Origin of the sequence: Massilia forsythiae (assembly GCF_012849555.1) — a bacterium.
Classification (GTDB): Bacteria; Pseudomonadota; Gammaproteobacteria; order Burkholderiales; family Burkholderiaceae_D; genus Telluria; species Telluria forsythiae.
The window spans coordinates 173015-230685 of sequence record NZ_CP051685.1 but is presented as its reverse complement, the minus strand read 5'-3'; the positions used below and the strand labels follow the sequence as shown (position 1 = coordinate 230685).

The 57671-nt window shown below is 67.3% G+C and carries 45 protein-coding genes and 1 tRNA gene (2 of these 46 running past the window's edge); 41 read left to right on the top strand and 5 right to left on the bottom strand.

Annotated features, from left to right (window positions below; translation table 11 throughout):
• Window positions 1–730, bottom strand: partial view of a bifunctional SulP family inorganic anion transporter/carbonic anhydrase gene (locus tag HH212_RS01035; protein ID WP_169433692.1) — the 5' end (the start) only. The gene continues 1487 nt to the left of window position 1, outside the view; the window shows 730 of its 2217 coding nt (coding positions 1–730); its start codon is at window positions 728–730; its stop codon lies beyond the left edge, outside the window.
• Window positions 731–1262: 532 nt separating this feature from the next.
• On the opposite strand from HH212_RS01035, the gene HH212_RS01030 reads away from it, so the two are divergent.
• The 35 genes from HH212_RS01030 (at window position 1263) to HH212_RS00865 (ending at window position 43954) form a co-directional block, all read left to right on the top strand.
• A tRNA-Arg gene (locus HH212_RS01030) sits at window positions 1263–1337 on the top strand.
• 124 nt (window positions 1338–1461) lie between these two features.
• Window positions 1462–3387 carry an ATP-binding cassette domain-containing protein gene (locus HH212_RS01025; RefSeq protein ID WP_169433691.1) on the top strand — a complete coding sequence of 642 codons (1926 nt, stop codon included), beginning with the start codon at window positions 1462–1464 and terminating at the stop codon, window positions 3385–3387.
• A 63-nt stretch (window positions 3388–3450) separates the two neighbouring features.
• Entirely contained in the window at window positions 3451–4233 is a 783-nt protein-coding gene (locus HH212_RS01020) for a CAAX prenyl protease-related protein (RefSeq protein WP_308633234.1), read from the top strand.
• 57 nt (window positions 4234–4290) lie between these two features.
• Entirely contained in the window at window positions 4291–5487 is a 1197-nt protein-coding gene (gene epsL, locus HH212_RS01015; protein ID WP_169433690.1) for an XrtB/PEP-CTERM-associated polysaccharide biosynthesis outer membrane protein EpsL, read from the top strand.
• Window positions 5488–5496: 9 nt separating this feature from the next.
• Window positions 5497–6876 carry an undecaprenyl-phosphate glucose phosphotransferase gene (locus HH212_RS01010; protein WP_169433689.1) on the top strand — a complete coding sequence of 460 codons (1380 nt, stop codon included), beginning with the start codon at window positions 5497–5499 and terminating at the stop codon, window positions 6874–6876.
• 251 nt (window positions 6877–7127) lie between these two features.
• Window positions 7128–8243 carry a GDP-mannose 4,6-dehydratase gene (gene gmd, locus HH212_RS01005; protein ID WP_169433688.1) on the top strand — a complete coding sequence of 372 codons (1116 nt, stop codon included), beginning with the start codon at window positions 7128–7130 and terminating at the stop codon, window positions 8241–8243.
• Between the two features lie 3 nt (window positions 8244–8246).
• A complete protein-coding gene (gene fcl, locus HH212_RS01000; RefSeq protein WP_169433687.1) occupies window positions 8247–9239 on the top strand; it encodes a GDP-L-fucose synthase in 993 nt (330 codons plus the stop codon).
• 35 nt (window positions 9240–9274) lie between these two features.
• Window positions 9275–9754 (top strand): SurA N-terminal domain-containing protein, encoded by a 480-nt coding sequence (locus HH212_RS27145; protein ID WP_229217504.1) that lies wholly within the window; start codon window positions 9275–9277, stop codon window positions 9752–9754.
• Window positions 9666–10322 (top strand): peptidyl-prolyl cis-trans isomerase, encoded by a 657-nt coding sequence (locus tag HH212_RS27140; protein ID WP_229217503.1) that lies wholly within the window; start codon window positions 9666–9668, stop codon window positions 10320–10322. Before HH212_RS27145 ends, HH212_RS27140 begins: the two co-directional genes overlap by 89 nt.
• 62 nt (window positions 10323–10384) lie before the next feature.
• A complete protein-coding gene (gene epsE / locus HH212_RS00990) occupies window positions 10385–11173 on the top strand; it encodes a polysaccharide export protein EpsE (RefSeq protein WP_169433686.1) in 789 nt (262 codons plus the stop codon).
• 14 nt (window positions 11174–11187) lie between these two features.
• Window positions 11188–12600 carry a chain length determinant protein EpsF gene (gene epsF / locus HH212_RS00985; protein WP_169433685.1) on the top strand — a complete coding sequence of 471 codons (1413 nt, stop codon included), beginning with the start codon at window positions 11188–11190 and terminating at the stop codon, window positions 12598–12600.
• Between the two features lie 16 nt (window positions 12601–12616).
• Window positions 12617–13510, top strand: coding sequence for a chain length determinant protein tyrosine kinase EpsG (gene epsG / locus HH212_RS00980; RefSeq protein WP_169433684.1), 894 nt, complete (start codon window positions 12617–12619; stop codon window positions 13508–13510).
• A complete protein-coding gene (xrtB, locus tag HH212_RS00975) occupies window positions 13511–14437 on the top strand; it encodes an exosortase B (RefSeq protein ID WP_169433683.1) in 927 nt (308 codons plus the stop codon). It abuts the gene before it with no gap.
• Window positions 14434–15126 (top strand): exosortase-associated protein EpsI, B-type, encoded by a 693-nt coding sequence (gene epsI / locus HH212_RS00970; protein ID WP_169433682.1) that lies wholly within the window; start codon window positions 14434–14436, stop codon window positions 15124–15126. Before xrtB ends, epsI begins: the two co-directional genes overlap by 4 nt.
• 19 nt (window positions 15127–15145) lie before the next feature.
• Window positions 15146–16654: an O-antigen ligase family protein gene (locus HH212_RS00965; RefSeq protein WP_169433681.1), complete on the top strand. Its 1509-nt coding sequence runs from the start codon at window positions 15146–15148 to the stop codon at window positions 16652–16654.
• Entirely contained in the window at window positions 16651–18180 is a 1530-nt protein-coding gene (locus HH212_RS00960; protein WP_169433680.1) for an oligosaccharide flippase family protein, read from the top strand. The genes HH212_RS00965 and HH212_RS00960 overlap by 4 nt, the downstream gene beginning before the upstream one ends.
• A complete protein-coding gene (locus HH212_RS00955; RefSeq protein WP_169433679.1) occupies window positions 18177–19388 on the top strand; it encodes a glycosyltransferase family 4 protein in 1212 nt (403 codons plus the stop codon). The genes HH212_RS00960 and HH212_RS00955 overlap by 4 nt, the downstream gene beginning before the upstream one ends.
• A gap of 116 nt (window positions 19389–19504) precedes the next feature.
• Window positions 19505–20293, top strand: coding sequence for a glycosyltransferase family 2 protein (locus HH212_RS00950; protein WP_169433678.1), 789 nt, complete (start codon window positions 19505–19507; stop codon window positions 20291–20293).
• A gap of 621 nt (window positions 20294–20914) precedes the next feature.
• Entirely contained in the window at window positions 20915–23146 is a 2232-nt protein-coding gene (locus tag HH212_RS00945) for a heparinase II/III domain-containing protein (protein ID WP_169433677.1), read from the top strand.
• 260 nt (window positions 23147–23406) lie between these two features.
• Entirely contained in the window at window positions 23407–24279 is an 873-nt protein-coding gene (locus HH212_RS00940; RefSeq protein ID WP_169433676.1) for a beta-1,6-N-acetylglucosaminyltransferase, read from the top strand.
• A gap of 377 nt (window positions 24280–24656) precedes the next feature.
• The gene (locus HH212_RS00935) at window positions 24657–25925 is read left to right on the top strand and encodes a glycosyltransferase (RefSeq protein ID WP_229217502.1); all 1269 of its coding nucleotides are present in this window, start codon (window positions 24657–24659) and stop codon (window positions 25923–25925) included.
• Window positions 25922–27238 (top strand): phenylacetate--CoA ligase family protein, encoded by a 1317-nt coding sequence (locus HH212_RS00930; RefSeq protein ID WP_229217501.1) that lies wholly within the window; start codon window positions 25922–25924, stop codon window positions 27236–27238. The genes HH212_RS00935 and HH212_RS00930 overlap by 4 nt, the downstream gene beginning before the upstream one ends.
• 125 nt (window positions 27239–27363) lie before the next feature.
• A complete protein-coding gene (locus tag HH212_RS00925; protein ID WP_229217500.1) occupies window positions 27364–28449 on the top strand; it encodes a glycosyltransferase family 4 protein in 1086 nt (361 codons plus the stop codon).
• Window positions 28446–30452: a heparinase II/III family protein gene (locus HH212_RS00920; RefSeq protein ID WP_229217499.1), complete on the top strand. Its 2007-nt coding sequence runs from the start codon at window positions 28446–28448 to the stop codon at window positions 30450–30452. The genes HH212_RS00925 and HH212_RS00920 overlap by 4 nt, the downstream gene beginning before the upstream one ends.
• Before the next feature lie 98 nt (window positions 30453–30550).
• Complete coding sequence (wecB, locus tag HH212_RS00915) at window positions 30551–31786, top strand: non-hydrolyzing UDP-N-acetylglucosamine 2-epimerase (protein WP_169433675.1); 1236 nt, start codon at window positions 30551–30553, stop codon at window positions 31784–31786.
• A complete protein-coding gene (locus tag HH212_RS00910; RefSeq protein ID WP_169433674.1) occupies window positions 31783–32523 on the top strand; it encodes a WecB/TagA/CpsF family glycosyltransferase in 741 nt (246 codons plus the stop codon). Before wecB ends, HH212_RS00910 begins: the two co-directional genes overlap by 4 nt.
• A 174-nt stretch (window positions 32524–32697) precedes the next feature.
• Window positions 32698–33696 carry a UDP-glucose 4-epimerase GalE gene (galE, locus tag HH212_RS00905; protein ID WP_169433673.1) on the top strand — a complete coding sequence of 333 codons (999 nt, stop codon included), beginning with the start codon at window positions 32698–32700 and terminating at the stop codon, window positions 33694–33696.
• A 16-nt stretch (window positions 33697–33712) separates the two neighbouring features.
• A complete protein-coding gene (locus HH212_RS00900; RefSeq protein WP_169433672.1) occupies window positions 33713–34879 on the top strand; it encodes a nucleotidyltransferase family protein in 1167 nt (388 codons plus the stop codon).
• Window positions 34876–36294 (top strand): mannose-1-phosphate guanylyltransferase/mannose-6-phosphate isomerase, encoded by a 1419-nt coding sequence (locus HH212_RS00895; protein WP_169433671.1) that lies wholly within the window; start codon window positions 34876–34878, stop codon window positions 36292–36294. Before HH212_RS00900 ends, HH212_RS00895 begins: the two co-directional genes overlap by 4 nt.
• 187 nt (window positions 36295–36481) lie before the next feature.
• Window positions 36482–37204: a PEP_CTERM-anchored TLD domain-containing protein gene (locus HH212_RS00890; RefSeq protein WP_229217498.1), complete on the top strand. Its 723-nt coding sequence runs from the start codon at window positions 36482–36484 to the stop codon at window positions 37202–37204.
• 120 nt (window positions 37205–37324) lie between these two features.
• On the top strand, window positions 37325–38383 hold the full coding sequence (locus tag HH212_RS00885) for a TIGR03790 family protein (RefSeq protein ID WP_370663903.1): 1059 nt from the start codon (window positions 37325–37327) through the stop codon (window positions 38381–38383).
• Window positions 38384–38490: 107 nt separating this feature from the next.
• On the top strand, window positions 38491–41484 hold the full coding sequence (locus HH212_RS00880) for an ExeM/NucH family extracellular endonuclease (RefSeq protein ID WP_169433670.1): 2994 nt from the start codon (window positions 38491–38493) through the stop codon (window positions 41482–41484).
• Window positions 41485–41499: 15 nt separating this feature from the next.
• On the top strand, window positions 41500–42111 hold the full coding sequence (locus HH212_RS00875) for an NF038129 family PEP-CTERM protein (RefSeq protein WP_169433669.1): 612 nt from the start codon (window positions 41500–41502) through the stop codon (window positions 42109–42111).
• A 356-nt stretch (window positions 42112–42467) separates the two neighbouring features.
• Complete coding sequence (locus HH212_RS00870) at window positions 42468–43166, top strand: winged helix-turn-helix domain-containing protein (protein ID WP_169433668.1); 699 nt, start codon at window positions 42468–42470, stop codon at window positions 43164–43166.
• Window positions 43167–43189: 23 nt separating this feature from the next.
• Complete coding sequence (locus HH212_RS00865; protein WP_169433667.1) at window positions 43190–43954, top strand: LuxR C-terminal-related transcriptional regulator; 765 nt, start codon at window positions 43190–43192, stop codon at window positions 43952–43954.
• Window positions 43955–43977: 23 nt separating this feature from the next.
• On the opposite strand, the gene HH212_RS00860 is transcribed toward HH212_RS00865, so the two are convergent.
• Window positions 43978–44292 (bottom strand): hypothetical protein, encoded by a 315-nt coding sequence (locus HH212_RS00860; RefSeq protein ID WP_169433666.1) that lies wholly within the window; start codon window positions 44290–44292, stop codon window positions 43978–43980.
• A 286-nt stretch (window positions 44293–44578) separates the two neighbouring features.
• On the opposite strand from HH212_RS00860, the gene HH212_RS00855 reads away from it, so the two are divergent.
• Window positions 44579–45016: a hypothetical protein gene (locus HH212_RS00855; protein ID WP_169433665.1), complete on the top strand. Its 438-nt coding sequence runs from the start codon at window positions 44579–44581 to the stop codon at window positions 45014–45016.
• An 85-nt stretch (window positions 45017–45101) separates the two neighbouring features.
• On the opposite strand, the gene HH212_RS00850 is transcribed toward HH212_RS00855, so the two are convergent.
• From HH212_RS00850 to HH212_RS00840, 3 genes are all read right to left on the bottom strand, one after another.
• On the bottom strand, window positions 45102–48287 hold the full coding sequence (locus tag HH212_RS00850) for a S8 family peptidase (protein ID WP_169433664.1): 3186 nt from the start codon (window positions 48285–48287) through the stop codon (window positions 45102–45104).
• A 263-nt stretch (window positions 48288–48550) separates the two neighbouring features.
• Window positions 48551–51697: a S8 family peptidase gene (locus tag HH212_RS00845; protein ID WP_169433663.1), complete on the bottom strand. Its 3147-nt coding sequence runs from the start codon at window positions 51695–51697 to the stop codon at window positions 48551–48553.
• A gap of 34 nt (window positions 51698–51731) precedes the next feature.
• Window positions 51732–52514, bottom strand: coding sequence for an NF038120 family PEP-CTERM protein (locus HH212_RS00840; protein ID WP_169433662.1), 783 nt, complete (start codon window positions 52512–52514; stop codon window positions 51732–51734).
• Between the two features lie 383 nt (window positions 52515–52897).
• Here HH212_RS00840 and gspG point away from each other — a divergent pair, with 383 nt between their 5' ends.
• The 5 genes in view from gspG to HH212_RS00815 are tightly spaced (at most 57 nt apart) and all read left to right on the top strand, a layout consistent with a single transcriptional unit that may run on beyond the window.
• Window positions 52898–53338: a type II secretion system major pseudopilin GspG gene (gene gspG / locus HH212_RS00835; protein WP_229217497.1), complete on the top strand. Its 441-nt coding sequence runs from the start codon at window positions 52898–52900 to the stop codon at window positions 53336–53338.
• Between the two features lie 57 nt (window positions 53339–53395).
• Window positions 53396–54583 carry a type II secretion system F family protein gene (locus HH212_RS00830; protein ID WP_169433661.1) on the top strand — a complete coding sequence of 396 codons (1188 nt, stop codon included), beginning with the start codon at window positions 53396–53398 and terminating at the stop codon, window positions 54581–54583.
• Window positions 54580–56313 carry a GspE/PulE family protein gene (locus tag HH212_RS00825; RefSeq protein WP_229217496.1) on the top strand — a complete coding sequence of 578 codons (1734 nt, stop codon included), beginning with the start codon at window positions 54580–54582 and terminating at the stop codon, window positions 56311–56313. The genes HH212_RS00830 and HH212_RS00825 overlap by 4 nt, the downstream gene beginning before the upstream one ends.
• Window positions 56306–57142 carry a hypothetical protein gene (locus tag HH212_RS00820; protein WP_229217495.1) on the top strand — a complete coding sequence of 279 codons (837 nt, stop codon included), beginning with the start codon at window positions 56306–56308 and terminating at the stop codon, window positions 57140–57142. Before HH212_RS00825 ends, HH212_RS00820 begins: the two co-directional genes overlap by 8 nt.
• Window positions 57139–57671: the 5' portion of a PilN domain-containing protein gene (locus tag HH212_RS00815; protein ID WP_169433660.1), read on the top strand. Its footprint extends 19 nt past the window's final position; only the first 533 of its 552 coding nucleotides appear in the window; it begins with the start codon at window positions 57139–57141; its stop codon lies off the right edge, out of view. Before HH212_RS00820 ends, HH212_RS00815 begins: the two co-directional genes overlap by 4 nt.

Here is a 57671-nt window from a genome sequence, read left to right as displayed (position 1 = left end):
GGTCCGGCAGCTGCACGTAGGCGCCGAGATTGTTGGTATCGATCGGCGGGATGTCGACCAGGTGCGCCGGTTCGATCTGCAGCGCCGGGAAGAAATTGTTGAACGCCAGGTTCAGCAGGATGCCCATGGCGACCACGAACAGGGGCGCCGGCAGCAGCTTGACGTTTTTCAGCGGGGTGCGGTCCCAGTACAGCAGCACCAGCAGCGAGGCGGCGGTGATGACCACCGCGCCCGGCGTGATCATCGAGAACGCGTTGGCGATCACGGAAAAGGTGTTTTCGCCGTTGGCCTGCGCGAAGGAAGCGTCGTCGCCGTTGCTGTCGTAGCCGATGGCATGCGGGATCTGCTTGAGGATCAGCAGGATGCCGATCGCCGCCAGCAAGCCCTTGATGACGTTCGACGGCACGTAGTTGGCGATGAAGCCGGCGCGCATCAGGCCCATGGCCAGTTGCAGGAAGCCGGCGATGAGGACGGCCACCAGCAGGATGTCGAAGGCGCCGAGCTTGGTGATCGACGCCAGCACCACCGCCGCCAGGCCGGCCGCGGGGCCGCTAACGCTGGTCTGCGAGCCGCTGGCCATGCCGACCACGATGCCGCCGATAATGCCGGAAATAACGCCCGAAAACAAAGGCGCGCCCGATGCCAGGGCAATGCCGAGGCATAAAGGCAGGGCGACGAGAAATACGACGATACCTGCCGGCACATCGTATTTTAGGGTTTGTGTATTCATGTGGCCTCGCAAACAATTATGAATATGAATCGGCATGCACCCATCGTTTTCGAGCAATGGGAAAAAATGGAAACACGAAAATTACATCAGTTTGCTGACGGCTTGGGTCGATCCATTTCAGTGCATTTCACATGATTTAAGTTGCATCAACCGGGAAATGCACCGAAACGGCGCAGCACGACGATTCCTTCTCCGGGAATTCATCGGGGCAAAATATAACATGTGGATTCCGAGCATTTGTGCAGCGCGCAACAACTTGTTACATTACATTCTGTAATAAAAGGAGGGCTTAAATTACATTCTGTAATAAATGAATCTTTTTAAAAAAGAACGCGCAGAGTTTCTTAGAGAATACAAAAAGAAAAAAGAAAATGGATAAAATCATTCGGCCGGAATATGGATCGTTTTCCAGCGTCGCGAAAAAGAAAATGTGTCGTGCTGCAGGATGCACACATGGGCAGGAACGATGCCATTGGCGGACGATTGTGGTAGCGCCGGCCATCGGGTAGAATAGCCGGCTGCAACAGGGTGTGTCGCCATCGTACAATGGATAGTACAAGGTCCTCCTAAGACTTAGATGCAGGTTCGATTCCTGCTGGCGATACCATCCCCCGTTTTTCTCCCGCCTTTTCCGGCACGCACTGGCAGTGTTGTCGTGCCAGTCGGTACAATGCCCGCTTCATCGACCCTTTTGTCCGCCCGCCGACCGGCGCGCGGCGCTGCTCACGATCATGGCTGTCATCTCCCTTACATCTGCGCAATTGGCTTTCGGCCATGTCGCACTGCTCGACCACGCCGACTTTTCCCTGGAGGCCGGCGAACGCGTCGGCCTCATCGGCCGCAACGGCACCGGCAAGTCGTCGCTGCTGAAAATCATCTCCGGCCGTTCGCGCCTGGACGACGGGCTGCTGGTCATGCAGCAGGGCATCATCATCGCCTACGTCGAGCAGGAGCCGGTGTTCGACCCGGAGACGAGCGTGTTCGACGCGGTCGCCGCCGGCATGGGCGAACAGCAATCGATGCTGGCCGAGTACGAGGCGCTGACCGGCCAGTTCGGCCAGGGCAACGACGACGCGCTGATGGAGCGCATGCACGAACTGCAGGTCAAGCTCGACGCCACCGATGCCTGGAACCTCGGCAACAAGGTCGACACCACGCTGGATCGCCTGGGACTGAACGGCGAGGCGCGCATGGGCACGCTGTCGGGCGGCATGCAGAAGCGCGTGGCGCTGGCCGTGGCGCTGGTGTCCGGCCCCGACGTGCTGCTGCTGGACGAGCCGACCAACCACCTCGACTTCACCTCGATCCAGTGGCTGGAAGGCTTGCTGCGCGAATTCCGCGGCTCGGTGCTGTTCATCACCCACGACCGCCGCTTCCTCGACAACGTGGCCACCCGCATCATCGAGCTCGACCGCGGCCGTCTGCTGTCCTTCCCCGGCAACTTCAGCAAGTACCAGGAGCGCAAGCGCGAACTGCTGGCCAACGAGGAAATCGAGAACGCCAAATTCGACAAGGTGCTGGCCCAGGAAGAGGTCTGGATCCGCAAGGGCGTGCAGGCACGTCGCACCCGCGACGAGGGCCGCGTGCGGCGCCTGGAAGCCCTGCGCCTGGAGCGCTCGGCGCGGCGCGACCAGCAGGGACAGGTGCGACTCGACATCGGCACCGGCGAACGTTCCGGCAAGATCGTGGCGGAACTGGAAAACGTTTCCAAGAGCTATGGCGAGAAAGCCATCATCAAGGACTTCACCGGTACCGTGCTGCGCGGCGACAAGGTCGGCCTGATCGGCCCCAACGGCGCCGGCAAGACGACGCTGCTGAAAATCGTCCTGGGCGAAGAGACCGCCGACAGCGGCAAGGTCAAGCTGGGCACCAAATTGAACGTGGCCTACTTCGACCAGATGCGCGCCCAGCTGAACGAGGAAGCCACGCTGGCCGACACCATTTCTCCGGGCAGCGACTGGGTCGAGGTCAACGGCCAGCGCAAGCACGTGATGAGCTACCTGGGCGATTTCCTGTTCGCGCCGGAACGCGCGCGTTCGCCGGTGAAATCGCTCTCCGGCGGCGAGCGCAACCGCCTGTTGCTGGCGCGCCTGTTCGCCAAGCCGGCCAACTGCCTGGTGCTGGACGAACCGACCAACGACCTCGACATCGACACGCTGGAATTGCTGGAAGAGCTGCTGACCGAGTACGACGGCACCGTGTTCCTGGTCAGCCACGACCGCACCTTCCTGGACAACGTGGTGACCGAAGTGATCGTGTCCGAAGGGCAGGCCCGCTGGCGCGAATTCGTCGGCGGCTACAGCGATTGGGAACGCGTGAAGTCGAGCGCGCCTGTGCAGGTCGCCGCGCCGGCCGCGAAGGCGGGTGCGCCCGCGGCCAGGCCGGCCGAGGCCGCGCCCGCAGTCCAGGCCGCGCCGGCGAAGAAGGTCAAGCTCAGCTACAAGGACCAGCGCGAGCTGGAGGAATTGCCGCAGCAGATCGCCAGCCTCGAGGACGAGCAGTCGGCGATCAGCGCGCTGCTGAACGGTCCCGATTTCTACAAGACCAATCCGGCCGATGCGCGCAGGATCAATGCGCGCTATGCCGAAATCGACGAATTGCTGCTTGACGCGCTGGAACGCTGGGAAAAGCTGGAAGCGCGCGCCAGGGGCGAGTGACGAGCGCGCCACGTGCAATGAATGCAGGCCGGCGCCTGCCGATCAGGCCAAACTAGCGAGCACATGACCGAGCACAACACCGAGCAGCAGGACGAACGGAACCGCGCGCAAGACCGCCGCCAGGCTGCATCGTCATCGGCCGCCGCGCCTGCCGGCGCCGCCGGTGTACCGGCCGAGGCGCCGATGCTCAACCGCGCCGCCTGGCTGCGCATCCTGCCGTTCGCGGCCTACATGCTGTTCATCGTCATCGCCGACGCGCTGGAGCGGCTGGGCGTGGCGCCGGCCGCGCTGCGCTGGCTGTATCCCGTCAAGGTCGGGCTGGTGGCGCTGCTGCTGGCGCTGTTCTGGCGGCACTATCACGAACTCGGGACGGCGCGCCCGGCACTGCGCGCGGCACTGACCGCCATGGCCACCGGCATCGCCGTGCTGGTGCTGTGGGTCAGCCTGGACGCCGGCTGGATGACGGTGGGCTCGTCCCCCGGCTTCGATCCGCGCAATGGCGGCCGCATCGACTGGCTGCTGGTGGCGTTCCGCATCGCCGGCGCCGCGCTGGTCGTGCCCGTGATGGAAGAATTGTTCTGGCGTTCTTTCCTGATGCGTTGGGTCGTTGCGTCCGACTTTGAAACCGTTGCGCCATCTCAAATAACACTCAAGAGCTTCGCGATTACCATCGTTCTGTTCGGCTTCGAGCATAACCTTTGGCTTGCCGGCATCGTCGCGGGCGCTGCGTACAGCCTGCTGTACATGCGCCACCGTACGCTGTGGTCGCCGATCCTGGCGCATGCCGTCACCAACGGCCTGCTGGGCGCCTGGGTGGTCTGGACCGGCAACTGGTCGTACTGGTAAACCTGGCGGGCGCGTTCATCGGGCTCGTCGTGTCGCACTTCGAGAGGATGAACAACCATGCTGCCCGCCCGCCTGCGTCCTCTCGTGCCCGTCGTGTGCGCCGTCCTGGCGCTGCCGGCCGGCGCCATGCCCGGCGATACCCTGCAGGTGATCGGCAACCTGGCCTATGGCCACGACGACAATCTGCTGCGCGTGCCCGACAATCAGCCGGCTTTCGACAACACCCGTAGCGATTCGTGGTGGACGCGCGAAGGCGGTTTGATACTCGACAAAACATATAGCCGACAACGCATCTCTGTCGTGGCCAAGCTGTCCAAAACCAACTTCGACCATTTCAAGCAACTCGACTACGATGGCAAAGATGGGCAAGCAACCTGGTACTGGCAGCTCGGCAACCACCTGGAAGGCAAGATCGGCGCCACCTACCAGCAGGTGCTGGCGCCGTACACCGACTTCCGCAGCAACGAACGCAACCTGCGCAAGAACCGCAGCCAGTATGCGGAAGGCTACTGGCGCTTCCACCCGTCCTGGCGCGCGCGCGCCGGCGTCCAGCGCGACAAGTATATCTACGAGCTGTTCAGCCAGCGCTTCAACGACCGCACCGAGGACACGTCGGAACTGGAGCTCGGCTACATGGCGCGCAGCGACAGCATGGTCGGCCTGATGGTACGGCGGGTGCGGGGGCGCTATCCGTTCCCGCGCCCGGTCGGCCCGGTCGCCGTCAACGACAATTTCACCCAGGACGAGCTCAAGCTGCACGTGAACTGGCTGGCGAGCGGCGCCACCACGCTCGACGCGCTGGTCGGCAGCACGCGCCGGCGCCAGCCGTCGTTCGGCGAAGGCGCGACCAGCGGCGTGGCCGGCAAGGCCAAGGCCAGCTGGCAGCCGCACGGCAAGATGCGCTACGAAGCCGCCGTCTGGCGCGATTTCGCACCGCTGGAGAGCACCGTGGTGAGCTATACGCTGAACAAGGGCGCCAGCATCGGCGCCCAGTGGGATGCGAGCGCCAGGATCCGGGTGAACGCCGATGCCGTCGTCGAGCGCCGCGACTACAATCCGCGCCGCGGCTTCGGCGGCCTGGACGGCCTGCACGATGCCATCCGCACTGCCGGCGTGCGCGCCACCTGGTCGCCGCGCCTGACCGTGCAGGTGGCGGCCGGGTTCGCGCACCAGGCGCGCAGCGGCTCGGTCACGCTCGGCACCGGCAGCTTCACCTCGAACAGCGTGACCCTGTCTGCCAGCGCGCAGTTCTGACCCGCGGCCATGACCGTCAACGACATACCGCTGATCTCGTTCTTCCAGCGCGTGCTCGACCCGCTGATCGTGATGGGGACGCTGTACCTGTCGGCGCTGCTGTTCCACGAACCCTTTTCCGGCTACCTGCTGGTGCTGATGATCCTCGCCTTCTTCATCTCGTCGGCGGTGTACCAGCACATCGACCCGTACCGCACCTGGCGCAGCGGACGCATGTGGGCGTATGCGCGCGACACGCTGTTCGGCTGGTGCCTGACGATCGCGGTGCTGCTGTTCCTCGGCTCGTCCAGCGGCTTGCGCTATTACTACGACGAGCGCGTGGTGCTGGCCTGGTTCGTGGCGACGCCGGTGATCCTGCTGGCCAGCCACATCGCGGCGCGCACCTCCAGGCGCGCCAAGCCGGGCAAGGAAGTGCGCTCGGCGGTGGTGGTGGGCGCCAACGACGTCGGCGTCAAGTTCGCCGCCGTCTGCGAGCGCCACCCGAACCTGTTCATGTCGGTACGCGGCTTCTTCGACGACCGCGCCCAGGATCGCTATCCCGCCGGCATGCTGCATCCGGTGCTGGGCAAGACCGCCGCCCTGGCGCAGTACGTGCGCGAGCACGGCATCAAGATGATCTTCATCAGCCAGCCGCTGTCGGCCCAGCCGCGCGTGCGCCGGCTGATCGACGAGCTGCAGGACACCACGGCCTCGGTGTATTTCCTGCCCGACGTCTACATCTTCGACCTGATGCAGGCGCGTTTCGACAATGTCGGCGGCATGCCGGTGATCGCCATCTGCGAAACCCCGTTCATGGGCTTGAACAGCACCATCAAGCGCGCTTCCGACATCGTGCTGGGCGGCGCCATCCTGCTGCTGCTGGCGCCGCTGATGGCGGCGATCGCCGTCGCCGTCCGGCTCAGTTCGCCGGGACCGGTGATCTTCCGCCAGCGCCGCTACGGCCTGTACGGCGAAGAGATCATCGTCTACAAGTTCCGCTCGATGAAGGTGATGGAGAACGGCAGCGCCGTGCCGCAGGCGCAGCGCAACGACGGCCGCGTCACCGCCGTCGGCGGCTTCCTGCGCCGCACCTCGCTGGACGAACTGCCGCAGTTCGTCAACGTGCTGCAGGGGCGGATGAGCATCGTCGGGCCGCGTCCGCATGCGGTGGCGCACAACGAGCAGTACCGCAAGCTGATCAAGGGCTACATGCTGCGCCACAAGGTCAAGCCCGGCATCACCGGCTGGGCCCAGGTAAACGGCATGCGCGGCGAAACGGCCACGCTCGACAAGATGGAAGCGCGCATCCACTACGACCTGGATTACCTGCGCAACTGGTCGCTGTGGCTGGATCTGTGGATCATTTTGAAGACCGTGAAAGTCGTGCTGGTACGGGAGAACGCGTTTTAGCCGCGCCGGTGACGGCGCGTCCGATGTGGCAAATGAAAATAGCCAGATAGTAATAGCTCACTAGAACTATTACGACGCGGAATTTGATAGGCAACAAGCCGAGCGCAGATCGCGCTTAAACAAGGCTTAAATGGCACGCTTGCCACCGGATTTGCGCTTGCGGGGATGGCGGCGCTGCGTAAAATTATTGCTTATGTTGCAATAAATCCAGGCCGTGGCGTGCTTGCCCGGCGATCCGAAAGTGGGAGACCATGAAAAAAGCGCTGATCACCGGAGTGACGGGTCAGGACGGTTCCTACCTGGCCGAACTGCTGCTCGCCAAGGGCTACGAGGTGCATGGGATCAAGCGGCGCGCCTCGCTGTTCAACACCGGCCGCATCGACCACATCTACCAGGATCCGCACGTCGAGGACAGCCGTTTGTTCCTGCACTACGGCGACCTGTCCGACACGTCGAACCTGACCCGCATCATGCAGGAAGTGCGGCCGGACGAGGTCTACAACCTGGGCGCCATGAGCCACGTCGCGGTCTCGTTCGAGGAGCCCGAATACACCGCCGACGTCGACGCCCTCGGCACCCTGCGCCTGCTGGAAGCGATCCGTTTTCTGGGGCTGGAACGCACGACCCGCTTCTACCAGGCATCGACCTCGGAACTGTACGGCCTGGTGCGCGAGACGCCGCAGTGCGAAACCACGCCGTTCTATCCGCGCAGCCCGTACGCGGTGGCCAAGTTGTATGCCTACTGGATCACCGTCAATTACCGTGAAGCCTATGGGATGTATGCCTGCAACGGCATCCTGTTCAACCACGAATCGCCGCGCCGCGGCGAGACCTTCGTCACGCGCAAGATCACGCGCGCGCTGGCCAATATCGCCCAGGGGTTGGAGCAGCAACTATTCCTCGGCAACCTGGATGCCTTGCGCGACTGGGGCCACGCGCGCGACTACGTGGAAATGCAATGGCTGATGCTGCAGCAGGACGTGGCCGAGGACTACGTGATCGCGACCGGCCGCCAGCACAGCGTGCGCAGCTTCGTCGAACTGGCCGCGCGCGAGCTGGGCATCGTCCTCGCCTGGCAGGGAGAAGGCGTGCACGAGCGCGGCGTGGCGGCGGCGGTGACGGGCGACAAGGCGCCGGCGGTGGTGGCCGGCCAGCCGATCGTCGCCATCGATCCGCACTATTTCCGCCCGACCGAGGTCGAAACGCTGTTGGGTGATCCGGGCAAGGCGCGCAACCGGCTGGGATGGGAGCCGCGCACCGGTTTCGAAGCGATGGTGCAGGAGATGGTGGCGCACGACCTCGATACGGCGCGCCGCCACAAACTGCTGGCCTCGCATGGTTACAACGTTGCAATTTCCTTGGAGTGAACGTTGAATACGCAACCCCGCATCTATGTCGCCGGCCATCAGGGATTGGTCGGCTCGGCCATCGTGCGCACCCTGCGCGCGCGCGGCCATACCGGCATCGTCACGCGCAGCCACGCCGAACTGAAACTCACCGACCAGGCGCGCGTACGCGACTTCTTCCGCAGCGAACGCATCGACCAGGTCTACCTGGCGGCGGCCAGGGTCGGCGGCATCCACGCCAACAATACCTATCCGGCGGAATTTATATACGACAACATGATGGTACAGGCCAACGTCGTGCACGAAGCCTGGCGCAGCGGCGTGCAGAAACTGCTGTTCCTCGGTTCGTCCTGCATCTATCCGCGCCTGGCGCCGCAGCCGATCCGCGAGCAGGACCTGATGGGCGGCATGCTGGAGCCGACCAACGAACCGTATGCCATGGCCAAGATCGCCGGCATCAAGCTGTGCGAAAGCTATAACCGCCAGTACGGCACCGATTACCGCAGCGTGATGCCGACCAACCTGTACGGGCCGGGCGACAACTATCACCCGGAAAACAGCCACGTGATCCCGGCCCTGGTGCGGCGCTTCCACGAAGCCCGCCTCGCGGACGCGCCCGAAGTCGTGATCTGGGGCAGCGGCAAGCCGATGCGCGAATTCCTCTACGTCGACGACATGGCCGCCGCCAGCGTGCACGTGATGAACCTGGACCGCGCCAGCTATGCCGCGCATACCGATCCCATGCATTCGCACATCAACGTCGGCACCGGCGAGGACGTCACCATCGCCGACCTGGCGCGCCTGGTGGGCGAGGTGGTCGGCTACCGCGGCCGCATCGGCTTCGATACCAGCAAGCCGGACGGCACGCCGCGCAAGCTGCTCGACGTGTCCAAGCTGAAACGGCTCGGCTGGCAGGCCAGCACGCCCTTGCCGGAAGGCTTGCGACGTGCCTACGCCGCTTTCCTGCAGGTGGAAGACAAGCGGCTGGACAGCGGGCGCAAGCGCGCCGCCGCCTGAGCCCGCATCCATCATCCATCGTCGAAGGAAGCATCTTGAACAATCATCATCCGGCCGCCATGAACACCTCTTCCGCTTTCCTTGCATCCAGGAGCGCGCTGTGCGGCGCCCTGGTCCTGGCGCTGGCCACCCTGGGCGCGTGCGGCAACAAGGCTGCGGAAAAGAAGCCGGGACAGGCGCTCGCCAGCGTCAACGGCGAAGAGGTCACGGTCTTGCAGCTCAACGAGGAAATGCAGCGCGCCGGCGTGGCGCCGGCCCAGCAGGACGCGGCCAGCAAGCAATTGCTGCAGGTATTGATCGACCGCCAGCTGCTGCAGGAAGCGGCGGCGCGCGAAAGCCTGGACCGCGATCCCAAGGTGATGCAGGCGATCGACCGCGCGCGCGCTGATCATCGCCCAGGCCTACCTGCAGAAGCGCATCGGCAACGTGGCGCGTCCGACGCCGGGCGAGGTCGAGGAATACTTCAACAAGCATCCGGAATTGTTTGCCAACCGCAAGCAGTTCAGCATGAATGAACTCGTGATCGCCGCCGCCGACCTGACTCCCGACCTGCGCAACGCGGCCGACGGCGCCAGGTCGCTGGAAGAAGTCGCGGTCTGGCTGGACGCCCACAAGATCAAGTATGGCCGCAACCAGGTCACGCGCTCGACCACCGACGTGCCGCCGGCGATGGCTTCCAGGCTGCTGGGCATGCCGAAGGGCCAGTTGTTCGTCGTGAAGGACGGTGCGCGCGCCATGTTCATCGCGGTGGCCGACGTGAAGGAGGCGCCGGTGGGCTTGCCGGTCGCCGGCGCGCAGATCGAGCAATTCCTGATGAAAAAGAAGAACCAGGAACTGGCGTCGGCCGAGCTGCAGCGCCTGCGCGGCAACGCCAGGATCGAGTACCTGAACAAGTCCCTGGCGCCGGATGCGAAGGCAGGTGCGCCTGCCGGCGCCGGCGCCGCGGCAGGCGCACCTGCCGGCGCGGCCGCCGGTGCGGAAGCGGGCGTGGGCTCGCCGTCCGCGGCGGCGGCCCTGCCGGCCGTATCCGACAGCGTTGCCGACAAGGCGGCGCTGGACCGCGGCGTCGCCGGTCTCAAGTAAGGCAGGCGAAACCGGCGCCGATGGTTTGATGAACCTGCAATGACGAACCGCAAGGAGCGAACATGAAACGATTCATGCACTGGATGATCGCGGCGAGCCTGGCCTGCGCCGCCGGCATGGGGCTGGCCGCCGACGTGCTGCTCGGCCCCGGCGACGTGGTCAAGGCGTCGGTCTACGGCAGCCCCGACCTGGCGACCGAGACGCGGGTATCGGAAAGCGGCGCCATGACCTTTCCGCTGCTGGGGGAAGTGCAGGTCGGCGGCCTGAGCACGCAGCAGGCCGAGAAGAAGATCGGCGGCTTGCTGGAAAAGGGCGGCTACCTCAGGAAGGCGCAGGTCAACCTGCTGGTGACCACGCTGGCCAGCCAGCAAGTGTCGGTGCTGGGCCAGGTCAACCGGCCCGGCCGCTATCCGGTGGAAGGCAAGCGCAAGGTGCTGGATCTGCTGGCGCTGGCGGGCGGTATCGGCCCCGAGGGCGGCGACATGGTCAGCCTGGTGCGCAACCGCGACGGCGCCGTGACGCGCGAAACCATCGACGTGGTCGACATGGTCCGCAAGGGCGAGCTGAACCGCGACTACGAGGTGGCCGGGGGCGACGTCATCTTCGTCGAGCGGGCGCCGCGCGCCTACATCACCGGCGAAGTGCAGCGCCCGGGCCCGTTCCGCATCGAACGGGCAATGACGGTGCAGCAGGCGCTGTCGGCCGGCGGCGGCCTGACCATGCGCGGCACCGAACGCGGCTTGCGGGTCACGCGGCGCGATGCGGCCGGTGTGGCGCGCACGATCGAGGTCAAGCGCGACGACCTGGTGCAGATCGACGACGTCATCACCGTGCGCGAAAGCTGGTTCTGAGTGAAAGGTCCGCCATGAACGTCCACCAATTCCTGCTGATCCTGCTTGCACGTAAAAAGATCATCCTGGCGACCCTGCTGGTCACGGTCGCACTGGCGCTCGGGTTCAGCCTGGTGCAGTCGAAGACCTACAAGGCGACCGCCTCGGTGCTGTTGAACTACAAGGGGGTCGACCCCTTGACCGGGCTGACCATGCCTGGGCAACTGTTGCCGGGCTATATGGCGACGCAGATCGACATCATCAGCAGCAAGAACGTGGCCCTGCGCGTGGTCGATGCGCTGCGCCTGGCCGGCAGCCCGGCCGTGATCCAGCAGTTCAACGACGCCACCGAAGGCAAGGGCACGGTGCGCGACTGGCTGGCCGACCTGTTGCAGAAGAAGCTCGAGATCGTGCCGGCGCGCGAGTCGTCGGTGGTCGAGATCAGCTTCAAGGGCAGCGATCCGACGTTCGCCGCCGCGGTCGCGAACGCCTTTGCCGACGAATACCAGAAGATCACGGTCCAGCTCAAGACCGAGCCTGCCAAGAAGGCCTCGTCGTATTTCAACGAGCAGACGCGGCAGTTGCGCGACAACCTGGAAGCGGCGCAGGCGCGCCTGTCCAAGTACCAGCAGGAAAAGGGCATCGTCAGCCTCGACAACAACCGGGTCGACGTGGAGCTGTCGCGCCTGAACGACCTGTCGGCGCAACTGGTGGCGGCGCAGACCGCCGCGCTCGAGGCGAATTCGCGCCAGGCCGCCGCCGGCAGCTCGGCGCTGACCTCGCCGGACGTCGCCAACAATGCGCTGATCCAGACCATGCGCGCCAACCTGTCGGTGGCGGAAGGCAAGTTCGCCGACACGGCGCAGCGCTATGGACGCAATCACCCGCAGTATCTGGCCGCCAAGGCCGAGCTCGACAAGGTGCGCGCCGAACTGGCCGCCGCCACAGGCACCGTGTCGCGCAGCGTCGGCGCCAACGCCCAGGTGCTGCGCCAGCGCGAGGCGGAGCTGCGCGACGCGGTGGCGCAGCAAAAGACCAAGGTGCTGGCGCTGAACCGCGCGCGCGACGAGCAGGGCGTGCTACTGAAGGACCTGGACAGCGCCCAGCACGCCTTCGACGCCGCGTCCCAGCGCTTTTCGCAGACCCGCATCGAAGCCCTGTCCGAACAGTCGGACATCTCGCTGCTGAACCCGGCCGTGGCGCCGACCGAGCCGTCCGGGCCGCGCGTGCTGCTCAACAGCCTGGTGGCGATATTGGCCGGCACCATCCTGGGCGTCGGACTGGCGCTGCTGCTGGAATTGCTGAACCGCCCGGTGCGCTCGGCGGACGACATCAAGGACATGCTCGGCATCCCGGTGCTCGGCACCATCGAATGGCAGCCGGCGGATGCACGGCGGCGCGGCATCCGCGCCCTGATCGCGCCGCGCCGTCCGCTGCGCCTGAACTGAACCCTGGAACCCAGACATGAATTCACCGATCCTCAACGCCGTGGCCGCCGACCAGGTGGCCGAACACGCCGCCGAAACGAACCCGGCCTCCAGCATGGGCGCGCTGCTGCTGGAGGCCGGCAAGCTCAGGCCGGAAGACGTCGAGCGCGTGCTGCGCCTGCAGAAGGAAAGCGGGATCCGCTTCGGCGAAGCCGCGGTCCGGCTCGGCCTCGTTGGCGAGGAAGACATCCGGCAGATGCTGGCGCGCCAGTTTTCCTACCCGTACCTGCGCAAGGGCCAGGGCGGCCTGTCGCCGCGCCTGGCGGCCGCCTACGAGCCGTTCTCGCCGCAGGTCGAAGCGCTGCGCGCGATCCGCAGCCAGCTGATGCTGCGCTGGTTCGCCCGCGGCCGGCGTGCGCTGGCGGTGGTCGGCATCGACCCGGAAGACGGCGCCGCCCTGTTCGCGGCCAACCTGGCGATCGTATTCGCGCAGCTGGGCGAGCAGACCCTGCTGGTGGACGCCAACCTGCGCGCGCCGCGCCAGCAGGAAGCGTTCGCCCTCAAGCCGTGCCAGGGGCTGTCCGACCTGCTGGCCGGGCGCGCCGGCCTCGACGTGGTGGCGCGGGTGCCGGCCTTTGCCGAGCTGTCGGTCATGCCGGCCGGCACGCTGCCGCCCAACCCGCAGGAATTGCTGGCCCGCGACGCTTTCCGGGGACTGCATGCCCAGCTGGAAAGCCGCTACGACGTCGTGCTGTACGACGTGCCGCCGTTCGAGTCCGGCGTCGACGCCATCGCGGTGGCGGGCCGCGCCGGCGGCGCGCTGCTGGTCACGCGCAAGCACCATACCCGGATCGCGCACGTCGGCCGCGCCGCCGAACAGCTGGCCGACGCCGGCTGCGACATCCTCGGTTCCGTGGTGATGGAGTTCTGAATGGATACCGGCCTGCATTCCCGGTCGCAGCACATGGCGGACCTGCGCGCCGGTTTGCGCGCCGCCCTGCCCGAATGGTGGCCCGTGCTGGCCGGGCTGGCACTGCTGTTCGCGCCGACCTTCTACAGCCTGTTCACCGGCGCCTGGATCGGCGAAGAGCAGGGCCACGGCCCGATCATCTTCGGGCTGGCCCTGTGGCTGGCCTGGCGCAAGTGGCCGCAGGTGCTGGCCGCCACCGCGCCGCCGCGCGCCGCCGCGGCCGGCTGGCCGGTGCTGGCGCTGGGCCTGGCCTGCCACCTGCTGGGGCGCTCGCAGAAGATCCTGATGCTGGAAATCCTGTCGATCATCCTGGTGGCGGCGGCGGTGCTGCTGGTCAAGCGCGGCGCGCCGGCGCTGCGGGTGCTGTGGTTCCCGTTCTTCTTCATGTTGTTCATGGTGCCGCTGCCGAGCGAATTCGTGGCGGCGGTGACCATGCCGATGAAGATGGCGGTGTCCTGGGCCACCGAGCACATCCTGTGGGCCTGCGGCTATCCGATCAGCCGCTCCGGCGTGATCCTGCAGATCGGCCAGTACCAGCTGCTGGTGGCCGACGCCTGCGCCGGCCTGCAGACCCTGCTGACGCTGGAGGCGCTCGGCCTGTTCTACCTGAACCTGATGCGCCACCCGTCGGCGTTCCGCAACATCGGCCTGGCGCTCTTCATCATCCCGATCTCGTTCTCGGCCAACGTGATCCGCGTGATCGTGCTGACCCTGATCACCTACCATTTCGGCGACGCTGCCGGGCAGGGCTTCCTGCACGGCTTCGCCGGCATGGTGCTGTTCCTGACGGCGCTGGTCCTGATCCTGTCGGTCGATTCGGCGCTGCAATGGACCAGCCGGCGCCGGGACGGGCGTGCTGTCCCGGCGCCCGTCGAGGAGGTCGCATGAACGGCAAATTCGTCGCCAGCGTGGTGCTGGGCGCAGCCATGGCCGTCACGTCGGCCCTGACCGGTGCGCTGACGCCGACCCGGAAGGTGGCCGCGTCCCAGGAAAGCTTCAGCCTGGAACGGATGATCCCGAAGCGCTTCGGCGGCTGGAACGTCGACGACAGCATGGTGCCGCTGACCCCCGACGCGACCCAGAAGGAATTGATCGAGGCGCTGTACGACCAGACCCTGGCGCGCACCTACGTCAACGCCGCCGGCCAGCGCGTGATGCTGTCGATCGCCTACGGCAACGACCAGAGCAAGCAGTTGCAGCTGCACCTGCCGGAGGTGTGCTACGCGGCCCAGGGCTTCGACATGCTGGCCGACCGCAAGGGCGAACTGGGCACCCGTTTCGGACGACTGCCGGTCAAGCGCCTGGTGGCGCGCCAGAACGCCCGCAACGAGCCGATCACCTACTGGGTGACGGTGGGCGACAAGGCGGTCAGTTCCGGCCTCGGCCAGAAGATGCAGCGCTTCCTGGTCAACCTGAGCGGCAAGATACCGGACGGCATGCTGGTGCGCGTGTCCACCATCGAGGCCGACGCCGGCAATGCCTACAAGGTGCAGGACCGCTTCGTCAACCAGATGCTGGATGCGCTGCCGGCGCGCGACCGTGCGCGCCTGATGGGCGCCGCCGGCGGCCACGGCTAGTCGCGCAGCGGACCTCGCCATGCAGAACTTCCTGGTTGTCCTGTATACCTCGCTGCCCTTCGCCATCGCCGCCTTGCTGGCCGTGCTGGCGGTGATCGGCATGGGCGTGGGCATGGTGCGGCCGTGCTGGCTCGCCTATGTCTACATGACGGTATTCTTCTTCAAGAATTCCACCAGTTACGGCTCGCTGGCGGCCGCCGATCCCGGCATCTACAGCCGCGGCTCGGGCGTGCTGCTGTTCCCGCTGCTGCTGTGGTGCATGCTCGGCGCCTGGATCTGCGCCCGCGTCGCCGGCGGTTTCCGCCGTCAGCCGGCGCCGCCCTGCAGCCTGCGTCCCTGGTTCCTGGCCTGGGCGCTGATGCTGGGCGGGCACGTGGCGGTCGCATCCTTCGCCAACGTGACGCTGGCGCAAGCGCTGGCGCCGTCCGGCTTTTCCAACATCGTCTGGATGGCGCCGCTGGTTTCGCTGCTGTTGTTGTCGTTCCGCACCCGCGCGGACGCGATCGCGCTGTCGCGCTTCATCCTGCTGGCCGGACTCGGCCGCGCCCTGTTCGGGCTGGCGCGCTGGGCGGTCCTGGGCGGCGACCCGAACAACGTGTATGCGAACATGAATGCGATCAAGATCAAGCTGACGTTTTTCGACATCAACGACAGCCTGTTGTGCACGCTCGCATTCGCCATCGCCGCGGTCAACCTGTTCCAGATGGTCAAGGCCAGGCGTGCGACGTTCTGGATCGTGGTCGACTGGGCCACGCTGCTTGCCGGCGCCGCCTGCATCGTGCTGTCCTACCGCCGCAGCGCCTGGATCGGTTTCGTGCTGGCCTTCCTCGTCGTCATGATGCGTTTCCCGCTGCGCCGCCGCCTGCAGTTGCTGGCCGCCGGGATGCCGCTGATGGGCGCCGGCCTGCTGCTCGCGGCTTGGCGCCGCCTGGGGCAGACCCAGGGCGCCGGCGGCTGGTCCGGCCTGTTCTACGACATGGAATCGCACCGTTTCGGCGCCGAGAGCGAGCGTGTGCTGGAATTGAAGTACGCGCTGGCCGACTTCGTCGTCCATCCGTTCACCGGCATCGGCGCCTGGGGCCGCTATGCCGGCTACCAGCACATTTCCTGGCAAACCGGACAGGATGGCGGCCTGTTCCTGCACAGCGGCGTGCTGCACATCGCCCTCAAGGCCGGCCTGCCGGGGCTGATCCTGCTGGGCGGCACCATCTGGGCCTTCTGCGCGCTGGCGCGGCAGGCACTGCGCACGCTGCCGCCGGAACTGCTGGGACTGGCCACCGCGGGCGCCGCCGGCCTGGCCTTCATGCTGCCCGACCTGCTGGTCGGCACGCCGTTCCCGCAGGTGCGCACCACGCAGATGCTGGCCATCTGCCTGGCGCTGCCCTACGTGGCGATGGCGGTGTGCCGGCAAGCGGCGGCCATGCAGCCGGGGGCGCATCCGCCGCCGCATTCGCTTGCGCGCAGGGCTGTGCAGGCGGGCGCGCCGGCGGCGCCGGCAAAGCCGGATACGGCGTCCACCCACCCATGAACCTGAGCCTGTTTCGCAACGCCCTGGCCAACCTGCTCGGCGCGGTCGTCCCCGCCGTGGTGGCGCTGGGCACGGTGCCGCTGGTGGTCAAGGGCCTGGGAGACGCCGGCTACGGCCTGTACTCGCTGGTGACGGCCATCGTCGGCTATTTCGCCGTGCTCGACATCAACGTCACCGCCGGCTCGGTGAAATATATCGCCGAATTCAACGCCCGCCAGGACCGCGAGCGCATCAACCAGACCGTGTGCTTTGGCCTGTCCGTGTATGCCGTGCTGGGGCTGCTCGGCGCGCTCGGCCTGGCCTGCGGCGCCGGCTTCCTCGTCACGCGGGTGTTTTCGGTCCCGGCCGCGCTGCAAGCGGAAGCGGTGGACACGCTGCGCCTGGCGGCGCTCGGTTTCTTCGTCGGCCAGCTGCTGAGCTACCTGCAGAGCATTCCGCAGTCGCTGATGCGCTACGACATCGCCAGCCGCATCGAGATGCTGTTCGGCACCGGCGTGCCGCTGTTGACCGTCGGCGTGCTGCTGCTCGGCCATGGCCTGTTCGACGTCATCTTGCTGCGCGTGGTTGCCAGCACCGTCCACGCCGGCGTGTTGTGGCATTCGGTGCGCAAATTATTGCCGGGACTGGCCTGGCGCCGGCCGGGTGCGGCGATCCGGCGCGAACTGCTGGGCTTTTCCGCGTATTCCTTTCTCAGCCGCTTCGCCACGCTGTCGTACGCGTACGCCGACAAACTCATCATCGGCGCGCTGGCCGGGGTCACCGCCCTGGCTTACTTCACGGTGGCCTCGACGCTGGCCAATCGCATCCTGGGCCTGACCTACCGCTTGTCCGGGGTGCTGTTCCCGGCCGCCAGCGCGCTGGCGGCGCGCGGCGAGCTGGAACGGCTGCGCCGGCTGTACCTGAAGGCGAACCGGTATATCGTGTTCATCAACGCCTCGGTGCTGGTACTGGTGGCGGTCTTTTCCTACGAGATTTTGTTCTACTGGATGGACGCGCGCTTCGCCCGCGCCGGCCAGGTGGTGCTGGCCGTGATGACATTGTCGCAATTCATCGATTCGCTCACCAGCCTGCCGTCCCTGGTCAACGACGGCATGGGACATCCGCGTTATTCCGGCATGTTCGCGCTCGTGCGCGCCGTGCTCGGCCTGCTGGTGGTGTATCTTGGCGTGGCGGGCTGGGGGATCGCCGGCGCCGCCTGGGGACACCTGGCGGCGTCGCTGCTGCTGACCTGCGCCTTCCTGGTGGCCGTGCACGGGCGCACGGTGCCGGCCACGCTCGGCGACCTGGCGCGCCAGTCTTATCTGCCGAGCGTGCTGGGGGTCGGCGCCGTGGCCATCGCCGCCGGGTTCGCCAGGCAAATGGCCGGCGGCGCGCCGCTGGCGCTGCTGGCGCTGGTACTGGCGACGGCGGCGGCGCTGGGCGTGCATGGCGCACTCTGCGTACTCGAACCGGACGACAAGGCAATGCTGCGCACGCGGCTCGCGGGATTAGTGAAAGGGATATTGTCGGTGAGGAAATCGGTTTGAAGATCCTGATGGTTTCGGAAGATTTGCCGGGCGCCCAGATCGGTGGTCTTGGCAAGCATGTGGTCACCTTGTCGAATGCGCTGCTCGAGTCGGGACATCGGGTCGACATCCTGGGGCGCAGCGACCGCCATCACGCGGGCAGCGCCGGCGAGATCGGTTTCAGGGGCAGGGTATTGCCCGGCTTCGATTTTTCGCGTCCCGGCTGGAAGGAATCGCAGCTGGGCTTTTTCAATCCGGTCAAGCGGCCCTGGTTCGCGCGCAGCATCGCGCGCGCGCTGATGAAGGAGGCCGCCAACTACGACGTGGTGCATTACCACGGCCATCTGCCGATGGCCGGGCGCTACGTGCCGCAGGACGTGAACTTCGTCCAGACCCGCCACGACCAGGGCAGCGAATGCGTGATCCACCTGCGCTTCAAGGAAGACCACGTGTGCACCGCGCTCGACGCGCGCGACTGCGCCGCCTGCATCCACCCGACCCCGAACACGCTGCGCCGCTCGGTGTCCGGCATGGCGGTGCGGCGCTACCGCGCCGAGACCGCGCATTCGTTCGCGCGCCACAAGACCATCTTCGTATCCGACTTCCTGCGCCGCGCCTTTTTGCGCGCGGTGCCGGACGCCGACCTGTCGCGCGCGCGCGTGATCCACAATTTCATCCGCTATCCCTACCTGCTGGAACGCGCCGTGCGCGCCGACCAGGTGCGCGCCGGGGAAGTCCTGCTGGTCGGACGCATCGACGCTGGCAAGGGCTTCGGCGAATTCCTGGCGCAGGTGCAGGGCTGGCTGCCGGCGCATGCGCGCGTCAGCATCATCGGCGACGGCCCGCTGCGCAAGACCCTGGAAGGCCGCTACGCCGGTCCGCAGGTGCGCTTCCTGGGCTGGCTGCCCTACGACGAGGTGATCCGCATGTCGGCGCAATCGCACCTGCTGGTGATTCCCTCGGTGTGGGAAGAGCCGTGCGGTACCACGGTGCTGGAGGCGCTGGCGCTCGGCAAGCAATGCCTGGCGCTGGCACGCGGCGGCACCCCGGAACTGGCGGCCTACCAGTACTACGACGGCCAGTTGCAACTGGCGCAAACCATGCCGCGCCTGGTAGAGCGCCTGATCGACGGCCTGGGCAAGGCGCCACTGACGGTGCCCTTGCCGCCATCCTTCCCGATGGACGTGTTCCAGGCGATCCCGCGCATACTCGATTTCTACCGGGAGTAGGCCGGGCAGGTCGAAGCGGCCAGGGCAGGGCGGGCAGGTGCAGGGCGGCAGATGAGTGGCAGATGAGCGGCAGCAAGCGGGCGACGAGGCATCCAACCAGCAAGCGAGCACATGCGATGACAGCCGATACCAAGCAGCAAGCCGGCCGCAAGCCGGCCTTTTCCATCGTTACCTGCACCTGGAACAGCGCCGCCACCCTGGCCGACACCCTGGCCTCGGTACAGCGCCAGACCTGGCCCGAGGTCGAGCACATCTTCGTCGACGGCGGCTCGACCGACGCCACGCTCGACATGATCGCCGCCTATCCGGGCCGCAAGCGCCTGCTGCGCGACGTCGGCGGCGGCATCAGCCGCGCCATGAACCAGGGCATCGAGGCGGCCAGCGGCGACTACGTGGCGCACCTGCATTCGGACGATTACTATGCCGGCGACGACGTGCTGGCCACGGTGGCCGAGCGCTTCGACGCGGAGCGGGTCGACTGGGTGTTCGGCAGCGTGCAGGTGCTCAAGGACGGCGAATTGATCCCGCCGTACCGGATGCTGCCGTTCAGCTACCGGTCCTATGCCGCGGGGCGCGCGGCGGTGCCGCATCCGGCCGTGTTCATCCGCCGCAGCATGTTCGCGCGGGTCGGCATGTTCGACGAAACCTTGAAATATGCAATGGACATCGACCTGTGGCTGCGCCTGGGACGCGTCGCCCGTCCGGCCACGCTGGACCGGCCGTTGACCGTATTCCGCGACCATGCCGGCAGCGTTTCATCGAGCAACAGGATCAAGGCGCGCCAGGAAGAATTCCAGGTGCGCAAGCGCTACATGGCGCAGGCGCCGCTGGCGTTCGGCATCTATTGCCTGCGCTACGCGAAGCGCATGCGCGGCCTGCGCGCGCAGGCGGCGCCGGCCCGCTGAGCGGCGATGCGCCGCTGCCGGCGCCCCGGACGCATCCGGCCGGCCGAGGCCGCGCTGTGCCAGTCCGGCCTTCGCATGGCGATCGAGCGTCCCTGGCGGGCTGCCTTCGCAGGCAGCCGCCATGTCCTTGCCGGTCCCATGTGCACTAAGAACCTATCTCAGTAGGCAGGGGGAAGCTAATGGCGACATGCGCGTCCGCGATGCATGGCAAGCAGGGGCAAGGCGCGAGGACGCCGCATGGCGAGCCATGCAAGGACGAGCAACGCAGCGCCTGTTTGTCAGGCGCGCCAGTAGCGACTCCGGACTACTGAGATAGGTTCTAAGTTGCCACTTCGTCCAGCGAGTTTGCAGACAGTCTTTTCAGACAAAAATTGAACTTTAATGAACAGGAAAAATCGATGTTATCGAGCTAATCTTGAACACATCAACATGTTGCGATGGGGTCGAAAATCGTTGATTTTTAAGGGAAATTTTTCCGCAAATCAATTTTTGTGCTGTACTATAAATCCGTCACGCATAGCGCTTGTCACCCTTCGCTGGAGCGCTTCGACGGATGTCTTGCCCGCTGTCCCGCTGCCGGGTTGTTCGTGGAAGTCCAGCCAAACCTCTCGGAGCATCAACATGAAATTCCATCGGAAAGGCATCGCCTTGGCTGCTGCATTGACGTCGCTGGTGTGGTCGTTCAGCGCGCATGCCGATTGGGCGCAATCCACCGATCCGCTGATCGTGCAGCCGGCCCCCGCCAACGGCGCGGTGCAGGCGCAGAATCCGCCGGGCTTCTTCTGGGCCCGCTACCCGACCGGCCCGGCCAGCTACGACATCGAGATCACCCCGGCCGGCGGCAGCGCCATCAAGGCCACGGTCGACCGTAACTGGTACCTGCCGACCAAGGCGCTGGGCCTGGGCAACTACACCTGGCGCGTGAAGCCGACCGGTTCCAGCGACTGGTCGAGCGCGCGCGCCTTTTCGATCACCAGCAAGTCGGCCGCCTTCGAGGTGCCGGACAACGCCACGCTGCGCGCGCGCATCCTGGCCAAGTCGCGTCCGCGTTCGCTGCCCGCCTCGTTCACCGCGTATTCCACCTGGAACACGGCCAAGAAGAACGACCTGGAGCCTTACCTGAGCCGCCTGGCGAACGAGGTCAAGCTGCAGACGAGCGCGCTGCCCGACCTCAACGATGCGCGCTGGCCGATCACGATCACGACGCCGCTGACCGCGCAGATGGCGTCGCAGCAGACCGACGTGCGCAACCGCATCAACGAAGCCACGCGCCAGCTCGAGGCGGCCGCCATCCTGTGGCGCCTCAAGAAGGACCAGGGCTACCTGACCGAAGCCTTCAAGCGCGGCGACCAGCTGGCCGGCCTGAACCCGACCGGCCCGACCAGCTACGCCAACCAGGACCAGGCCACGCGCCAGATCGCGCTGACCCTGGTCAAGGCGGCCGACCTGCTGGCCGGCGACATCGATGCCGCGCGCAAGGCCAGGTGGCTGAACGTGACCGCCATCCGCGCCAATGAAATCTACGGCAACCTGGCCGGCGACAACGGCCGCCTGGACGAGTATCCGTTCGATTCGCACGGCAACACCAGCACCGTCTTCATGGCGCTGATCGCCACCCTGGGGCTGGGCGACATCCCGGATGCGCAGAAATGGTTCGACTTCTCGTTCCGCTTCTACGCCAACGCGCCGTCGCCGTGGTCGGGCCCGGAAGGCGGCTATGCCAACGGCACCGCCTATGCCGAATACGCCGCCGGCTACATGACGGCGCTGTGGGACCCGATGGTCCAGGCCACCGGCGTGAACATGTACAACAAGCCGTGGACGCTCGGCTTCCTCGACTTCGCCACCCAGTTCACCCCGCCGGGCGCGCGCGTGCACGCCTTCGGCGACGGCTCCGAGACCAAGCCCGATCCGCGCGTGTTCCGCGCCTTCGCCAACCGCATGACGTCGCCGCGGGCGGCCTGGTACGTGTCCAGCCTGAGCGGCTTGGAAGACGCGATGTCGGTGCTGCAGGCGCCGTACCCGATGCCGGTGGCCGGCACCTCGCTCAAGGTGCCGCCGTCGAACTCGGCCTACTACCCGAGCACCGGCTGGGTGGCGATCCACAGCAACATCGCCGACACCAACCGCACCTCGGTCTACTTCAAGTCCAGCCCCTACGGCTCGTTCAACCACAGCCACGGCGACCAGGATGGCCTGCTGCTGTCGGCGGCCGGGCAACCGCTGCTGGTCAAGGCCGGCTGGTACGACTGGTACGGCTCGCCGCTGTGGACCGACTGGTACCACCAGACCCGCTCGCAGAACGCGGTCACCTTCGACGGCGGCAAGGGGCAGCTGGTGGACGGCTACCGCGAGCAGCTGCAGCGCAACGGCCGCATCACCGGCTTCTCGGCCCAGGCCAGCTACGACTTCGCGGAAGGCGATTCGACCGCGGCGTATGGCGGCCAGCTGACCATGGCCAAGCGCCAGGTCTGGTACCTGCACGGCCAGGATGCGCTGCTGGTGCGCGACAAGCTGGCGGCGACGGCGGCGCATACCTACGAGTTCAACATCCATGCGCCGAGTGCGATGACGATCGAGAGCCCGTCCAGCGTCAAGATCGCGGCCGGCGGCCAGTCGGTGTGCCTGCGCGACCTGAACGGCAGCGCGCCGTTCGCCAAGTGGAGCGGTCCGGCGCCCAAGGCCGGCGTCACCGAAGACCATGGCGCGTTCTACCTGAAGAACGACGGCAAGTCGACCGCCGAGTTCCTGGTGCTGATGGACGTCGGCTGCAAGCGGCCGGCAGTCAAGGTGGCGGGCAGCGGCAGCGCGCGCACCGTGACCGTGGGCAGCCAGACGGTGACGCTCAATTGATGCGTCTCACCGGCTGATTGCGAAGACAGGGTAGGTGCCAGTTCGGGGCCACGGCGGGCAAGGGGTTCCACTGCCCGGTCTGATGCGCATCCTGTCCCGGCGCGGCGGCGCGCTGCTACACTGATGTGCCGGCGTTTATAAAGAATCCTCCCGGACCGGCGTCCGCGGAGGATTTTTTCACTGCCCCCGTTGTCGTATTCTTGCGGTACCGATGTGCAGCGCCGCTTTCCGAAGCGCCGCTTCTTCCAGCACGGATGACGATGAAACAGGTATTCCTGATCCAGGCCCACAAGGACGTCGGCCAGCTCAACCTGCTGGTCGAGCAGTTGTGCGACGAGGATTTCCTGATCTACGTCAATCTGGATCGCAAATGCGACATCGACCCATGTACGGTCCACCCTGCGGCGCGCCAGATCGCTGCGCGCATCGATGTGCACTGGGGCACCTTCAGCCAGGTGCAGGCGGTGCTGAATTCCCTGGCCCAGATCGTGGCCGAGGTGCCCGTGTTCGACAAGGTGCTGTTCCTCAGCGCCCAGGACTTTCCTCTGCTGTCGAACGCCGCCCTGAAACGCGAGCTGGAACGGCTGCGCGGCCGCGAGTTGCTCGACAGCGTGCCGATCGGCGCGGCGCCCGGACAATGGCCGGCCGAGCACCGCTACCAGTATTTTCACCACGAGCATGGATCGCGCGCGCTGTGTCTGGCCGGCGCTGCCGCCAACCGCCTGCTGCGCGCCGCCGGGCTCACGCGGCGCCTGCCGGGCGCGCTGCGGCCGCATGGGGGCTCGTCGTGGTGGGCGCTGTCGCGCGCCTGCGTTGCCGACCTGCTGGAGCGGGTGCGGCGCGAACCCCGTCTATTGCGTTTCTTCCGCAGCGTATCCTGTCCGGACGAGATGTTTTTCCAGACGCTGGTCATGAATTCGCGCTTCGCCAGCCAGGTGGTGGGAAGCAATTTCCGCTACATCCAGTGGCCCGACCACGATGCCCGCAATCCCAGGATCCTGGACGAAGGCGACTTCGAACGCATCGCCGCATCCACTGCGCACTTCTGCCGCAAGATCGAGAGCGGCGCCAGCGCCGTCCTGGTGGAACGCCTGCTGGCGCTGCGTCATGGCACAGGCGGCGGCGCAGGATAAGCGGTACGCCGGGCGGCTGGAATCGCTTAGTGTTGATAGGGAAATGGATTAGAAGAACTAATTCTGAACATTCGATGTGTTGAAATAATTGTTCAAGCGTTTTTTTGCGTCAGAACGCGGCTGTTTGGGTTTCACGCAATTTCGGCGCCGGTCGGCCACGCTAGAATCGATGCCGCTTCATTGTTGATTCCACAAGGATTCCAATGCCTGGCCAGCCGCATCTCAACGATCCGACCGCCGTCGCGCCGTCCACTGCCGCCGCGCCTTGCGCTGCCGCGTCTTCTGCTCTCGCGTCTTCTGCCCCCGCATCTTCTGCCCCCGCGTCTGCCAACGACGCGCCGGGCGCCGCCGGTGCCCCGGCTCCCTGGCTGACCATCGTGAACATCGTGCGCGACCCGCTGCCGCCGGGCCGGGCCGACCTGTTCACTTTGTTCGGCAAGGAACTGCCGCGCCACGGCATCGCCACCGAACTGGTCGGGCAGGGTGGCTTGGGGGAGGGCGGCGGCGTGGCGGCGCGCTGGCCGGCCGGCGGCATGCACGTGGCCGGCTCGCTGGGCCATCCGCTGGCCAGCGTGTGCGCGCCGCTGTGGGACCTGGTCGGCCTGCTGCGCGCCCTGCAGGCCTTGCGTGCTGCCGGCGGCCGGCGCTCCGGTGGCCGGCACCCCGGTGGCCGGCACCCCGGCTGCATCCAGGTACGCGACAAGATCGCCGGCGGCCTGCTCGGCCGTGTTGCCGCGGCGCTGCTCGGGGTGCCCTTCCTGTACTGGATGTCGTTTCCCATCGTCGAGGGTTTCGCCGTGCGGCGCGATGACGTCGGGCTGCGCCGCCACGATGTGCGCGGCCGGCTGGCCTGGGCCTGCCACGCCGGGCGCGCCTGGGCATCGAGGCTGGTGTTCTACCGCATGGTGCTGCCGGGCGCGCGCCATGTGTTCGTCCAGAGCGACGCCATGGCCGACTGGCTGGCCGCCAGGGGCATCGAGCGGGCGCGCATGACGGCGGTGCCGATGGGCGTCGACCTCGACCTGTTCGACCGCGCTGCGCTGGCGCCGGCCGTCGATGCGCGCCTGGACGGGCGCCGCGTGCTGGTATACCTGGGCCGCATCGCCCGTTCGCGCCGCTCCGGTTTCCTGCTCGACGTGGTGCAGGAACTGCGCGCCGCCATGCCGGATGCCTTGCTGGTGATCGCCGGCGATGCGCCATCGGGCGACGAGATGACGTGGATGCGCGGCGAGATCGCGGCGCGCGGACTCGAACGGCACGTGCTGCTGACCGGCTGGCTGCCGCAGCGCGCCGCGCTCGGCTATGCGCTGCGGGCCGAGGTCGGACTCTCGCCGATCCCGCGCGGGGAACTGTTCGACGTTTCCTCGCCGACCAAGCTGGTCGAGTACATGGCGCTCGGCATTCCCAGCGTGGCCAACGACATTCCCGACCAGCGCCAGGTCATCGAGCAGAGCGGGGCCGGCCTGTGCGTGCCGATGGAGGCCGGCGCCTTCGCCGCGGCTTGTCTGCGCCTGCTCGGCGACCGCGCACTGGCGCAGCGCTTCGCACGGCAGGGCCGCGACTACGTGGAGCGGCGGCGCAGCTATGCCAGCCTGGGCCGCGAAGTCGCCCGGGTCTACCGCACCGTCCTGGGAGCGCACGCATGAGCATGGCGGCCTGGGGCTATGCGCTGAAACATTCGCTGCGTTCGCTGGCGCGCGAACTGCTGCGCAATGTCTGGGGGCGCGTGTTCGTATACCCGCGGCTGGCCGCCAACGAGCGCTCGGCGGCGGCGCTTTACGCCTACCGCCGCCGGCGCGCCGCCGCCATCGGCGTGGCGCTCGGCGGCGACGGCACCCGCCTGGCGCACCTGGCGCCGCCGGCGCCCGGCCTGCTCGCCAAGCAGGAAGTGCGCGACCACCCGCAGCGCCTGGTGCGCCCGCGCGGGCCCGGCTCCTGGCTGCGCACCACGATCCGCACCAGCGGCACCTCCGGTTCGCCCCTGCGCATCGTGCAATCGATCGGCACCATGGTGCGCGAGGAAGGATTCATTTACCGCCAACTGCGCTGGATCGGCTGGCGCCACGGCCAGCGCCGCGCCTGGATCCGCGGCGACATCGTCTGCCCCGAGCGCCCGCGCGACCGCCGCTACTGGTGCCGCGACTGGGTCGGCAACCTGCTCATGATGTCTTCGTATCACTTGTCGAACGACACCATCGGCGCCTACATCGATGCCCTGGAACGCTTCGATCCGGTCGTCATCCACGCCTATCCCTCGTCGATCGCGGCGCTGGCGGCCTGGCTGGAGGCGGCCGGGCGGCGCTACCAGGGCGCGGCGCTGCGCGGCGTGATGACGTCGTCCGAGACGCTCGAGCCGGCGGTGCGCGCCGCGGTCGAGCGCGGCTTCGGCGTGCGCGTGTTCGACTGGTACGGCCAGGCCGAGCGCGTGGCCGCGATCGGCACCTGCGAGCACGGGCGCTACCACGTGCTGACCGATTATTCGGACGTGGCGCTGCTCGGCGCCGGGGAGGGCGAGGCAGATGCGTGCGAACTGGTCGGCACCACGCTGAACAACGCCGCCATGGCGCTGGTGCGCTACCGCACCGGCGACAGCGTGGTGCCGGACCACGGCGCCGCGCCCTGTCCGTGCGGGCGTGTGTTCCCGACCGTGGCGGCGGTGCTGGGGCGGCGCGAGCGCATCGTCACGCTGCCGGACGGGCGCCTGGTCGCGCGCCTGGACCGCATTTTCCAGGGGCACGAGCGGCGCCTGCTCGAAGGCCAGGTGGTGTACCGCGGCAATGCCGAGTTCGTGCTGCGGGTGGTCGTCGCCGACGGTTTCGGCGAAGGCGATGCGCGCGCACTGGTCGACAAGTTCCTGTTGCGCGTGCCCGGCGTCGAGGTGTCGGTGGAGCGCGTGGACGCGATCGCGCGCGGGCCGAACGGCAAGTTCGAATTCGTTGCGATTGCAACAGGTCCGTGAAGCGTGCGCGAGCGGGGGAATGCCATGATGTATGATCGAAACATTGCCGCTTTAATAAAGACGTGTCATTTGTTGCAATGGGTGGCATCGTCCGAGCCCGCCGGGGTGGCCGCCGGGGTGGCCGCATGAGGGCCGCACCGCCGCGCGTGCTGATGGCCGGCACGGCGCCGGAGGGGCGCGGCGGGGTGGCGGCGGTGGTGTCGGTGCTGCGCCGCCACGGCTTGTTCGAACGCGAACGGGTGCGCTACGTGGCGACCCACGCCGACGGCGGGCACGCCGCCAAGGCCAGGTACGCGCTGGCCGGCCTGGGCCGCTGCGCCTGGCTGTGCCTGGCGCAGCGCCCGGCCGTGGTGCACGTGCACGCCGCCTCGCATGCGAGCTTCGCGCGCAAGGCCGCGCTGCTGCTGGTGGCGCGCCTGGCCGGCTGCCGCACGGTGTTCCACCTGCACGGCGGCGGCTTTCGCCGTTTCGCCACCGAAGAGGCGGGCAGCCTGCAGCGGCGCTGGATCCGCCACACGCTGGAGCGCAGTTCGGCGGTGGTCACGCTGTCGGAAGGCTGGGCCGGATTCGTGCGCGAGTTCGCACCGGCGGCGCGCACGGTGGTGGTGCCGAATCCGGTGGCGCTGCCGGCGGCGCCGGAGCCGGCGCCGGACCCGCAGCGCATCCTGTTCCTGGGCCGTATCGAAGCCGCCAAGGGCGTGTTCGAGCTGCTGGCGGCGGGCGCGCGGCTGGCGCCGGCGTTTCCGGCGCTGCGCCTGGTGTTCGCCGGCGCCGGCGATGAAGACGCGCTGGCCGCGCTGCGCCGCCGCGCCGGCGAACTCCGCATGCTCGGCCGCATCGAGCTGCCGGGCTGGCTCGGCCCTGGCGCGCGCGATGCCGAACTGGCGCGCGCCGGCCTGTTCTGCCTGCCTTCCCATGCGGAAGGCTTGCCGATGGCGATGCTGGAGGCGATGGCGGCGGGCCGAGCGGTGGTGGCCAGCCGTGTCGGCGCGGTGCCGGAAGCGCTGCGCGACGGCGACAACGGCTTGCTGGTGGCGCCGGGCGACGTCGACGCGCTGGCGGCGGCGCTGGCAAGCGCGCTGGGCGACGCCGCCCTGCGCGCGCGCCTGGGACGGCGTGCACGCGCAACCGTCGCAGCGCATTATTCAACCGAGGTGGTGTGCGGACGGCTCTCCGCACTCTACCGTGAACTCGCAGGGACACGACGATGAGCGAAGCGACTGGCATGGTCTGGCTGGTGAACCGATTGCGCTGCATGTCGGTGGCCGAAGTCGGCTACCGCATCCAGCAGGCGGCGGCCAGGGGAATGGCGAAGCGGATGCCCGGCCGGGCCGCGCCGCCGCTGCCGCGTCCGCGTTTCTTCAACGTCAACCGCGACATGACGCAGGTGCCGGTCCTGACCCCGGCCGAACGCGAGGCGCTGCTGGCCGACGCCGACAGCATCTGCGCCGGCCATGTGGTGCTGTTCGCCGCGCGCCGCTTCGACGTCGGCACGCCGCCGGTGTGGAACCGCGATCCGGACAGCGGCGTCGTCGGCCCGTCGATCTATGCCGGCGACATCGCCATCGGCGACCGCGAGCAGGTCGGCGACATCAAGCACGTGTGGGAACTGAACCGCCACCTGCACCTGGTGCGCCTGGCGCAGGCCTGGGCCGTGACGGGCGACGTGGCCTGGCTGCACGCGCTGCAGCGCCAGCTGCGCAGCTGGCTCGACCAGTGTCCGCCGCTGGTCGGCCCCAACTGGACCAGCTCGCTCGAACTGGGCATCCGCCTGATCAACTGGGCGCTGGTGTGGCAATTTATTGGCGGCGAGAACAGCGGCCTGTTCGCCGGCGAGGAGGGCAAGCGCCTGCAGGCCGACTGGATGGCCTCGATCCACGCCCACTGCAGCACCATCGCGCGCCACCTGTCGCGCCACTCGTCGGCCAACAACCACCTGATCGGCGAACTGGCCGGGCTGTACGTCGGCGCCTCGGTGTGGCCGTGCTGGAAGGCGTCCGGCGCCTGGCAGGAACAGGCGCGCAAGGAACTCGAGCACGAAGTGCAGGCCCAGTTCTCGCGCGACGGCGTGAACCGCGAACAGGCCTTCGGCTACCACGTGTTCTCGTCCGAATGCCTGTTCGTGGCCGGCCTGGCCGGGCAGGCGGCGGGCGATCCGTTCTCGCGCGCCTACTGGACCGGGCTGCAGCGCGGCCTGCGCTTCCTGCGCTCGGTGCGCGACGTCGGCGGCAACGTGCCGATGGTGGGCGACGCCGACGACGGCATCGCCTTCCGCCTGGACGAAGCCGGCAGCGACCGCGCCGCCCAGCTGCTGGCGCTGGGCGACGCCGTGCTGCGCCGCGTGGCGCCGGGCCACACCGGGGTGCGCTGGCTGCTGCACGCGCTGCCGGGCCGCCGTCCCGAGGCCGACCCGCACGAATCGGATACCGGCTGGGCCTTCCCGGACGGCGGCTACCTGCTGTTCGGCGCGCACTTCGGCGAGGCCGACGAGATCAAGGGCATGGTCGATTGCGGCCCGCTCGGCTACCTCGGCATCGCCGCCCACGGCCATGCCGATGCGCTGGCGCTGAACCTGTCGCTGGGCGGCGAGGAATGCCTGGTCGATCCCGGCACCTATTCCTATTGGCAGGACAGCAAGTGGCGCAATTACTTCCGCGGCACCTCGGCCCACAACACGGTGCGCATCGACGGTGTCGACCAGTCGCTGTCGGGCGGCCGCTTCATGTGGCTGAAAAAGGCGGTAGCGGCGATCGAGCGCATGCCGCAATCGCCGCACGAGTTCGACTTCCGCGGCTCGCACGACGGCTACGGCCGCCTGTCCGACCCGGTGCGCCACATGCGCAGCGTGCGCTTCGACGCCGCCACCTCGACGCTGGTGGTGCGCGACGAAATCGCCGCCAGGAAGCCGCACCAGGTCGAGCTGTTCTGGCACTTCGCGCCGGGCCTGAGCGTGCGCCTGGACAGTTCCGGCCTGCACGTGCGCGGCAAGCGCTTCGCCCTGCAGATGCACGTCCACGGCGCCGACCTCAGCCTGGAACTGGTGCGCGCCAACGAGAACCCGCCGCTCGGCTGGTATTCGCGCAATTACGAAAGCAGGCAGCCGTGCGACGTGCTCAAGATCAGCACCGTATCGTCCGCCGTGCCGGTCGAGTGCAGGTTTACAATCGGCTTCTTGCAGGATCCGGTACAGGAGGATGCGCCGAGGCCGTCATGATGTCGTCGCCGCAGCGTTGCCATACGCGGGCGTGTCCGCTGCGCCGCGCCCGGTAGTGACATTCCCGCAGCCAAGCTTGATTTCCGGAAAGGGTGTTCATGCTGATCCATCTGATTGCAGGCGCGCGGCCCAACTTCATGAAGATCGCACCGATCGTGCGCGCGCTGCGGGCGCAGGATGCATTGTCGTACAAGATCGTCCATACCGGGCAGCACTACGACCGCGACATGAACCACGTGTTCTTCGAGGAGCTCGGCATTCCGCCGCCGGATATATCCCTGGCCGGGGGCGGCGGCACCCATGCCCAACAGACCGCGCGCATCATGGTCGGCTACGAGGAGTTGTGCGCCGCCGAACGCCCCGACGCCGTGCTGGTGGTGGGCGACGTGAATTCCACGCTGGCCTGCGCGATCGTCGCCAAGAAGATGAACGTCCCGGTCGCCCACGTCGAGGCCGGCCTGCGCAGCTTCGACATGCGCATGCCCGAGGAGATCAACCGCCTCGTCACCGACAGCATCGCGGACTGGTTCTTCGTGACCGAGCCGGCGGCGCTGCAGCACCTGCGGCGCGAAGGCAAGCCGGAGAAGCGCATCCATTACGTCGGCCATGTGATGGTCGACAACGTGCTGTACCAGGCCGACCGGCTGGCCGATGCGGACCGCTCCGGCTTCGAGACCGCCGCCTGGAAGGATGCCCATGGCGCGGCCGGCCGCCGCTACGGCGTGGTCACGCTGCACCGTCCGGGCAACGTCGACGACGCGGCCGCGTTCGCGCGCATCGGCGGCGCCCTGCGCGAGGTGGCGCGCGAACTGCCGCTGATCTTCCCGCTGCACCCGCGCACCCGCGCCGCCCTGGAACAGGCCGGCATCGACCTGGGCCCGGGCGTGACCCTGGCCGGTCCGCAGGGCTACATGGCCTTCCTCGACCTGTGGAAGGATGCCGCGCTGGTGCTGACCGACAGCGGCGGACTGCAGGAAGAGACCACCGCGCTGGGCGTGCCGTGCGTGACGATCCGCGAGAACACCGAGCGTCCGGTGACGGTCGACGAGGGATCGAACGTGCTGGCCGGCACCGATCCGGCGGCGATCGTGGGCGCGGCGCGCAGCGTCCTGCGCGGCGAGGGCAAGCGCGGGCGCCGGCCGCATTTGTGGGACGGCCGCGCGGCCGAGCGCATCGTGGCGGTGCTGGTGCGCGAGATGACCGGCAAGGTGGCGCAGGTGCCGGCGGCGGACTTGCCGCCAGCAGAAGCCCCGTCAGCAGAAACTCCGCCAGCAGAAGCCCCGCCAGCAGAAGCCCCGCCAGCAGAAGCGCCGGAGGCGGGAGCGCCGGCATGAGCGCGCGCATCGAGATGATGGGCTGCGCCATCGACAACCTGTCGATGGAAGAGACGCTGCAAAAAGTGGAAACGTTCATCGCCAGCGGCGCGCCGCACCAGCACGTGGTGGTGAACGTCGACAAGCTGGTGAAGGCCAGCCGCGATCCGGAGCTGCGCCGCATCATCAACGACTGCGCGCTGGTGAACGTCGACGGCATGCCGGTGGTGTGGGCGGCGCGCCTGCTCGGCAAGCCGCTCAAGGAGCGCGTCGCCGGGGTCGACCTGTTCGAGGCGCTGATGGCGCGCGCCGCCGAGCGCGGCTGGCGCGTGTTCCTGCTGGGTGCGCGCGAGGAGGTGGTGGGCGCGGTGGCGGCCACCTACCGGCGCCGCCATCCGAACCTGGCGCTGGCCGGCTGGCGCAACGGCTACTGGCGCGGCGAGCAGGAAGAGGCCGAGGTGGCGGCGCAGATCCGCGCGGCCCGGCCCGACCTGCTGTTCGTCGCCATCAGCTCGCCCAAGAAGGAACAGTTCCTGGGCCGCTGGCAGGCCGAGATGCGGGTGCCGTTCGCGATGGGCGTGGGCGGCACCTTCGACGTGGCGATCGGGCGCGTGCGCCGGGCGCCGCGCTGGATGCAGCGCGCCGGCCTGGAGTGGTTCTACCGCTTCTTGCAGGAACCGCGGCGCATGTTCCGTCGCTATTTCATCGACGACATGGCCTTCTTCTGGCTGTTGATCAAGGAGGCGGCGCGGCGTTGATCCGGCACCCGGACCCGCGCACGAATCGAAACACGTGCAGCACGACAACAATGCTATGATCGTAGCAATTTGCCAAGTAGAACTGATGAGCACTGAATAAAAACAAGAGGCCGGCATGGCAGCCGGCGACGCAATGCAATACCAAACATCCATATCAAGGAAAGAAGAGCATTCATGAAAATTCTGGTGACTGGCGGCATGGGATACATCGGTTCCCATACCGTGGTGGAACTGCAGAACGCGGGCCACGACGTGGTCGCGTTCGACAACTTGTCGAACGCCGCCGCCTCGGTGCAGGAGCGCGTGCAACGCATCAGCGGCAAGCCGTTCGACTTCATCGAAGGCGACATCCGCGACCGCAGCGCGCTGGAAGCGGCCTTCGGCGCCCACAAGATCGACGCCGTGATCCACTTCGCCGGCCTGAAGGCGGTCGGCGAATCGGTGGCGCAGCCGCTGCGCTACTACGACAACAACGTCTACGGCAGCGTGGCGCTGTTCGAGACCATGGCCAAGGCCGGCTGCAAGACGCTGGTGTTCTCGTCCTCGGCCACCGTGTACGGCGACCCGGCCTCGGTGCCGATCCGCGAGGATTTCCCGCTGTCGGCCACCAATCCCTACGGCCGCAGCAAGCTGATGATCGAGGACATCCTGCGCGACCTGATCAAGGCCGAGCCGGACTGGCACATCGCGCTGCTGCGCTACTTCAACCCGGTGGGCGCCCATGAAAGCGGCCTGATCGGCGAAGAGCCGAACGGCATCCCCAACAACCTGGTCCCGTACATCGCGCAGGTCGCCAACGGCCAGCGCGAAAAGCTGTCGGTCTACGGCGGCGACTACCCGACCGCGGACGGCACCGGCGAGCGCGACTACATCCACGTGGTCGACCTGGCGCTGGGCCACGTCAAGACCCTGGACAAGCTGGCGCAGGGCGCCGGCCTGGTCACCTACAACCTCGGCACCGGCAACGGCAACAGCGTGCTGGAAATGGTGCACGCCTTCGAAAAAGCGTGCGGCAAGCCGATTCCCTACCAGATCGTCGATCGCCGCCCCGGCGACATCGCCAAGTGCTATGCCGACCCGACCCGCGCCCGCGAGGAGCTCGGCTGGAGCGCCGAGCGCGGCATCGCCCAGATGTGCGCCGATTCCTGGCGCTACCAGACTACCCAAAAATGACTTTAAGGAAGCAAGCATGAAAGCAATGATTCTCGCGGCAGGCAAGGGCACCCGTGTCCGGCCATTGACCTACGACCTGCCCAAGCCGATGATCCCGGTGCTGGGCAAGCCGGTGATGGCTTACCTGATCGAGCACCTGGCCAAGAACGGCGTGACCGAGATCATGGTCAACGTCAGCCACCTGCATGAAAAGATCGAGGACTATTTCGGCGAAGGCGAGCAGTTCGGCGTCCAGATCGGCTATTCCTTCGAGGGCTACACCAAGGAAGACGGCGAAGTGGTGGCGGTGCCGATCGGCTCGGCCGGCGGCATGAAGAAGATCCAGGAATTCGGCGGCTTCTTCGACGACACCACGATCGTGCTGTGCGGCGACGCCCTGATCGACCTCGACCTGAAGGCAGCCTTGCTGGAACACCGCCGCAAGGGTGCGATGGCCTCGGTCATCACCCGCGAAGTGCCGTGGGACAAGGTCTCCAGCTATGGCGTGGTAGTCACCGACCAGAACGGCCGCATCACCCAGTTCCAGGAAAAGCCGAAGCAGGAAGAGGCGCTGTCGAACTACATCAGCACCGGTATCTACATCTTCGAACCGGAAGTCATCGACCTGATCCCGTCGGGCGTGGAATTCGACATCGGCTCGCAGCTATTCCCGCTGCTGGCGGAAAAGGGCATGCCGTTCTATGCCCAGGCGCGCCCGTTCAACTGGCTTGATATCGGCAGCGTCAGCGATTACTGGGAAGTGCTGCAGAACGTGCTGACCGGCGAAGTCAGCCACATGAAGGTGCCCGGCATCCAGATCCAGCCCGGCCTGTGGACCGGCCTGAACACCAGCATCGACTGGGAAGGCACCACCATCCAGGGTCCGGTCTACATCGGTTCGGGCGTCAAGATCGAAGCCGGCTCGACCATCATCGGCCCGACCTGGATCGGCCACGGCAGCCACATCTGCGAGGGCGCCGAGATCATCCGCAGCGTGCTTTTCGAGTACACTCGTGTGCTGAACGACGTCACGCTGCACGAGACCATCGTGTTCAAGGACTACAGCATCGACCGCAGCGGCGAGATGAAGCACTCCTCCGAATACAGCTCCGACGAATGGCGCAACGCGCGCGACCGCCGCCGTACCCGCCGCAAAGAAGTCGCCCAAGATACCGATACCACCTTAGAGAAAGTTAGCGCATGAAAATTTACCCAGTCATCCTCTCCGGCGGTGCCGGGACCCGTCTGTGGCCCCTGTCGCGCGCAGTCCTGCCCAAGCAGCTGCTGCCGCTGGTGACCGACAAGACCATGCTGCAGGAAACCGCCTTGCGCGTACGCGGCTGGCCAGGGTTGATGGCGCCGCTGGTGGTGTGCGGCAACGATCATCGCTTCCTGGTGGCCGAGCAGCTGCGCGATGTCGGCATCACGCCGCACGCCATCATGCTGGAACCGTCCGGTCGCAATACCGCCCCGGCGGTGGCCGCCGCCGCCCAGTTCCTGAAGGCGCAGGATCCGGACGCGGTCATGCTGGTGCTGCCGGCCGACCACGTGATCGAGAAGAACGAAGCCTTCCGCATGGCGGTCGAGCGCGCCGCCGCCCTGGTGCAGGACGGTTCGCTGGCCACCTTCGGCGTGGTGCCGACCGCGCCCGAGACCGGCTACGGCTACATCCGCCGCGGCGAGCCGCTGCCGGGCTGCGACGATTGCTACCGCATCGAGCGCTTCGTCGAGAAGCCGGACACCGACACCGCCAAGGGCTTCGTCACCGACGGCGGCTATTACTGGAACAGCGGCATGTTCATGTTCCGCGCCGACCGCTTCCTCGACGAGATCGGCGCGCACGCGCCGGCGATCGCTTCCGCCGCCGCCAACGCGGTGGCCGACGCCTACCGCGACCTCGACTTCTGCCGCCTGGACGAAGCCGCCTTCGGCGCCAGCCCGTCGGATTCGATCGACTACGCGGTGATGGAACACACCCGCGACGGCGTCGTGGTGTCTGCCGACATCGGCTGGAGCGACGTCGGTTCGTGGTCGGCGCTGGCCGACGTGCAGCAGCGCGACGCCAACGGCAACGTGCAGCGCGGCGACGTCTACCTGGACAACACCAGCAACACGCTGGTGCGCGCCGAGAGCCGCATCGTGGCCGTGGTCGGCGTGCAGGACCTGGTGGTGGTCGAGACCCAGGATGCGGTGCTGGTCGCCCACAAGGACCAGGTCCAGCGCGTCAAGAACGTGGTCGAGCACCTGAAGGTACAGGAGCGCACCGAGCACCTGCACCACACGCGCGTGTACCGCCCGTGGGGTTCGTACGAAGGCATCGACCACGGCGACCGCTTCCAGGTCAAGCGCATCACCGTCAAGCCGGGCGAGAAGCTGTCGCTGCAGATGCACCACCACCGCGCCGAGCACTGGATCGTGGTGTCGGGCACCGCGCGCGTCACCTGCGGCGACAAGGTCACGCTGCTGGCCGAGAACGAGTCGACCTATATTCCGCTGGGTACCACGCACCGCCTGGAAAACCCGGGCAAGCTGCCGCTGCACCTGATCGAGGTGCAGTCGGGCAGCTACCTGGGCGAGGACGACATCGTGCGCTTCGAGGACATCTACCAGCGCGCGTAAGCGCGTCGGCAGCCTCGGAACCGCCGGCGCGGTTCCGGCGAGCCAGCCGTGTTCGCCGCCTTGCGCGGCGGAGACGGCTGGCTTTTTTCATGAGAGATTCCCGGGTGCTCTTGCTCATGCGTAGCGTGCGAAGGCGGCCACCGGTGCGGCATACAATGCCTCGTCGATCACTCATCGGGGGCATCTCATGAAGACGATCATTGCGGCGCTCGGGATGGCGGCTGGCGCCATGGCGGCGGCGCCGGCGGTCGCGGGCGACGTCACCGGCGGCTCCGCGCTGCTGGACGACGGCAGGCAGGCCCAGCTGGAACGCTGGCTCGGCGCCGGCGAGTTCAACCTCGACAACGTGTACACGCTGCGGGCCGGCGACACCTCGGCCGACTTCCACGCCGGCGCCGACGGCAAGGGCGCCACCTTCACCCTGCTCGAAGTGACCAACGCCGCCGGCGCGCAATACCTGGTGGGCGGCTACAACCCGCAAAGCTGGGCATCCGACGAAGGCTGGCACGAGACCGAGCGCGACTGGCAGCGCACCGCCTTCCTGTTCAACTTCACCCGGCCGGCGGTGTACCGCCAGATCCCGTCTACCTACATCCTGCCCAGCCAGGGCCGGCGCCAGACCTTCAACGACACCGACTTCGGCCCGGTGTTCGGTTCCGGTCCCGACCTGTTCGTCAACGACCGCCTGGATACCGCGCTGTCCTGGCAGCTCAGCTACGGCAACCCGGCCGACGAGAGCGCCAGCATCGTCGACCGCAGCCTGCGCGGCCAGACCGTGCGCATCGACGCGATGGAAATCTTCGCGATCTCGCCGGTGCCGGAGCCGGGCGGCGACGCGATGCTGTTGCTCGGCATCGGCGCGCTGGGCTGGTTCGGCCTGACGGGCCGCAAGCGCACATGCAGGGCGTAGCGGCCCGTGCGGCCGGCGGGTTACGGCAAGGGCCGCTTGTGGCAAGATGGGTTCGAGGCGCACTCGCGCACTTGCTCCCGTTGCGCCGCTTCCGATCCCGCTCCGTCCACCGCCGAGCCCATGACGCCCCATCCGCCGACCCGTTTGCCGACCTGCCTGCGCCGCCTGTCCGCCATGCTGCTCGTCCTGTATTCCACGCCGATCGCCGTCGCCGGTCCCGGCCTGCAGCCGGCGCAGCTGGCGCTCGTCGTCAACGATGCCGAGCCGAACAGCGTCGCGGTGGGGGAGTACTACCGCCGCCGGCGCGCCATCCCCGTCGCCAACGTGGTCCACGTACGCATTCCCGGCAAGCCGCACGAACTCGACGCGCAGCGCTTCGCCCGCCTGAAGGAACAGATCGACGCGCGCCTGGGGCCGCAGATACAAGCGGTGCTGATGGTCTGGACCGCGCCCTACCGGGTCGAATGCAACGCCATCACCGGCGCCTACACACTCGGCTTCGACGCCGGGCAATGCGCCAGCACCTGCGCCGCCGGCCATGCGAGTCCGTACTTCAACGCCGCCGCCCCGGCGCGCCCGTACGGCGACTTCCGCATGCGCCTGTCGATGCTGTTGCCGACCGAATCGGTGGCGCAGGCGAGGGACCTGATCGACCGCGGCGTCGGCGCCGGTTTCCGCCTGGCACCGGCCAGTGCCTATTACCTGACGACCTCGGAAAAGGCGCGCAATTCGCGCGCCGCGTTCTTTCCGCCGGCGGGCCGCATCGCCGCGCGCCGCCTGGCGATCCGCACCCTGCAGGCCGATGCGCTGGAGGGCGCCAGGGACATCATCGTCTACCAGACCGGCATGGCCGAGGTGCCCAAGCTGGACACCCTGGGTTTCCTGCCGGGCGCGCTGGCCGACCACCTGACCTCGCTCGGCGGCGACCTGCTGGGCGCCGGGCAGATGAGCAGCCTGCGCTGGCTGGAGGCGGGCGCCACCGCCAGCTACGGCACCGTGAGCGAACCCTGCAACCATTGGCAGAAGTTCCCGAACCCGAATGTCTTGCTGAAGAACTACCTGCAGGGCGACAGCGCGATCGAAGCCTACTGGAAAAGCGTGGCCTGGCCGGCACAGGGACTGTTCATCGGCGAACCGCTGGCCGCCCCTTACCGCCGCCAGGCGCCGCATCCGGATTGATCCATTCGGCCTAATCCTCGGTCATGACGTTGTCAATTTGCGCATTTATCATCCTTCCGTTAAGTGCTTCACCGACAACCCGGCTTCTTGACCTTCCCAGGACAACCATGACCTACCGCCTATCGACTCCCATCCCCGCGCGCCTGACAGTGCTCGCGGCACTGGTGGCCAGCCTTTCATTTTCCGCCTCGGCCCTGGCCGCTCCCGGCCCCGTCGTCATCAGCCAGGTGTACGGCGGCGGCGGCAACAGCGGTGCGACCCACAAGAACGATTTCATCGAGCTGTTCAACCGCAGCGGCAGCGCGGTCAGCCTGGACGGCTGGAGCGTGCAGTATGCTTCCAGCACCGGCACCAGCTGGCAGCAGACGCGCCTGACCGGCACCCTGCAGCCGGGGCAGTATTTCCTGGTACAGGAAGCCGCCGGCGCCGGCAACGGCGCCGACATGCCGCAGGCGGACGCGACCGGTACCCTGGCGCTGAGCGGCACCGCCGGCAAGGTGGCCCTGGTCAGCAACCAGACCCTGCTCAGCGGCACCAGCCCGACCTCGAGCGCGCTGGTCGATTTCGTCGGCTTCGGTTCCGCCGCCAACGGCTACGAAGGCACCGGCCCGACCCCGACGCTGGGCAACGCCCTGGCCGCGCTGCGCGCCGCCGGCGGCTGTACCGATACCGACGACAACAAGGCCGATTTCGCCACCGGCACCCCGAATCCGCGCAACGGCGCCAGCGCGCGCAACCAGTGCGGCGCCACCACGCCGGTGGCCCAGCCGATCGTGCTGAACTGCCCGGCCACCATGTCCGGCGCGCCGGGCACCGCCTTCCAGGCCGTGCTCGCCGCCACCGACCAGGACAGCATCGTCAACAGCGCCGTCATCAGCGGCGGCGCGGTGTCCGGCATCAGTCTGGCCAATTTCGTCCAGGCATCCGGCAACGGCGCCAACGCCACCGTCAACCTGGTGGTGGGCGCCAGCGTCCCGGCCGGCAACTACCCGGTGGTGGTGACCTTCGCCAACAACGACGGCCAGGACGCCAGCTGCACGGTCAACGTCGCATTGGCCGGCGAGCGCACCATCCCGCAGATCCAGGGCAGCGGCCGCACCAGCGCATACGCCAACACGGTCCAGACCACCAGCGGCGTGATCACCAAGAAACTCAGCGGCGGCTTCTTCATCCAGGACCCGAACGGCGACGGCGACCCGACCACCTCGGACGCCATCTACGTGTTCGGCGCCACCACCAGCGCCAACGTGGGCGACCGCGTGCGCGTGACCGGCACCGTGGTCGAGTACACGCCGAGCGGCGCGCCGCGCTCGTACACCGAGTTCAAGGACGTCACCGCGGTGACCACGCTCGGCACCGGCCCGGCCATCGTCCCGACCAACATCGTGCTCGGCGGCGACGACCTGAGCCGCTACGAAGCCATGCTGGTGCGCTTCAGCCAGCCGCTGACCGTGAACGGCAACGGCTACCTGGGCGACCGCGGCGAGCTGGTGCTGTCCAACGGCCGCCGCGAGACCCCGACCAACCGCTACCGCGCCGGCAGCGCGGACGCGATCGCGCTGGCTGCCGCCAACGCCAACAACCTGGTGATCCTGGACGACAACATCTTCGTCACCCCGGAACACATCCCCTACCTGTTCCAGGACAGCACCGTGCGCGCCGGCGACACCGTCACCGACCTGGTCGGCGTGCTCGACTTCGGCTCCATCGGCGGCGGCGGCGGCTGGTACAAGCTGCAGCCGAACGAGACCCCGAGCTTCAGCCGCAGCAATCCGCGCGACGCGGCCCCGCAGGTGGCGGCCGGCAACGTCAAGGTGGCCAGCGCCAACGTGCTGAACTTCTTCACCACCTTCACCAACGGCGCCGACGCCTGGGGCCGCACCGGCCAGGGCTGCACCCTGGGCAGCACCACCCGCGCCAGCAACTGCCGCGGCGCCGACAATCTGGCCGAATTCGTGCGCCAGCGCGACAAGATCGTGGGCGAGCTGAAGGCCATGAACGCCGACGCGGTCGGCCTGATGGAGATCCAGAACAACGGCGAGACCGCGGTGTCCTACCTGGTCGACGAGCTGAACAAGTCGATCGGCGCCGTCACCTATGCCTACGTGCCGAAGCCGGCCGCCACCGGCACCGACGCCATCCGCGTCGCCATGATCTACAAGCCGGCGGTGCTGACCCTGGTGGGCGGCGCGCTGTCCGACAACGACGCGGTCAACAACCGTCCGCCGATGGCGCAGACCTTCAAGGTCAACGCCAACGGCGCCAAGTTCTCGCTGGTGGTCAACCACCTGAAATCGAAGGGGAGCTGCGGCGGCGCCGGCACCGGCGACAGCGACAGCGGCGACGGCCAGGGCTGCTGGAACGCCACCCGCGTGCAGCAGGCGCAGCGCCTGTGGAACTACTTCATCCCGCAGGTGACGGCGAGCGCCGGCGACGCCAAGGTGCTGGCGGTGGGCGACTTCAATTCCTACGGCCACGAAGACCCGATCGCCTTCCTGACCGACAAGGGCATGGTCAACGAGCTGGAGCGCTTCGTGCGTCCGAACGGCATTCCGTATTCGTACGTGTTCGACGGCATGAGCGGCTACCTCGACCACGCGCTGGCCAGCGCGGCGCTGGACGGCCAGGTGGCCGGCGTGACCGAGTGGCACAACAACGCCGACGAACCGGAGGCGATCGACTACAACCTGGGCGACACCGCCGACGATCCGTACGTCAACAACGCGTTCCGCGCCTCCGACCACGATCCGGTGATCGTCAGCCTCAACCTGGTCGGCGCCACCGCCGACGTGACCGCCAACGTGAAGATCGCACAATCCGGCGTGATCCTGAACCGCGGCACCGGCAAGTACAGCGGCACCGTGACCTTCACCAACAGCAGCAATGCCGCGCTTGCCGGCCCGCTGCAGTTCAGCCTGGACGGCCTGAGCGCCGGTGTGGCGCTCGACAATGCCAGCGGCGTGCGCAACGGCGTGCCCTACATGACCCTGCCGGTGACTTCGCTGGCCCCGGGCGCCAGCATCAGCGTCACCACCACGTTCTCGAATCCGAACAAGGTCTCGATCGGCTACAAGCCGGTGCTGACCAGCGGCTCGTTCTAACCGAAGGAAAATAACATGTCGACCATTAAATCCATCTTCACCCCGATGCTGTCCAAGTCGCTGCTGGCACTGGCGCTGGCGAGCGGCGCCGGCGCCGCCTTCGCCGGCCCGACCTACCACGTGTCGATCGACACCTCGACGCTGGGCAGCGGCACCGCCTACATCGACCTGGCCCTGGGCGCGCTGACGGGCGCGGCGCCGGTGACCGCGACCCTGAACAATTTCAGCGGCAACTTCGGCAGCTACACCGAAACCAACGGCGCCAGCAGCGGTTCGGTCGGCGCCAGCGTCGTGCTGATGAACGGCACCAGCTACAACGACCTGTTCCAGGGCATCGTGCTGGGCGGCCTGTTCAGCTTCGACGTCAGCTTCGACACCAGTGGCAGCGGCAGCGGCACCACCTTCTACAGCGCGCTGTACGGCAGCGACATGCAGACCTTCCTCGGCCTGCAGGGCAACCTGGTGCAGATCGACCTGCAGCCGGGCATGGCCGACGTGGTGGCGCCGAACAATGCCTTCGCCAGCGTGCAGGCGCAGCCGGCGGCGGACGTGCCGGAACCGGCCAGCTGGGCGTTGCTGGCGGGCGGCGCCGGCCTGCTGGGTTGTATGCGCCGCCGCCGCGCCTGAGCGCGTGACCGGGAGGGCGGGGCGGCATCGCGCCGGCCCGCCTCGCTGCGCTCGGGCGCGTTGCGCGCCTGCAGCGCCGCATCGCCGGCCGCACTCGCGGCCGGTGAATACTCACACTTTGTATCCTTTTCACCACGACCGGCGTCGACCGCCGCGCATCCCGTTGTAAGCCCTGCACCCCCACGCAAGCCGCATGCCCCTAGGCGCCGCGCGTCGTGGCGATTTATTCGTGAAAGCTCTGAATCCCTAAACGAAATCATATTGTTCAGTCGGCCGTGCATCCTGCATATTAAAATCCGGTTGTCGTGAAGATATGAAAATGTTGGACGTACCAGCTCCATCCGCTTAGGAATTGCATGACCGCACACATCCTCGTGGTCGATCCCGATCCGGCCATCCGCCGGCTGCTGGAACTGAACCTCACCAATGCCGGCCATGACGCCGTCAGCTGCCGCGACGCCGAATCGGCGCTGGTGCTGGCCGACGACCGCCTGCCCGACATGCTGCTGCTGGAGTGGGACTTGCCGGGCCAATCCGGGGAAGCGCTGATCCGGCGCCTGCGCGCGCAGCCGGCCACGCGCGACTTGCCGATCATCATGGTGGCGGCGCGCACGGGCGAGCACGATAAGATCATGGCGCTGGAGTCGGGCGCCGACGACTATCTCACCAAGCCCTTCAACCCGCGCGAACTGCTGGCGCGCATGGGGGCCGTGCTGCGCCGGCGCATGCCGCACTTTTCCGCCGACACGGTGCAGATGGCCGGCCTGCGCCTCGATCCGGGCACCCAGCGCGTGATCGCCGGTGCGCACCGGGTGTCCCTGGGGCCGGTCGAATTCCGCTTGCTGAACTTCCTGATGCACCATCCCGAGCGGGTGCACACGCGTTCCCAGTTGCTCGACAAGGTGTGGGGCAGCCACGCCGTGCTGGACGAGCGCACGGTCGACGCCCACGTCGGACGCCTGCGCAACGCCCTGCAGCCGAGCGGCCACCAGGAGCACATCGAGACCGTGCGCGGCACCGGCTACCGTTTCGTGGCCTGGAACGCGGCCGCCTGAGGCGGCGCAGCAGCGGCAGGCCCATGGAAGCGGTCGTCATCCTCAGCCGCTTGGAGCAGGAATACCTGCTGCGCGCGATCGAGTCCGGCCTGCGCGTGGCCAGTGCGCGCCAGTTCTTTCTGTGGACGCAGGGACAATTGCAGGCGCTGCTGCCGCACCGCGTGCTGGCCTGCATGCGCTTCGCGCCGGGCGGCGCCTTGCTGCGCATCGAATGCGTGCACGGCACCGTGCTGGCCCCAAGCGCGCTGGCGGCGCTGGCCGGGCGGCGCGACGGCCTGGCGCTGCGCATCGCGCGCCACTGCATGCTGGGCGCGCGCCTGCCGGCGCTGCTGGATGGCGGCGAGCAGCGCGGCGCGGGCGCGCCGGACGGCATCCTGCGCACGTTCCACGCCGAACTGGATGCGCTCGGTTTCGACAGCGTGCTGGTGCACGGCACCGGGCAGACGCTGGAGGGTGCCAGCGTATTCGTGCTGTTCGGCCTGCCGATGCGGCCGAGCGCACGCCATGCCCACTTCCTCGAATGCCTGCTGCCGCACCTGCACCTGGCGCTGATGCGCCTGCCGCAGGAGCGGCAAGGGACGGCGCCGGCGCGGGCGCTGAGCGCGCGCGAGACCGAGATCGTCGGCTGGCTGCGCGAAGGAAAGAGCAACGGCGAGATGGGCCAGATCCTGGGGATCAGCGCGCTGACGGTGAAGAACCATCTGCAGCGCATCTACCGCGCGCTCGGCGTCAGCAACCGGGCGCATGCGCTGGCGCGCTGCATGGAATTGCGTCTGCTGGAAGCGTAGGCGCTCGCGGGCGCGGGCCGCGCTCAGGACTGCGGATTGCCGGAGTCGAACGCGGCGCGGCGCATCGCATCGTAGCGGAAGGCTTCGGCGTTGGCGTCGATGATGCGCAGGCCGCGGCAGTTGTCGGCGGCGCAATCCGGCGCCGGCATGGCGGCCGGGTCGACGGCCGGGAGTGCGACGGCGACGGCGGCACCGCCGGTAGCGGCGCTCTGCACCGAGGCCGCGCTTTGCAGCGGCTGGACGTCCTGGGGATTGCCGCCGCAGGCGCCCAGCATGGCGGCCAGGCCGAAGGCGAAAACGGTGCGGAAGGTGGCGGTGCGCAAGATCGAGGAAGTCATGTCAAGTCCGGGAAGGCTGGGTTCGTTGATGAGCTCATTGTAGTCCCGGAATTTTTCCTGCAATCAATTATTTTTCATTTGCTTACGATTAAGATTGAGATTTATGAAGTTTTTCGGAACTAAATGAGCGAAGATAAAAGATGATGTAGGGAAATATCCTGTGGGAAACGTCCTACAAGCAACATTCCAATTTTTCTCTACCGTCGCGCGAAAGATACCGCTCATCGCTATACTTCGCTGGAAATACCAGAAAGATCCCGCACACGTGTTTACTCTGGAGATTTTTATGCGAAAACTTTTGCACTATCAAGCCGTTCTCGTCGTGCTGGCCGCCTGCGCGGCCTGCAGCAGCCAGGCGCAGACGCCGCCCCAGACCGCCCCCTCCGCCAAGCCGGTGCGCGGCGCCGACCCGGCACCTGCCGGCGCCACGCGCGCGCGCATCCAGTCCCTGGTCGGCACCGCATCCTGCGCCAGCGATGCCGAGTGCCGCAGCATGCCGCTGGGCGCCAAGGCCTGCGGCGGGCCGGAGAGTTACCTGGCATGGTCCACCCGGTCCACCAAGGAAAGCGAACTGGGGGCGCTGGCAGAGCGCTACAAGGCGCAGCGGCAAGCCGAGAACCAGGCCTCGGGCATGATGTCGGACTGCCGCTTCCTGCCCGACCCCGGCGCCATATGCCGCGCCGGCACTTGCCAGCTGGGCGAGGGCAAATCGAATGCAAGCTGAACAACGAGGCAGGATCGGCAAGCGGAGCGGCGGCATAGGCCCAAGCATGGCACGCGGGACTGGAATGGTGCCGGGTCCCCTGGGATCAAGGGGCGGCCGGTTCCGGGTCGGGCTCCGGTGCCGGCTCGGCGGCCATATCCAGGCGTCCTGGCCGCGTTACCGGTTCCACTGCCGGAACGGGGTTGTTCGTCTCGACCAGCACCTTGGTGATAGCGGCGGCCGCGCCAGAGGCGTCGAGCATCTGGATCGCACCAGCGTAGCGTTTGCCGGCTTCCAGCCCTGACCAGCTCACGCCTAACGAAGCCGTGCTTCCTTTATATACCTGGGATGGTGCGACTGCCCTGAAGTTGCCGTTACGATCGCCTGCGCCGACGATCGCCGATGACAGTGCATATTCGGTCGTGCTGCCGTTGGCGCTGGCATAACCGATCACACACACGGAATACGTTCCAGCCGTAGGTGTAGCTAGGTCGGCAAGTTCATTGGCGCCATTGTTGCTCGAATAGGCCACCAGGCTGCCTGCGCTGTTCAACACTGCCAAGTCGAGGTCGTCGATACCGTTGCCGGCGCCGGTATCGCGGTCGCTCAATTCGAAGCGCGCCAGTAGGGTACCGCTCGGAATCGCGACCTGAGTTACCCGGACACCACGGGCGCGAGCGCGGCATGCTGTTTGTGCTTGGGTAATGCTGTCGACCGAATGCAGCGGCGCCTGAACGACACTGTCGGCGGTTTTGACGATTTCCTTCAGGCCGCCGTAGACAACTCCCATCTTGCCGGCAAATCCCGTCAGGACGCTGACGATACGGGTGGCCGCCGCCCGATTGGCAGTGACCAGTTCCGGGGCGCTGATCGACTTGCCGGCACGCGCCGTGATCGGGCTGCGCACCACGTGGGTGCCGTCGCTCCAGATCAGCTTGCCAAACTGCCAGACGTTGGTGGCAGCGCTGGTTTGGGTCAGCGTCACGTCGAACGATTTGGTTTCACTGGGCGCGATATCGAGGGTAGCCGGGGATACCACGGCATCAAAGCCCGGTACGGCAACTTGCGCAGTATAGGTGGCGGCTGCGGCGCCGACGTTGGTGACGCGGCGTGTGACGGTGACCGCGCCAATGATGTTGGCGGCCGAAATGGAGGGCAGGTTCAAACCGAGACCCATCAAAGAGCCGTCGGCGCAATTGGTGGACACGGCGAGTCCGCACAAGTATCTCTTGTAATCGGCCGGGGCGATATCGTACACCAGGCCGGGATCGGCGGCGCCGTTCGGGTTGATCTGGCCGGCGCCCTGGCCGAACGGCAGGATGCCGCGGGTGTCGCCGGAGGCGATGGTGTCGGGGTAGGTGTCGGTGGCGCTGGTCATTAGGGCCGACTTGATCATCGCCGGGTTCCAGGCCGGGTGTTCCTGGTGCAGCAGGGCGGCGATCCCGGCCACGTGCGGGGTGGCCATCGAGGTGCCTTGGTACGACGCCCACGCCGCCGGCGGCGTCCAGATGCCGTCGACGATGCCGGCGCGCTGCTGCTGGGTCAGCAACGGCACCGCTCCGGCGATGATGTCTACGCCCGGTGCCGCCAGATCCGGCTTGAGCACGCTGGCGTCGTAGCGGTTCGGGCCGCGTGCCGAAAAACCGGCCACCACCGGCGCCGGCGTGGCCGACGCGCCGATGACGAACTTGCCGATCGATGCCATGGCACCGGATTGGCTCGCATAAGTTTTGATTTTGGCGCCGTCGGCGGCGCTGACGTGCACGGTGGGCACCGCATGCGCTTCCGCTACTGGGCCAGCGCCGTTGTCGATTTCCACCATGCCCACGCCGCCGGCCTCGTACACGGCCAAACTCTTGTCAGTGTTGGAATTGGTACCGCGCGTGCAGGTGACGATCTTGCCTGCCACCTTGACAGGGTCCAATACCGCTCGCCCGTTGTTGGTCGCCTTGCTGAAGCACAGCGACACCAGCGTGGCACTGGCGCTGGACAAGCCCGCACGCTCGGCGCTGACCAGTGGTGCGCTCGGCAGGACGACCTGGTTCAGCGAGGCGCCGGTGTACCTGGCGCCGTTGGCCAGTGTCACTTCGGCTTGAAATGCGCGGTTGTGAGTGGCGGCTGCCACGGTCGCTACCCATGGACTGGGATGGCCCACGCTGTTGGAGGGACCATTGTTGCCGCCCGACGCCGCCACGAACACGCCCGCGTTGGCCGCATGCAGGAAGGCCTGTTCGACCGGATCCGTGAGCGAGGTGCTGCCGCTGATCGAAAAGTTGATCACGTTGACACCGTCGAGCACCGCTTTTTCGATCGCGGCGACGCTGTCGCCGCTGAAGCAGCCGTTCCTGCTGCCGCTGGTTTCCGTCGCGGCGTTGTAGGTCCAGCATACCTTGTAGGCAGCGATGCGCGCGCGCGGCGCCATGCCGGAGGCCAGGCCCAGGTTGACGCCATTGACGACGGCGTCCACGCCGCTGTTGCCGCCGGCGGTGCTGGCCGTATGGGTGCCGTGGCCGCCATTGACGGCGTCGCCGCCGATCGAGTCGCGTGGCGACCGGAATTCGCTCCAGTGCGCGCTGTACTGCGTCAGCGCGCGGAAGGCGCTGTCGAAATACTGGGCGCCGATCAGCTTGTTGTTGCAATTGGCGGCAGTGAAACCCTCGCCGCTTTGGCAACTGCCTTTCCAGGACGCCGGCGGACTGTCGTAGGCGATGGCGGCGCCGCTGTCGAAGGTCGGCCTGCCGTTGGAATCGATGCGGTCGGCGAAGGCGGGATTCTCCGGCCAGACGCCGCCGTCGATCACCCCGATGACGACGTTCTCGCCGGCGCCGGCCTTGCCGCCCAGCTGGTTCCATAGGCCCTCATCTTTTTCCAGCCCCAGGAAGCGCGTGGTGTAGGTAGTGTCCATCTGGCGTGGCGTGTCGGCCGACACCGAGGCCACGTCGCTGCGCACCATCAACTGGCGCGCCTCGTCGTCGGTCAGCATGGCGGTGAAACCGTTGAGTACCACGCTGTAGTTGTACAGGATGGGTGCGTTCGCCACTGCGGCCTGCACGGTCGACTGCTTTTGCGCCAAGTAGCTACTGTAGGCGTTCACGTCCTGGGACGCCAGATCGAGGCGCTGGCCGGGAAGCGGCTGGGTGGCGGCCATGCCGCCAACGCCGCCGTTGTAGGATGCCACCGGCTTATCGGCGAGCTGGACGATGTACGGACGGCGCAGATCGTTGGCATTGGCACCGGCGGCCAGGCTGCACAGTGCCAGCATGACGGCTGCGGACAGGGGACGTAATGTCATTGTTGCTTTTCTCTCTTGATGAATTTTTCCTAAATAGTAGTTCTTGGAAGATTGCAACTTAATTCCAAGTTGAAACATATTATATTAATTTATTTAATAAAAATAATAATTTTTTAACTAACACTCGGTTTACATGATGTTGAACACCGACCAAATGGCATGCCTATAAAAAACGCGGCGAGGATGTCCGAGACATCCTCGTCGCGTCGATCAGAAAAGCCGCAAATGGCGTCGCTGGATGCAGGTCATGGCCTGCCGGTGGCTTAGCGCCCGCTGTCGGGACGCTTGGCGCGCTCGACCGGTTCGGCAACCGGTACCGGATTGTTGGTTTCGACCAGTACTTCAGTGGTGGCGGCAACCGTGCCGGTATTGTCGAGCAGCTCGATGAGGCCTGCATAACGCTTGCCTGCCGCCAAGCCGGACCAGCTCGCGGTGATGGAAGCGGCGCTGCCGGGGTAGACGGTGGCCGGCATCATCACCCTGAAATTGCCTAGGCGGTCAGTTGCGTTCACCACTGCCGACGACAAGGCATAACTGGTGGAATTGCCGTTCGCGGCCGCGTAGCCGATCACGCAGACCGAATAATTGCCTGCCGCCGGCGCGGTCAGTTCGACCAGTTCGTTGGCGCCGGCGTGACCCGAGTAGCCGACCAGAGTGCCGCTGCTGTCCAACACGGCCAAGTCGAGGTCGTCGTCGCCGCTGCCGCTGCCGGTATCGCGGTCGAACAGTTCGAAGCGCGCCAGCAGGCTGCCGTTGGGAATTGCCAATGACGTCGTACGGGTGCCGGCGATACCGTTCTTGCAAGCCGCCTGGATCTGGGCAGTGGTATCGACCGTGCCGCTTGCCGCTTGGGCCACGCTGTCGGCCGCTTTGGTGATTTCCTTCAAGCCGCCATAGATCGATGTCATCTTGCCCGAGAAGCCGGTGCTGACGCTGATGGCGCGGGACGAGGTAGCGCGATCGCTGGTGAGCATCGCCGGTGCGGCGATCGGCTTGCTGGCGCGGGCCGTGATCGGGCTGCGTACCACGTGCGTGCCGTCGCTCCAGGTCAGCTTGCCGAACTGCCAGACGTTGGTAGCGGCGCTGGTGCGGGTCAGCGTCACGGTGAACGACTTGGTCTGGTTCGGGGCCACGGTCAGGCTAGCCGGCGAGACGACGGCAGTGAAGCCCGGTACCGAGATCGACGCATTGTAGGTCGCGGCACTGGCGCCGACATTGGTCACGCTGCGCGTCACGGTGACCGCGCCCAGGATGCTGCCGACCGAGATCGATGGCAGATTCAGGTTATAACTCTGCAAACTGCCGGCCGCGCAATCGGTGGAGGCCGCCAGGCCGCACATGTACTTCTTGTAGTCGGCCGGGGCGATGTCGTACACCAGGCCCGGATCGGCGGCGCCGTTCGGGTTGATCTGGCCGGCGCCCTGGCCGAACGGCAGGATGCCGCGGGTGTCGCCGGAAGCGATGGTGTCGGCGTAGGTGTCGGTGGCGCTGGTCATCAGGGCCGACTTGATCATCGCCGGGCTCCAGGTCGGGTGTTCCTGGCGCAGCAGCGCGGCGATGCCGGCCACGTGCGGGCTGGCCATCGAGGTGCCCTGGTACGAAGCCCAGGCCGACGGCGGCGTGAAGGTGCCGTTGATGATGTTGGCGCGCTGGTCCTGGGTCAGGCCCGGGGTGACGGCGGCGATGATGTCCACGCCCGGCGCGGCGACGTCCGGCTTGAGCACGTTGCCGTCGTAGCGATTCGGGCCGCGCGACGAGAAGCTGGCGATCACCGGGGCCGGGGTGGCCGAGCTGCCGATGATGAACTTGGTGATCGACGCCGAGGCGTTCGACTGGGCGGCGTAGGCCTTGATGGCGGCGCCGTTGGCCGCGCTCACGTGCACGGTCGGCACCGAGTGGACTTCGGCCACCAGGCCGGCGCCATTGTCGATCTCGACCATGCCGACGCCGCCGGCCTCGTACACGGCCAGGCTCTTGTCGACGCGGGCGTTGGTGCCGCGCGTGCAGGTGACGATCTTGCCGGCCACCTTGGCCGGGTCCAGCACCGCCACGCCGTTGTTCGAGGCCTTGCTGTAGCACAGCGAGACCAGGGTGGCGTTGGCGCCCGCCACGGCAGCCTGCTCGGCGGTGATCATCGGCGCGTTCGGCAGCGGGGTGGTGTTGAGCGAGGCGCCGGTGTACTTGGCGCCGTTGGCCAGCACCACGTCGGCCTGGAATTCGCGGTTGTGGGTCGATGCTGCCACGGTCGACAGCCACGGGCTGATGTGGGCCACACTGTTGGACGGGCCGTCGTTGCCGGCCGAGGCTGCGACGAACACGCCGGCATTGGCAGCGTGCAAAAAGGCCTGTTCGACCGGGTCGGTCACCGAGGTGCCGCCGCTGATCGAGAAGTTGATCACGTTGACGCCGTCGACCACCGCCTTTTCGATTGCGGCCACGCTGTCGCCGGTGAAGCAGCTGTTCTTGCCGCCGGTCGCCTCGGCCGGCGCGTTGTAGGTCCAGCACACTTTGTAGGCGGCGATGCGCGCGCGCGGGGCCATGCCGGATGCGGCGCCCATGTCGATGCCGTTCAGGTAAGCCTCGGCGCCGTTGTTGCCGCCGGCAGTGCTGGCGGTGTGGGTGCCGTGGCCGCCGTTGCCGACGCTGCCGCCGATCGAGTCGCGCGGCGAGCGGAATTCGCTCCAGTGGGCACTGTACTGCGGCAGCGAGCGGAAGGTGGTGTCGAAGTACTGGGCGCCGATCAGCTTGTTGTTGCAGTTGGCGATGGTGAAGCCTTCGCCGGTCTGGCACACGCCTTTCCAGGTCGACGGCGGGCTGTCGTAGGCGATGGTGCCGCCATTGTCGAAAGTCGGCTTGCCGTTGCTGTCGACGCGGTCGGCGAACGACGGGCTTTCCGGCCAGATGCCGCCGTCGACCACGCCGATCACGATGTTCTCGCCGGCGCGCGCCTTGCCGCCCAGCTGGCTCCACAGGCCGCCATCCTTTTCCAGGCCCAGGAATTTGGTGGTGTAGGTGGTGTCCATCTGGCGCGGGGTGTCGGCCGAGATGGTGGCGACGTCGCCGCGCGCCTTCAACTGCAGGACTTCGTCGTCGGTCAGCATGGCGGCGAAGCCGTTCAGCACCACGCTGTAGTTGTACAGGATGGGCGCGTTCGGGACTGCGGCCTGCACTGTGGACTGCTTCTGCACCAAGTAGGTGTTGTAGATGCTCACGTCCTGCGACGCGAGGTCGAGGCGCTGGCCCGGGGCCGGCTGGGTGGCGGACAGGCCGTTCACACCGCCGTTGTAGGAGGCGACCGGCTTGTCGACCAGTTGCACGATGTAAGGACGGCGCAGGTCGTCCGCGCTGGCGTTGAGGGCAAGGCTGGACAGCACGAACAGGACGGCGGCAGACAGGGGACGCAATTTCATTGTCGTTTCTTTCTCTCTCGGTTGACGCGGACGTTCAAGTTTTGCGGCGGGTACGGGCGGCCAGACCGATCAGGCCAAGACCGAGCAGCAGGGCGCTGCTCGGCTCCGGGACTTCGCTGGCGTCGGCCAGCACGATGTTGTCGATACCGAATTGGCCACGGTCGGTCTGGAATGCCTGGCAGCTGCCATCCGCGCGGCAGGCATAGCCGAAGATCGCCACTTCGACGAATTGCAAGCTCGAGAACGCGGCGCTCGGAGCGAAGCGTCCGAAAGAAAAATTGTTGGTGCCGCTAGTCAGGCCCGACAACTGATAAGTTTCATAACTGGAGCTGCCGTCGGCCATGAAGCCCTGTACGAGCAATAGTCCGGGGATTGCCGGGTAGCTGAGGCCATCGGGGTTTTCCGATGTGGCGGCACTGCCCAGGAAGCCAGCGTCGAAACCCTTGATGCTGAAAGAACCGCCATTGGTGGCGACGATATCCAAGTAGCTGTCGTTGAGCGCCTGATAGTAAGTGCTGATATCGCCAGCCAGGCATGTGTTGCCCAAACAATTGTTGGCGCTGTCGCTACCATCGGCAAACAGCCCGACGGCGACGTCCGACGTCGAGCCGGGAACGTTGGAAAAGAATCCGATTTCATACCCGGCTTGTTGGACCGCGTCTCCATGACCGGTGGGACCAAATGCGCCTTCGAAGGTGATCACGCCGGCCTGTGCCGGCGCTGCCAGCGCGGCGCCGGCGACCAGGGCGCCGCCGACCAGGGCGCGCAGGGAGCCACGGAGTCCGTCCGGGCGCAGTTGGGTTGTTTTCCGCTTCATTGCTTGGCCTTATGCTTATCGTTATCGTTACAAAGACAATCAAAAAAAATTAACTTGATTCCAAGTTGTAATGAAATATATCAATTAATGCATTGAAAGTATTCTTTTTTTTAACAAGCAATATTTTTTTCTTGCCGTTGTTTTCCGTACAGAAGTTGGTAATTCAAAGAAAAATATCCTATTTGCATGGTTTGCAGAGCGGGGCGCTCTTTTGTCCCAAGCCAAGCCTGAGGCCGGCATGGAATGCGAGAGTGCGGCTTGGCACCGACATCCGCATAAAAAAATTGTGGCCGCGTCAATCGCGTGGTAGCCTTCTGGCGCTGCTTTACCAGTAAGCAATAACTTAGGAGTATGCTTTGATGGTCCGAGGGTCGAAGAGGGGCGTGCGCCGGGATGTGCACCGCGAAGTTCGCCATGCAGGCAGCGCCGGTTTCACGCTGCTGGAACTGCTGGTGGTGATCGTCATCATCGGCTTGCTGGCCGCCTATGTCGGCCCCAAGTATTTTTCGCAACTCGGTAAATCCGAAGTGACGGTGGCGCGCGCCCAGATCGAGGCGTTCGAGAAGTCGCTGGATACCTACCGCCTCGACGTCGGCCGTTATCCGACCACCGAGGAAAGCCTGAACGCGCTGATGACGGCGCCGCCGAGCGCCGGCGCCAAGTGGAACGGCCCGTACCTCAAGAAGGGGGTGCCGCCGGACCCGTGGGGCCACCCGTACCAGTACCGCGCGCCGGGCACCAAGGGCGAATACGAGATCGTCTCGCTCGGCAAGGACGGCCAGCCGGGCGGCACCGGCGACAACGCCGACATCAGTTCGCAGTAATTATTTATATTCTTTACGCCGTATCATTCCGTTCTCCTTCCTTCCGGTTTCCCCGTGATGCAGTTTGCGGTACGCACCCTCGCCCCCGACATGAGCATCGCCAGCATGCTGGTCGATGCCCTCGACGAGGCGGACGCGCGGCGCCAGGTCGAGGCGCGCGGACTCTATGTCAGCGCGATCGAACCGGCGCGCGCCCCCGGATTGGGCCGGCGCCGCGGTGCCAGGCTGCCGCTGGTGCTGTTCAGCCAGGAATTACTGGCGCTGCTGACCGCCGGCCTCGGCATCGTCGAGGGCCTGGAGGCGCTGCTGGAAAAGGAAGCCGCGCCGGCCACGCGCGGCGTGCTGGAGCGGCTGCTGGCCGGCCTGCGCGAAGGCAAGCGCTTTTCCGGCGTGCTGGCCATGCAGCCGGACCAGTTCCCGCCGCTGTATGTCGGCATCGTGCGCGCCGCCGAAGGCACCAGCGACCTGCCGCGCGCGCTGGAGCGCTACATCGACTACCAGCAGCGCATCGACACCGTGCGCGCCAAGATCGTCAGCGCCTCGATCTATCCGCTGATCCTGCTGGGCGTCGGCGGCGGCGTGTCGCTGTTCCTGATGTCGTACGTGGTGCCGCGCTTCGCCGAGGTCTACCAGGGCGCCGGGCGCGAGCTGCCGCTGATGTCGCGCCTGATGCTCGACTGGGGCCAGTTCGCGTCCAGCCACACCGCCGCGCTGCTGCTCGGGGTGGCCGGCGTGGCGGGCGGCATCGCCTGGGGCGTGCGGCGCGCCCTGCGCCGCGGCGGCGTGGCGCGCCTGCTGGCGCGCCTGCCCGGCATCGGCGAGCGCGCCCGCATCTATGAATTGTCGCGCCTGTACCTGACGCTGGGGATGCTCAGCGAAGGCGGCATCACCATCGTCGCCGCCATCGACACCGTGCAGGGCATGGTCTCGCCGCTGGTCGCCGCCGGCCTGCGCGCGGCGCGCGCCGCGATCGAGTCCGGCCGTCCGCTGTCGGACGCGTTCGAGGCCAACGGCCTGACCACGCCGATCTCGCTGCGCATGCTGCGCGTGGGCGAGCGCACCGGAGAAATGGGGCCGATGCTGAGCCGCTCGGCCGCCTTCTACGACGGCGAGATCGGGCGCTGGATCGACCGTTTTACCCGAACCTTCGAGCCGCTGCTGATGGCGGCCATCGGCCTGGTGGTCGGCGCCATCGTGGTGCTGCTCTACATGCCGATCTTCGACCTTGCCGGAGACATGTCTTGAACGCCCCGCATTCCGCCATCGACGCCGCCGCGCAACCCGGGACGGCGGCCTTCGACGCCGCCCTGCTGGCCCAGGCGCGCCAGCGCAGCCGCCAGTCGCAGCGCTCGCTGGTCGAGGAGCTGCAGGCCTTGTCCGGCCTGGAGGCGCGCCAGATCGTGCGTGCGCTGGCCCAGCCGTTCGGCCTGGACGTGATGGAAACGGCCGAGATGTTCGGCCAGCAGCCGGCCTTCGACCTGCTGCCGCTGGCGCAGGCGCTGGCGCGCCACTGCGTGCTGCTGCGCGAAGGCCCAGGTGCCGGCGGACGCCTGACCGGCGTGATCGCCGACCCGTTCGACCTCGACCTGCAGACCTGGCTGCAGGCGCGCGCCGGCGCCACCGCCGCGGCGCCGCTGCACCTGCGCCTGGCGCTGGCCGGCGACATCCAGGCCTACCTCGGCAAGCACGAGGAATCGGCGCGCGCGGTCGATACGCTGGGCGGCGACAGCGGCGAAGCGCGGCGCGACGGCAAGAGCGCCACCGTCCTGTCCTTCGCCAGCGTGTCCGAGGCGGCCAGCCCGGCGGTCAAGGTGGTCAATTCCACGCTGTACGACGCCTTGAAAGCCGGCGCATCGGATATCCACCTGGAGAGCACCGCCGGCGGGCTGGCGGTCAAGTACCGGGTCGACGGCGTACTCGACCACGCCGCCTCGGTCGGCGGCATCGAGCTGGCCGAGCACGTCATCTCGCGCCTGAAGGTACTGGCCGAACTCGACATCGCCGAACGCCGGGTGCCGCAGGACGGCAGCTTCCGGGTCGAGGCGGGCGGGCGCGACATCGACCTGCGCGTGTCGATCATGCCCTCGATCCACGGCGAGGACGCGGTCATCCGTATCCTCGACAAGCGCGCCATGATCGAGGCCTACGGCGCGCTGACGCTGGAAGCGCTCGGCTTCGACGCGCCGTCGCTGGTGACGCTGCGCCACCTGGCCCAGGAAGCCTACGGTATGCTGCTGGTGACCGGCCCCACCGGTTCCGGCAAGACCACCACGCTGTACGCCGCGCTCACCGAGATCCACAACGGGCGCGAAAAGATCATCACCATCGAGGACCCGGTCGAATACCAGCTGCCCGGCATCCTGCAGATCCCGGTCAACGAAAAGAAGGGCCTCACCTTCGCCAAGGGCCTGCGCTCGATCCTTCGCCACGACCCGGACAAGATCATGGTCGGCGAGATCCGCGACCGCGAGACCGCCGAGATCGCGGTGCAGTCGGCGCTGACCGGCCACCTGGTGCTGACCACGGTGCACGCCAACAACGTGTTCGACGTGTTCGGGCGCTTCAGCCACATGGGTATCGACCCGTACGCCTTCGTGTCGGCGCTGAACGGCATCTGGGCCCAGCGCCTGATCCGCACCAATTGCCCGCACTGCGCGGCGCGCTATGTCCCGGACGACGCCGAGCTGGCCTCGGCGCACCTGCAGCGCGAGGAAGTCGCGGACTACCTGTTCATGCGCGGCATCGGCTGCGGCGATTGCCGCGGCACCGGCTACAAGGGGCGCCGCTCGATCGCCGAGATCCTGACGCTGAACGACGAGATCCGCGAACTGATCGTCGACAAGCAGCCGATCCGCCGCATCAAGGCCGCCGCCGCCGCCAACGGCACCCGCAGCCTGCGCCTGGCCGCGCTCGACCTGGTCAAGCGCGGCGCCACCACCATCGAGGAAATCCGGAGGGTCACGCTGCATGCCTAGTCTGCTCACGCCTTCCTGGCTGGCGCCGTGGCTCGGGCAGGGGCTGCGCATCGGCATCGCCCCCGACGGCCTGGCGCTGGTGCGCACCGGCATCTGGCGCCACGAGCGCGCGCTGCTGCTGGGCCAGGTGCGCGCCGGCGGCGCCGACGCCGCCGCGGTGGGCACGGCGCTGGCCATGCTGCTGGGCGAGCATGCCGTCGCCGGGGCGGCGGTGACGGTGGTGCTGTCCGACGAGCTGGTGCGCCTGTGGCAGGTGGCGCCGCCGCAGGGCGCCGTCCGCATGGCCGACCTGGAAGGCGCGGCGGCGCTGCGCTTCCAGGCGCTGTTTGGCGGCGCCGCGTCCGACTGGCGCATCCGCGCCGACTGGAGCGCCAGCCAGCCGTTCCTGGCCTCGGCGGTGCCGGTGGCGCTGCTGGATGCGCTCAAGGCGGCGGCGCGCGCCTACCGCTTCCACCTGGTCGAGATCGTGCCGCAGTTCGTGGCGACCCTGAACCAGTTCCGCAAGCAGCGCCGGCCCGGCGCCTGGTTCGGCCTGGTGCACGGCGGCGTGCTGAGCGTGGCCGCCTACGACGGCAAGCGCCTGGCGGCGGTGCGCACCACGCCGATCCCGCCCGGCGCCGACCGCGACTGGCTGGAGGGCCACGTGGCGCGCGAGGCGTTGCGCGTCGGCCTGGGCCGGCCCGAGCGCCTGCAGGTGTGCGGCCCGGCACCGCGCGGCTGGGCCAGCAGCATCGGACGCCTGAAATTCGCCTGCACGCTGTTCGAGGACGAGACCGATCCGCTGTGGCCGGATAGCGCGCGCCTGGCGCTGGCGGGGAGGGCGCCGTGAGGAAGGTGCGCATCGATTTCGCCCCGCCCAGCCTGCGCCGCGCCATCCTGCGCGCACCGCGCGAAGCCTGGCTGCTGCTGCTGGCGCTGTTCATCATGTGCGGGCCGCTGCTGACCGCCGTCACGAAATACCGCAAGGGACTGGACGAGCGGGCGCGCCTGCAGGCGGCCACCGAGGTGCACGTGCGCCAGGCCGCCGCCGGCACGGCGCCGGCACCGTCGCGCGCGCCGCTGCCGGCGGCCCAGGCCGCGGCCGTCAACGCCGCGGTGCTGCAACTGAACCTGCCGTGGCGCGGCCTGCACGACGCGGTGCAGTCGGCGACCCCGGCCAACATCGCGTTGCTGGCGCTGGAGCCGGACGCGAAAAAGAGCGCATTGCGCATCACGGCGGAAGCGAAGAGCAGCGACGACATGATCGCCTACGTCGCCCGCCTGCAGCAGGAAGACTGGTTCAAGGCCGTGGCCCTGGTGCGCCACGAAATCAACGAGCAGGACCCGAACCGCCCGATCCGCTTCCAGATCGACGCCCG

Coding starts and splice junctions, on each gene's coding strand:
- HH212_RS01025 (WP_169433691.1), top strand. CDS start 1,462: ATGGCTGTCATCTCCCTTACATCTGCGCAATTGGCTTTCGGCCATGTC.
- HH212_RS01020 (WP_308633234.1), top strand. CDS start 3,451: ATGACCGAGCACAACACCGAGCAGCAGGACGAACGGAACCGCGCGCAA.
- epsL (WP_169433690.1), top strand. CDS start 4,291: ATGCTGCCCGCCCGCCTGCGTCCTCTCGTGCCCGTCGTGTGCGCCGTC.
- HH212_RS01010 (WP_169433689.1), top strand. CDS start 5,497: ATGACCGTCAACGACATACCGCTGATCTCGTTCTTCCAGCGCGTGCTC.
- gmd (WP_169433688.1), top strand. CDS start 7,128: ATGAAAAAAGCGCTGATCACCGGAGTGACGGGTCAGGACGGTTCCTAC.
- epsE (WP_169433686.1), top strand. CDS start 10,385: ATGAAACGATTCATGCACTGGATGATCGCGGCGAGCCTGGCCTGCGCC.
- epsF (WP_169433685.1), top strand. CDS start 11,188: ATGAACGTCCACCAATTCCTGCTGATCCTGCTTGCACGTAAAAAGATC.
- epsG (WP_169433684.1), top strand. CDS start 12,617: ATGAATTCACCGATCCTCAACGCCGTGGCCGCCGACCAGGTGGCCGAA.
- xrtB (WP_169433683.1), top strand. CDS start 13,511: ATGGATACCGGCCTGCATTCCCGGTCGCAGCACATGGCGGACCTGCGC.
- epsI (WP_169433682.1), top strand. CDS start 14,434: ATGAACGGCAAATTCGTCGCCAGCGTGGTGCTGGGCGCAGCCATGGCC.
- HH212_RS00965 (WP_169433681.1), top strand. CDS start 15,146: ATGCAGAACTTCCTGGTTGTCCTGTATACCTCGCTGCCCTTCGCCATC.
- HH212_RS00960 (WP_169433680.1), top strand. CDS start 16,651: ATGAACCTGAGCCTGTTTCGCAACGCCCTGGCCAACCTGCTCGGCGCG.
- HH212_RS00950 (WP_169433678.1), top strand. CDS start 19,505: ATGACAGCCGATACCAAGCAGCAAGCCGGCCGCAAGCCGGCCTTTTCC.
- HH212_RS00945 (WP_169433677.1), top strand. CDS start 20,915: ATGAAATTCCATCGGAAAGGCATCGCCTTGGCTGCTGCATTGACGTCG.
- HH212_RS00940 (WP_169433676.1), top strand. CDS start 23,407: ATGAAACAGGTATTCCTGATCCAGGCCCACAAGGACGTCGGCCAGCTC.
- HH212_RS00930 (WP_229217501.1), top strand. CDS start 25,922: ATGAGCATGGCGGCCTGGGGCTATGCGCTGAAACATTCGCTGCGTTCG.
- HH212_RS00925 (WP_229217500.1), top strand. CDS start 27,364: ATGAGGGCCGCACCGCCGCGCGTGCTGATGGCCGGCACGGCGCCGGAG.
- HH212_RS00920 (WP_229217499.1), top strand. CDS start 28,446: ATGAGCGAAGCGACTGGCATGGTCTGGCTGGTGAACCGATTGCGCTGC.
- wecB (WP_169433675.1), top strand. CDS start 30,551: ATGCTGATCCATCTGATTGCAGGCGCGCGGCCCAACTTCATGAAGATC.
- HH212_RS00910 (WP_169433674.1), top strand. CDS start 31,783: ATGAGCGCGCGCATCGAGATGATGGGCTGCGCCATCGACAACCTGTCG.
- galE (WP_169433673.1), top strand. CDS start 32,698: ATGAAAATTCTGGTGACTGGCGGCATGGGATACATCGGTTCCCATACC.
- HH212_RS00900 (WP_169433672.1), top strand. CDS start 33,713: ATGAAAGCAATGATTCTCGCGGCAGGCAAGGGCACCCGTGTCCGGCCA.
- HH212_RS00895 (WP_169433671.1), top strand. CDS start 34,876: ATGAAAATTTACCCAGTCATCCTCTCCGGCGGTGCCGGGACCCGTCTG.
- HH212_RS00890 (WP_229217498.1), top strand. CDS start 36,482: ATGAAGACGATCATTGCGGCGCTCGGGATGGCGGCTGGCGCCATGGCG.
- HH212_RS00885 (WP_370663903.1), top strand. CDS start 37,325: ATGACGCCCCATCCGCCGACCCGTTTGCCGACCTGCCTGCGCCGCCTG.
- HH212_RS00880 (WP_169433670.1), top strand. CDS start 38,491: ATGACCTACCGCCTATCGACTCCCATCCCCGCGCGCCTGACAGTGCTC.
- HH212_RS00875 (WP_169433669.1), top strand. CDS start 41,500: ATGTCGACCATTAAATCCATCTTCACCCCGATGCTGTCCAAGTCGCTG.
- HH212_RS00870 (WP_169433668.1), top strand. CDS start 42,468: ATGACCGCACACATCCTCGTGGTCGATCCCGATCCGGCCATCCGCCGG.
- HH212_RS00865 (WP_169433667.1), top strand. CDS start 43,190: ATGGAAGCGGTCGTCATCCTCAGCCGCTTGGAGCAGGAATACCTGCTG.
- HH212_RS00860 (WP_169433666.1), bottom strand. CDS start 44,292: ATGACTTCCTCGATCTTGCGCACCGCCACCTTCCGCACCGTTTTCGCC.
- HH212_RS00855 (WP_169433665.1), top strand. CDS start 44,579: ATGCGAAAACTTTTGCACTATCAAGCCGTTCTCGTCGTGCTGGCCGCC.
- HH212_RS00850 (WP_169433664.1), bottom strand. CDS start 48,287: ATGACATTACGTCCCCTGTCCGCAGCCGTCATGCTGGCACTGTGCAGC.
- HH212_RS00845 (WP_169433663.1), bottom strand. CDS start 51,697: ATGAAATTGCGTCCCCTGTCTGCCGCCGTCCTGTTCGTGCTGTCCAGC.
- HH212_RS00840 (WP_169433662.1), bottom strand. CDS start 52,514: ATGAAGCGGAAAACAACCCAACTGCGCCCGGACGGACTCCGTGGCTCC.
- HH212_RS00830 (WP_169433661.1), top strand. CDS start 53,396: ATGCAGTTTGCGGTACGCACCCTCGCCCCCGACATGAGCATCGCCAGC.
- HH212_RS00820 (WP_229217495.1), top strand. CDS start 56,306: ATGCCTAGTCTGCTCACGCCTTCCTGGCTGGCGCCGTGGCTCGGGCAG.